The sequence below is a fragment of the Streptomyces sp. NPDC005281 genome (assembly GCF_040607495.1).
GTDB lineage: Bacteria > Actinomycetota > Actinomycetes > Streptomycetales > Streptomycetaceae > Streptomyces.
Genome location: NZ_JBEXGX010000028.1, coordinates 56,050 through 111,934, shown reverse-complemented (window position 1 = coordinate 111,934; position 55,885 = coordinate 56,050). Strand labels below are relative to the sequence as shown.

At 68.7% G+C, this 55,885-nt stretch carries 54 protein-coding genes and 4 tRNA genes; 44 read left to right on the top strand and 14 right to left on the bottom strand.

Annotation, left to right across the window (positions count from 1 at the left end; genetic code table 11):
• Positions 1 to 63: 63 nt before the first annotated feature.
• Positions 64 to 1,308, bottom strand: coding sequence for an APC family permease (locus ABZV42_RS32030; protein WP_356054809.1), 1,245 nt, complete (start codon positions 1,306 to 1,308; stop codon positions 64 to 66).
• Positions 1,309 to 1,495: 187 nt separating this feature from the next.
• Between ABZV42_RS32030 and ABZV42_RS32025 the strand changes: the two genes are divergently transcribed.
• The gene (locus ABZV42_RS32025; protein WP_356054807.1) at positions 1,496 to 1,762 is read left to right on the top strand and encodes a GlsB/YeaQ/YmgE family stress response membrane protein; all 267 of its coding nucleotides are present in this window, start codon (positions 1,496 to 1,498) and stop codon (positions 1,760 to 1,762) included.
• A gap of 114 nt (positions 1,763 to 1,876) precedes the next feature.
• On the opposite strand, the gene ABZV42_RS32020 is transcribed toward ABZV42_RS32025, so the two are convergent.
• On the bottom strand, positions 1,877 to 2,365 hold the full coding sequence (locus tag ABZV42_RS32020; RefSeq protein ID WP_351863196.1) for a YajQ family cyclic di-GMP-binding protein: 489 nt from the start codon (positions 2,363 to 2,365) through the stop codon (positions 1,877 to 1,879).
• 201 nt (positions 2,366 to 2,566) lie between these two features.
• On the opposite strand from ABZV42_RS32020, the gene ABZV42_RS32015 reads away from it, so the two are divergent.
• Positions 2,567 to 2,648, top strand: a tRNA-Tyr gene (locus ABZV42_RS32015).
• 967 nt (positions 2,649 to 3,615) lie between these two features.
• Entirely contained in the window at positions 3,616 to 3,828 is a 213-nt protein-coding gene (locus ABZV42_RS32010) for a hypothetical protein (protein ID WP_356054805.1), read from the top strand.
• Positions 3,829 to 4,011: 183 nt separating this feature from the next.
• Here ABZV42_RS32010 and ABZV42_RS32005 read toward each other — a convergent pair whose 3' ends face one another.
• On the bottom strand, positions 4,012 to 4,668 hold the full coding sequence (locus ABZV42_RS32005; protein WP_339130912.1) for an SDR family oxidoreductase: 657 nt from the start codon (positions 4,666 to 4,668) through the stop codon (positions 4,012 to 4,014).
• A 144-nt stretch (positions 4,669 to 4,812) separates the two neighbouring features.
• Between ABZV42_RS32005 and ABZV42_RS32000 the strand changes: the two genes are divergently transcribed.
• On the top strand, positions 4,813 to 5,886 hold the full coding sequence (locus ABZV42_RS32000) for a hypothetical protein (protein WP_355987527.1): 1,074 nt from the start codon (positions 4,813 to 4,815) through the stop codon (positions 5,884 to 5,886).
• Between the two features lie 193 nt (positions 5,887 to 6,079).
• Here ABZV42_RS32000 and ABZV42_RS31995 read toward each other — a convergent pair whose 3' ends face one another.
• Entirely contained in the window at positions 6,080 to 7,330 is a 1,251-nt protein-coding gene (locus tag ABZV42_RS31995) for an amidohydrolase family protein (protein WP_355987529.1), read from the bottom strand.
• A 561-nt stretch (positions 7,331 to 7,891) separates the two neighbouring features.
• Between ABZV42_RS31995 and ABZV42_RS31990 the strand changes: the two genes are divergently transcribed.
• The 8 genes from ABZV42_RS31990 (at position 7,892) to ABZV42_RS31955 (ending at position 13,334) form a co-directional block, all read left to right on the top strand.
• A tRNA-Thr gene (locus tag ABZV42_RS31990) sits at positions 7,892 to 7,964 on the top strand.
• A gap of 44 nt (positions 7,965 to 8,008) precedes the next feature.
• Positions 8,009 to 8,081: transfer RNA gene (locus ABZV42_RS31985), tRNA-Met, on the top strand.
• A gap of 87 nt (positions 8,082 to 8,168) precedes the next feature.
• Positions 8,169 to 8,333 (top strand): 50S ribosomal protein L33, encoded by a 165-nt coding sequence (gene rpmG, locus ABZV42_RS31980; protein ID WP_004571794.1) that lies wholly within the window; start codon positions 8,169 to 8,171, stop codon positions 8,331 to 8,333.
• A gap of 434 nt (positions 8,334 to 8,767) precedes the next feature.
• The gene (locus ABZV42_RS31975; RefSeq protein ID WP_355987531.1) at positions 8,768 to 9,220 is read left to right on the top strand and encodes a MaoC family dehydratase N-terminal domain-containing protein; all 453 of its coding nucleotides are present in this window, start codon (positions 8,768 to 8,770) and stop codon (positions 9,218 to 9,220) included.
• Between the two features lies 1 nt (position 9,221).
• Positions 9,222 to 9,650: a MaoC family dehydratase gene (locus ABZV42_RS31970; RefSeq protein ID WP_355987533.1), complete on the top strand. Its 429-nt coding sequence runs from the start codon at positions 9,222 to 9,224 to the stop codon at positions 9,648 to 9,650.
• A 336-nt stretch (positions 9,651 to 9,986) separates the two neighbouring features.
• Positions 9,987 to 10,556, top strand: coding sequence for a helix-turn-helix domain-containing protein (locus ABZV42_RS31965; protein WP_355987536.1), 570 nt, complete (start codon positions 9,987 to 9,989; stop codon positions 10,554 to 10,556).
• 97 nt (positions 10,557 to 10,653) lie between these two features.
• On the top strand, positions 10,654 to 12,141 hold the full coding sequence (locus ABZV42_RS31960; protein ID WP_355987538.1) for a DHA2 family efflux MFS transporter permease subunit: 1,488 nt from the start codon (positions 10,654 to 10,656) through the stop codon (positions 12,139 to 12,141).
• 137 nt (positions 12,142 to 12,278) lie between these two features.
• On the top strand, positions 12,279 to 13,334 hold the full coding sequence (locus tag ABZV42_RS31955; protein ID WP_355987540.1) for a UDP-N-acetylmuramate dehydrogenase: 1,056 nt from the start codon (positions 12,279 to 12,281) through the stop codon (positions 13,332 to 13,334).
• A gap of 162 nt (positions 13,335 to 13,496) precedes the next feature.
• On the opposite strand, the gene ABZV42_RS31950 is transcribed toward ABZV42_RS31955, so the two are convergent.
• The gene (locus tag ABZV42_RS31950) at positions 13,497 to 14,129 is read right to left on the bottom strand and encodes an NAD(P)H-binding protein (RefSeq protein ID WP_355987542.1); all 633 of its coding nucleotides are present in this window, start codon (positions 14,127 to 14,129) and stop codon (positions 13,497 to 13,499) included.
• A 157-nt stretch (positions 14,130 to 14,286) separates the two neighbouring features.
• Between ABZV42_RS31950 and ABZV42_RS31945 the strand changes: the two genes are divergently transcribed.
• A complete protein-coding gene (locus ABZV42_RS31945) occupies positions 14,287 to 14,937 on the top strand; it encodes a helix-turn-helix domain-containing protein (protein WP_355987545.1) in 651 nt (216 codons plus the stop codon).
• Positions 14,938 to 14,993: 56 nt separating this feature from the next.
• On the opposite strand, the gene ABZV42_RS31940 is transcribed toward ABZV42_RS31945, so the two are convergent.
• Positions 14,994 to 16,013, bottom strand: coding sequence for an adenosine deaminase (locus ABZV42_RS31940; RefSeq protein WP_355987548.1), 1,020 nt, complete (start codon positions 16,011 to 16,013; stop codon positions 14,994 to 14,996).
• 173 nt (positions 16,014 to 16,186) lie between these two features.
• The gene (locus tag ABZV42_RS31935; RefSeq protein ID WP_356054803.1) at positions 16,187 to 17,413 is read right to left on the bottom strand and encodes a pyridoxal phosphate-dependent aminotransferase; all 1,227 of its coding nucleotides are present in this window, start codon (positions 17,411 to 17,413) and stop codon (positions 16,187 to 16,189) included.
• Between the two features lie 247 nt (positions 17,414 to 17,660).
• Here ABZV42_RS31935 and ABZV42_RS31930 point away from each other — a divergent pair.
• The 11 genes from ABZV42_RS31930 to ABZV42_RS31880 all read left to right on the top strand — a co-directional run bounded on the left by ABZV42_RS31930 (position 17,661) and on the right by ABZV42_RS31880 (position 32,180).
• Positions 17,661 to 17,733 (top strand) — tRNA-Trp (locus tag ABZV42_RS31930).
• Positions 17,734 to 17,842: 109 nt separating this feature from the next.
• Positions 17,843 to 18,124: a preprotein translocase subunit SecE gene (gene secE, locus ABZV42_RS31925; RefSeq protein WP_153289137.1), complete on the top strand. Its 282-nt coding sequence runs from the start codon at positions 17,843 to 17,845 to the stop codon at positions 18,122 to 18,124.
• A 77-nt stretch (positions 18,125 to 18,201) separates the two neighbouring features.
• Positions 18,202 to 19,077, top strand: a complete 876-nt coding sequence (gene nusG / locus ABZV42_RS31920) for a transcription termination/antitermination protein NusG (RefSeq protein WP_355987552.1) — start codon at positions 18,202 to 18,204, stop codon at positions 19,075 to 19,077.
• A 193-nt stretch (positions 19,078 to 19,270) separates the two neighbouring features.
• Positions 19,271 to 19,705 carry a 50S ribosomal protein L11 gene (gene rplK, locus ABZV42_RS31915; protein ID WP_164373168.1) on the top strand — a complete coding sequence of 145 codons (435 nt, stop codon included), beginning with the start codon at positions 19,271 to 19,273 and terminating at the stop codon, positions 19,703 to 19,705.
• Between the two features lie 94 nt (positions 19,706 to 19,799).
• On the top strand, positions 19,800 to 20,525 hold the full coding sequence (gene rplA / locus ABZV42_RS31910; protein ID WP_355987555.1) for a 50S ribosomal protein L1: 726 nt from the start codon (positions 19,800 to 19,802) through the stop codon (positions 20,523 to 20,525).
• A 215-nt stretch (positions 20,526 to 20,740) separates the two neighbouring features.
• A complete protein-coding gene (locus ABZV42_RS31905; RefSeq protein ID WP_355987558.1) occupies positions 20,741 to 21,688 on the top strand; it encodes a hypothetical protein in 948 nt (315 codons plus the stop codon).
• Between the two features lie 149 nt (positions 21,689 to 21,837).
• Complete coding sequence (locus tag ABZV42_RS31900) at positions 21,838 to 22,698, top strand: DUF1396 domain-containing protein (RefSeq protein WP_356054801.1); 861 nt, start codon at positions 21,838 to 21,840, stop codon at positions 22,696 to 22,698.
• Positions 22,699 to 23,023: 325 nt separating this feature from the next.
• The gene (gene rplJ, locus ABZV42_RS31895) at positions 23,024 to 23,554 is read left to right on the top strand and encodes a 50S ribosomal protein L10 (protein ID WP_326786081.1); all 531 of its coding nucleotides are present in this window, start codon (positions 23,024 to 23,026) and stop codon (positions 23,552 to 23,554) included.
• Between the two features lie 109 nt (positions 23,555 to 23,663).
• Positions 23,664 to 24,041: a 50S ribosomal protein L7/L12 gene (rplL, locus tag ABZV42_RS31890; RefSeq protein WP_355987562.1), complete on the top strand. Its 378-nt coding sequence runs from the start codon at positions 23,664 to 23,666 to the stop codon at positions 24,039 to 24,041.
• A 639-nt stretch (positions 24,042 to 24,680) separates the two neighbouring features.
• Complete coding sequence (gene rpoB / locus ABZV42_RS31885; protein WP_355987564.1) at positions 24,681 to 28,166, top strand: DNA-directed RNA polymerase subunit beta; 3,486 nt, start codon at positions 24,681 to 24,683, stop codon at positions 28,164 to 28,166.
• Between the two features lie 114 nt (positions 28,167 to 28,280).
• Entirely contained in the window at positions 28,281 to 32,180 is a 3,900-nt protein-coding gene (locus ABZV42_RS31880) for a DNA-directed RNA polymerase subunit beta' (RefSeq protein WP_355987566.1), read from the top strand.
• Positions 32,181 to 32,281: 101 nt separating this feature from the next.
• On the opposite strand, the gene ABZV42_RS31875 is transcribed toward ABZV42_RS31880, so the two are convergent.
• From ABZV42_RS31875 to ABZV42_RS31855, 5 genes are all read right to left on the bottom strand, one after another.
• Positions 32,282 to 33,772, bottom strand: a complete 1,491-nt coding sequence (locus ABZV42_RS31875) for a M48 family metalloprotease (protein ID WP_356054799.1) — start codon at positions 33,770 to 33,772, stop codon at positions 32,282 to 32,284.
• Between the two features lie 86 nt (positions 33,773 to 33,858).
• Entirely contained in the window at positions 33,859 to 35,385 is a 1,527-nt protein-coding gene (locus ABZV42_RS31870) for a PE-PGRS family protein (RefSeq protein WP_356054797.1), read from the bottom strand.
• Between the two features lie 3 nt (positions 35,386 to 35,388).
• Positions 35,389 to 37,548: a hypothetical protein gene (locus tag ABZV42_RS31865; protein ID WP_356054795.1), complete on the bottom strand. Its 2,160-nt coding sequence runs from the start codon at positions 37,546 to 37,548 to the stop codon at positions 35,389 to 35,391.
• The gene (locus tag ABZV42_RS31860) at positions 37,545 to 38,585 is read right to left on the bottom strand and encodes a hypothetical protein (RefSeq protein WP_356054788.1); all 1,041 of its coding nucleotides are present in this window, start codon (positions 38,583 to 38,585) and stop codon (positions 37,545 to 37,547) included. The genes ABZV42_RS31865 and ABZV42_RS31860 overlap by 4 nt, the downstream gene beginning before the upstream one ends.
• Before the next feature lie 205 nt (positions 38,586 to 38,790).
• Positions 38,791 to 39,492 (bottom strand): Crp/Fnr family transcriptional regulator, encoded by a 702-nt coding sequence (locus ABZV42_RS31855; RefSeq protein WP_355987577.1) that lies wholly within the window; start codon positions 39,490 to 39,492, stop codon positions 38,791 to 38,793.
• A gap of 430 nt (positions 39,493 to 39,922) precedes the next feature.
• Here ABZV42_RS31855 and rpsL point away from each other — a divergent pair, with 430 nt between their 5' ends.
• From rpsL to gdhA, 5 genes are all read left to right on the top strand, one after another.
• Positions 39,923 to 40,294, top strand: coding sequence for a 30S ribosomal protein S12 (rpsL, locus tag ABZV42_RS31850; protein WP_003948652.1), 372 nt, complete (start codon positions 39,923 to 39,925; stop codon positions 40,292 to 40,294).
• A gap of 3 nt (positions 40,295 to 40,297) precedes the next feature.
• A complete protein-coding gene (gene rpsG / locus ABZV42_RS31845; protein WP_055517367.1) occupies positions 40,298 to 40,768 on the top strand; it encodes a 30S ribosomal protein S7 in 471 nt (156 codons plus the stop codon).
• Positions 40,769 to 40,807: 39 nt separating this feature from the next.
• Complete coding sequence (fusA, locus tag ABZV42_RS31840) at positions 40,808 to 42,937, top strand: elongation factor G (protein ID WP_355987581.1); 2,130 nt, start codon at positions 40,808 to 40,810, stop codon at positions 42,935 to 42,937.
• Positions 42,938 to 43,080: 143 nt separating this feature from the next.
• Positions 43,081 to 44,274: an elongation factor Tu gene (gene tuf, locus ABZV42_RS31835; protein WP_355987583.1), complete on the top strand. Its 1,194-nt coding sequence runs from the start codon at positions 43,081 to 43,083 to the stop codon at positions 44,272 to 44,274.
• A 223-nt stretch (positions 44,275 to 44,497) separates the two neighbouring features.
• Positions 44,498 to 45,853 (top strand): NADP-specific glutamate dehydrogenase, encoded by a 1,356-nt coding sequence (gene gdhA / locus ABZV42_RS31830; protein ID WP_355987585.1) that lies wholly within the window; start codon positions 44,498 to 44,500, stop codon positions 45,851 to 45,853.
• Between the two features lie 67 nt (positions 45,854 to 45,920).
• Here the strand turns inward: gdhA and ABZV42_RS31825 are convergent, their stop codons facing one another.
• Both ABZV42_RS31825 and ABZV42_RS31820 read right to left on the bottom strand, forming a co-directional pair.
• Positions 45,921 to 46,964: a helix-turn-helix domain-containing protein gene (locus tag ABZV42_RS31825; RefSeq protein ID WP_356054772.1), complete on the bottom strand. Its 1,044-nt coding sequence runs from the start codon at positions 46,962 to 46,964 to the stop codon at positions 45,921 to 45,923.
• A gap of 212 nt (positions 46,965 to 47,176) precedes the next feature.
• The gene (locus ABZV42_RS31820; RefSeq protein ID WP_356054763.1) at positions 47,177 to 48,166 is read right to left on the bottom strand and encodes a hypothetical protein; all 990 of its coding nucleotides are present in this window, start codon (positions 48,164 to 48,166) and stop codon (positions 47,177 to 47,179) included.
• A gap of 611 nt (positions 48,167 to 48,777) precedes the next feature.
• On the opposite strand from ABZV42_RS31820, the gene rpsJ reads away from it, so the two are divergent.
• The 15 genes from rpsJ (at position 48,778) to ABZV42_RS31745 (ending at position 55,688) form a co-directional block, all read left to right on the top strand.
• Positions 48,778 to 49,086, top strand: a complete 309-nt coding sequence (gene rpsJ / locus ABZV42_RS31815; protein WP_003948644.1) for a 30S ribosomal protein S10 — start codon at positions 48,778 to 48,780, stop codon at positions 49,084 to 49,086.
• A gap of 17 nt (positions 49,087 to 49,103) precedes the next feature.
• Complete coding sequence (gene rplC, locus ABZV42_RS31810; protein ID WP_355987591.1) at positions 49,104 to 49,748, top strand: 50S ribosomal protein L3; 645 nt, start codon at positions 49,104 to 49,106, stop codon at positions 49,746 to 49,748.
• A 4-nt stretch (positions 49,749 to 49,752) separates the two neighbouring features.
• The gene (rplD, locus tag ABZV42_RS31805; protein ID WP_037627000.1) at positions 49,753 to 50,409 is read left to right on the top strand and encodes a 50S ribosomal protein L4; all 657 of its coding nucleotides are present in this window, start codon (positions 49,753 to 49,755) and stop codon (positions 50,407 to 50,409) included.
• Positions 50,409 to 50,825, top strand: coding sequence for a 50S ribosomal protein L23 (rplW, locus tag ABZV42_RS31800; RefSeq protein WP_189190335.1), 417 nt, complete (start codon positions 50,409 to 50,411; stop codon positions 50,823 to 50,825). The genes rplD and rplW overlap by 1 nt, the downstream gene beginning before the upstream one ends.
• Positions 50,826 to 50,864: 39 nt before the next feature.
• A complete protein-coding gene (rplB, locus tag ABZV42_RS31795; protein ID WP_081218889.1) occupies positions 50,865 to 51,701 on the top strand; it encodes a 50S ribosomal protein L2 in 837 nt (278 codons plus the stop codon).
• Positions 51,702 to 51,713: 12 nt separating this feature from the next.
• On the top strand, positions 51,714 to 51,995 hold the full coding sequence (gene rpsS, locus ABZV42_RS31790) for a 30S ribosomal protein S19 (RefSeq protein WP_024755409.1): 282 nt from the start codon (positions 51,714 to 51,716) through the stop codon (positions 51,993 to 51,995).
• 42 nt (positions 51,996 to 52,037) lie between these two features.
• Positions 52,038 to 52,385, top strand: a complete 348-nt coding sequence (gene rplV / locus ABZV42_RS31785; RefSeq protein WP_006604878.1) for a 50S ribosomal protein L22 — start codon at positions 52,038 to 52,040, stop codon at positions 52,383 to 52,385.
• Positions 52,385 to 53,215, top strand: coding sequence for a 30S ribosomal protein S3 (gene rpsC / locus ABZV42_RS31780; protein WP_355987593.1), 831 nt, complete (start codon positions 52,385 to 52,387; stop codon positions 53,213 to 53,215). The genes rplV and rpsC overlap by 1 nt, the downstream gene beginning before the upstream one ends.
• 5 nt (positions 53,216 to 53,220) lie before the next feature.
• A complete protein-coding gene (gene rplP / locus ABZV42_RS31775; RefSeq protein ID WP_010986348.1) occupies positions 53,221 to 53,640 on the top strand; it encodes a 50S ribosomal protein L16 in 420 nt (139 codons plus the stop codon).
• Positions 53,640 to 53,864 carry a 50S ribosomal protein L29 gene (rpmC, locus tag ABZV42_RS31770; protein WP_003998824.1) on the top strand — a complete coding sequence of 75 codons (225 nt, stop codon included), beginning with the start codon at positions 53,640 to 53,642 and terminating at the stop codon, positions 53,862 to 53,864. The genes rplP and rpmC overlap by 1 nt, the downstream gene beginning before the upstream one ends.
• Positions 53,864 to 54,148, top strand: coding sequence for a 30S ribosomal protein S17 (gene rpsQ / locus ABZV42_RS31765; RefSeq protein ID WP_355987595.1), 285 nt, complete (start codon positions 53,864 to 53,866; stop codon positions 54,146 to 54,148). Before rpmC ends, rpsQ begins: the two co-directional genes overlap by 1 nt.
• A 100-nt stretch (positions 54,149 to 54,248) precedes the next feature.
• Positions 54,249 to 54,617 carry a 50S ribosomal protein L14 gene (rplN, locus tag ABZV42_RS31760; RefSeq protein ID WP_003998823.1) on the top strand — a complete coding sequence of 123 codons (369 nt, stop codon included), beginning with the start codon at positions 54,249 to 54,251 and terminating at the stop codon, positions 54,615 to 54,617.
• Between the two features lie 2 nt (positions 54,618 to 54,619).
• Positions 54,620 to 54,943: a 50S ribosomal protein L24 gene (gene rplX / locus ABZV42_RS31755; RefSeq protein WP_328449240.1), complete on the top strand. Its 324-nt coding sequence runs from the start codon at positions 54,620 to 54,622 to the stop codon at positions 54,941 to 54,943.
• A complete protein-coding gene (gene rplE, locus ABZV42_RS31750) occupies positions 54,940 to 55,497 on the top strand; it encodes a 50S ribosomal protein L5 (protein ID WP_351126653.1) in 558 nt (185 codons plus the stop codon). The genes rplX and rplE overlap by 4 nt, the downstream gene beginning before the upstream one ends.
• A 5-nt stretch (positions 55,498 to 55,502) precedes the next feature.
• The gene (locus ABZV42_RS31745; protein WP_261705331.1) at positions 55,503 to 55,688 is read left to right on the top strand and encodes a type Z 30S ribosomal protein S14; all 186 of its coding nucleotides are present in this window, start codon (positions 55,503 to 55,505) and stop codon (positions 55,686 to 55,688) included.
• Positions 55,689 to 55,885: the final 197 nt, after the last annotated feature.

Genomic DNA, 55,885 nt, shown 5'->3' with positions numbered 1-55,885 from the left:
CGTGCGACGCCGCGCGCCGATCCACGGGGAAACACGGGAAACACGGGAAACACGGGAGAGCTCTCAGCGAGAAGCCGCCCACAGCCGTACGCCGTACGCGGCCGCCCCCACCGCCAGGACGGCCGCGCCGACGACCACCGATGCGCCCGGCAGGGCGCAGGCCAGCGTCACGCAGCCGAGGAGCCCCAGCGCCGGCACGACGCGCGATGCCGGGGCCGGACTCAGTGTCCAGGCGGAGGCGTTGGCGATCGCGTAGTACGCCAGCACACCGAAGGAGGAGAAGCCGATCGCGCCCCGGACGTCCACGGTCGCGGCCAGTACGGCGACCACCACGCCCACGGCCGACTCCGCCCGGTGCGGCACCTGGAAGCGCGGATGGACGGCGGCCAGGGCGGCCGGCAGATGACGGTCACGGGCCATGGCCAGCGCGGTCCGTGAGACACCCAGGATCAGGGCGAGAAGAGAGCCGAGCGCGGCCACGGCAGCCCCCACCCGCACGACCGGCACGAGCTCCGGCAGCCCGGCTGCCCTGACAGCGTCCGCCAACGGGGCCGGGGCAAGTCCCAGCCCCTCCGGTCCGAGCACCGAAAGGACGGCAACAGCGACCGCCGCGTACACGGCGAGCGCAATACCCAGAGCCGACGGGATCGCGCGCGGAATGGTGCGGGCAGGATCGCGTACCTCCTCGCCGAGCGTCGCGATCCGCGCGTACCCGGCGAACGCGAAGAAGAGCAGCCCGGCCGCCTGAAGCACCCCTGCGGCGCCGGACGACAGTCCGACGCCCAGCCGCCCGGCGTCGGAGGCGTCGGACCCGAGACACCCCACCACCACGGAAGCGAGGACCGCCAGGACCACGGCCACGATCACCCGCGTCAGCCAGGCCGACTTCTGCATCCCGCCGTAGTTCACGGCGGTCAGGGCGACCACCGCGGCGACCGCCACCGCGTGCGCGTGCGAGGGCCAGACGTACGCGCCCACGGTGAGTGCCATCGCCGCGCACGAGGCTGTCTTGCCGACGATGAACGACCAGCCCGCCAGATATCCCCAGAAGGCCCCCAGCCGCTCGCGCCCGTAGACGTACGTGCCGCCGGAAGCGGGGTACAGGGCGGCGAGCCGGGCCGAGGACATCGCGTTGCAGTAGGCGACGACCGCCGCGACGGCGAGTCCGAGCAGTAGCCCGGATCCGGCCGCCCGCGCGGCGGGACCGAGCGCGGCGAAGATCCCGGCACCGATCATCGAGCCGAGCCCGATGACCACGGCGTCGCCGACTCCCAGCGTGCGGCGCAACTCGGTGCTGTACGGCGTCATGCGCCGCACCCTACTGACAGACGCAACCGACGGGAGCCACAGCGACGTCCTGTTCATCAGCACGGTGCCGACACGGCATCGAGCACGGGCTCCGCACGGGACCCGGACAGCGCGGGCTCGGCCCGCCCGGACCGAAATCGCAGGGCCGGGACAGCGTGAGTACAGAACGGAAGGGCAGGCTCAGAACATGGGCATCATCAGCTGGATCATTCTGGGGCTGCTGGCAGGCGCCATCGCCAAGTTCCTGCTGCCGGGGCGCGACCCGGGTGGCTTCATCGGAACGACCGTCGTCGGGGTTGTGGGTGCCTTCGTCGGCGGCTGGATATCGGCCCGCTGGCTGGACCACCCCGTCAGCAAGCACTTCTACGACGGCGCCACTTGGGTCGCCGCCATCGGTGGCTCGCTCGTGCTGCTGATTCTCTACCGCATCCTGTTCGGCGACTCGCGCCGCTGACCCCGCATCACCGGGCTCGCGGCCTGCGGACGAGAGGGTGGACACCCCGGGTGCCCACCCTTCCTCGCGCCGCCGACCGCTCCCGCGGCTGCGTCATGCCACCCGTCGGGCGCTCTACCGGTAGTTCACGTACTGCAGGGCGAAGTCGAAGTCCTTGCCCTTGAGGAGGGCCTGAACGGCCTGAAGGTCGTCACGGCTCTTCGAGCTGACGCGCAGTTCCTCGCCCTGCACCTGGGCCTTCACACCCTTGGGGCCCTCGTCGCGAATGATCTTCGCCACCTTCTTGGCGTTCTCCTGGGAGATGCCTTCCTCGATCGTCGCGAAGATCTTGTACTCCTTGCCGGAGAGCTGCGGCTCACCGGCGTCCAGCGACTTCAGCGAGATGCCGCGCTTGATCAGCTTGGTCTCGAACACGTCGAGGACGGCCTTCACCCGCTCCTCGGAGTTCGCCTCCATGAGGATCTTCTCGCCGGACCAGGAGATGGAGGCGCCGACGTTCTTGAAGTCGTAGCGCTGCGAGATCTCCTTGGCGGTCTGGTTGAGGGCGTTGTCGACCTCCTGCCGCTCGACCTTCGAGACGATGTCGAAACTGGAGTCGGCCATGTCCTGTGGCTCCTTGTATCGGGGTGCGTAGGGGCGGCAGTCGAGCCCGGCGTAGGCCTCCGGCCGCATCCGCATAAGCCTAGCCACCCCCCTCCCCCCAAGCGTCGATCAATTGGGTGGCGAAGCATCCCCGAGCATCAGGTATCGTTTACGTCGTTGCCAGGGAGCACCGCGAAAGCGCGGCTCAAGGGCAGCAACCCTGGCGGTGTGCCCGAGCGGCCAAAGGGAGCAGACTGTAAATCTGCCGGCTTAGCCTTCCGTGGTTCGAATCCACGCGCCGCCACATGGGAACTAAGGGCCCGTGACCTGCTTACAGCAGGTCACGGGCCCTTAGTCATGTCCGGGGTCGCCTGTGCGTCCTGCTGTGCCGCTCCCGCGCTGTCGGCCCCGGGGCGGGCCGTGCTCGCCGAGTTCGTCGAGCAGGGTCCCGGTGGCATGGGCGCGGCTGGGGGTGGTCGGCCGGAGGGCGGGTCGGTTCTTCCTCGTTGTGAGGTCGGTCTGGTGGTCGCGAATTCCGGCTGAAATCGGTGAGCGCCGGGATGCGCGGCAGCGGTAGGGCTTCGCCCGCAATCAGGTTCTCGGAATGGCAGGGGTCACCGCAGCCGGAAGCGTGATTGCCGTCCGCGTCGACAGTGGCCGGGTTGCGAAGGCGTGGGAGAAGGCGTTCGGGGAGAGGCGCGGATCCTTCGAAAGGGTTCTGCGGCCAGGTCGACACGCGGCGCATCCAGGGGGTTCGCGGGGAGAGTGGCGACGTCGGGGCCGCCAGGGTGGTCGGCAAGGAGGACTGCCACGTCTTGCTCGTGGCGGGGGAACGCCGCCTGTGTGAACTGCCCTGCTGAAGTAGGGGAGTTGCGGTCGGGGGTGAGCCGGCCTCGGCGTCGGTGACGGCCCGGTGGACGGGCGGAACCTCTGGTGGTCGGCCGGTCGGTCTGGGGGGATTGTGTCGTGTGGGCCCGGTGGGTGAGTGGTTCAGTAGGGGATCCGCGTCTGATCCTGCTGGATGGGGTGGAGGCGGTGCTGCTTCCGGGCGGTGGTGTCCAGTGACCGTCCTGGGCGGGATTGCTCGCGTGGCCGTACCGGATTTCTGGGCGGCCGGGTTCCGTTCCGTTCTGTGCTGCTTTGTTTTCGTGGATCGAATTCGATGACTGGGGAAATTCCGGGTAATTCAGTTCATTGTCCGGAGCGCTGCTGCTTGCCGCCGGTGGCGGGCGGGAGGCAGCGTCCCGGACTCGCGGGGGCACACTGATCCCATGCCATCGCGTCGCAGGAGTTGCCCCGAGTGCCGTCGGGAGATCGCCGTCGTCGCGGGGCGGTTCGCCCGGCACGATCCGCCCGGTGCGCGCGGGAGCGGGGAACTGGTCTCGTGTCCCGGCTCGCGCCAGGAGGCGTCCCTCGGGGCGGCGCAGCCCACGCTGGACGGGTACACCGTTCCCGACTTCCCCGGGCAGCTCCCGCTCTTCTGAACCGGGCCAGGAATCGATCAACCCGGTGGGGATCGATCAACCTGGTCAGGGGCCGATGAACCGGGGCAGGCACCGTTCGGGCGGGGGCGGGCGAACCGGCCAGTCGCCGCCGACTTCACCGCGCCGGTCGCCTGCCGCCTCGCGGGTCGCCCGCGGCCGACTTCACCGCGACCGCAGCCCGCGCTAGTTGCCCGCCACCGACTTCACCGCGACCGAGATCGGTGTCGAGCCGCTGATGGCTTCCAGGGTCAGTCCCGTGGTGGCCGGGGTGTCGACCAGTTCGGCGAGGACGGCGGCGACGTCGTCGCGGGGGATCATGCCGCGGCCGGTCGAGGCTTCCAGACGTACGAGGCCGGTCCCGGCGTCGTCGATCAGGCCGCCGGGGCGCAGGATCGTCCAGTCCAGGCCCGCACGGCCGCGTACGTACTCGTCGGCCTCGCCCTTGGCGCGCAGGTACGCGTCGAAGATGTCGTCGCCCGGGTGAGCCGGGTCCGCGCCCATCGAGGAGACGACCACGTGCCGGCGTACGCCCGCGCGCTCGGCGGCGTCCGCGAACAGGATCGCGGCGCCCTTGTCCACCGTCTGCTTGCGGTCCGCACCGCTGCCCGGTCCCGCGCCCGCCGCGAAGACGGCCGCGTCCGCGCCCTGTAGATGCGCGGCGACCTCCTCGACCGATGCCGACTCCAGATCGCACAGGACCGGCTCGGCGCCGGCCGCCCGAAGATCGTCCCCCTGTTCGGCACGGCGGATGATCCCCGCGACCTCGTCCCCGCGCGCTGAGAGCAGCCGCTCCAGCCGTAGCGCGATCTGACCATGACCACCAGCGATGACAATGCGCATGTTTCCGACCGTACGCCCGGATGACCGCGTTCGCCGCACAACCCTGTGCACCACTCATGAGTCACATGGGTGATCACTGTGAACGCGTGGGTGATCGCCGCGAGAACGCGTCGGAACGAGTGAACACGCGAACGAAGGAACGCCGTGCGGATCCGTGCGGCGTTGTACGAGGAGACCATCATCACCGTCATACGCAAGTCCGTCACCGCGGTCGGCTGTACCGCTGTCCTCCTCACCGCGGCGGCCGCCTGCGGCACGGTCCAGAACCTCACCGCCGGGCAGAAGGTGGACCACGCCGTCGGCCGCCTCGGCGAAAAGAAGTCGCTGGCCTTCCAGTTGGACCTGGACGCCGACGCGGCCGCGATCGACGCCCTTGCGGGCAAGGGCGGTCCCGACGAAGCCCTTCCGCCGCAGTTCGCGAAGTTCGTCAGCGGGTTGCGGGTCGACGTCTCCGTCAAGTCCAGGAAGAAGCTGGCGGATTCGGGTCAGAAGGACCTCGTCGGGATGAGCATGAAGGTCACGGGGACCGACGGTGTCCTGGTCGAGTACCGGGTCGTCGGCGACTTCATGTATTACCGCAGCAACATGAAGGCCATCGGCAAGGCGATGGGTGTTCCCATGCCGTCGGCCGACGATCTCCCGCCGAGCGAGAAGGAGTTCAGGAAGGTCCTCGAAGGCGACTGGGTGAAGGTCGACACCAAGGAGCTGGAGCGTGCGGGGAAGGCCGCCGGGGGCTCCTCGAAGGGGTCCGCCGGTGCCGGGGAGATCGACGCGAAGACCCAGAAGAAGGTGCTCGACGCCGTACGCGTCGTCGTCGGCCGTGACGTCAAGTTCCGTACCAAGGGCGGTGCCGACGGCGTCGAGCACGTCGTCGCCACGGGCAACGTCCGCGACCTGCTGACCGGCGTCTTCGACAAGCTCCGTCCGTTGCAGGGCGACCTTCCGCCGGGCGCGGAACTCCCCACCGCCAAGGACCTCAAGGACGCGCCGGACAAGAAGGCCGCCGTCGACTTCACCCTGAAGAACGGCGACCTCCGGCAGATCAGGATCGACCTGGCCGTCCTCGCCGACAGCCCGGAGAAGACCAAACTGCCTCTGGTGCTGAAGTTCTCCGAGGCGGGCGACGTCAGCGCGCCGTCCGGAGCCACCGAGATCCCCGTCGACAAGGTTCCCGGGAGCAGCCCGCTGGGCGGCGCGTTCATGGGCGGCGGCCTCTGACGGCGGTTCCAGGACACCGGCACCGACCGGTTCCCTGACCGGCCCCGACCGTGAGCGGCCCCAACTGTGGCCGGCCCCGACCGTGACCGACCCCTCGCGACTGGCTCATTTGCGACCGGCCCCTCCGTGGCCTGCTGCGGTCAGATGCGGTCTTCTGCGGCCTCTGAGAAGGACCAGAGGCCGCAGAACCCGGCTAGGACGGCTCTTCCCGTCCTTGCCGGGGCAGTTCCGGTCCGGACTCGGCCACCGAGTCGCAGTACTCCCGCACCGCGCTCGTCCGCGCCACCACGCGCCCGCGGTGGATCACGATCCGGCTGTACGCGAGGGACAGCGCCCCCGCCAGCCCATCCCCGCGTACGGCGAGCAACTCGGCCGGGAATCCCGCCTCCACGCGTACCTCGGGCAGCCCGAGGGCGGCCCGGGCGGAGCAACTCACCGTGTCGTAAGCCTCCTTGGGGCGCAGCCCGTACCGGGAGGCCAGCAAGTACGCGGCCTCCAGCGGGTCTCCGCGTCCCACGGGGTTGGACACGTCACGCAGGGCGCCGCTGCCCGCCGCGACCCGTACGCCGGCCGCCCGCAGCAGCCGTACGGGAGCGGCGTCGCGCCGGTCGGCCGAGCCGCAGCCGCCCTGCGGCAGGCACACCACCGTCACCCCGGCCGCGGCGAGCTGGTCCGCGGCGCGGGAGGCCACCTCGGTGGGCAGCCGGCCGAGCCCACCGCACGGGCCGAGGGTCACTCCGGGCCGCAGTCCGCCCGCCATGGCGGCGAGCCGGGCGAGCCGGGCGGGATCGGAGGCGTCGGTGTGCAGATCGACCGGACAGCCGTGTTCGGAGGCGAGTTCCAGTACGGCCTCGACGTATCCCGTCGGATCGGGGTCGGCGTCCGGGCAGCCGCCCACCGCGGAGGCGCCCATCTTCAGAGCGTCCCGCAGCATGGCCAGCCCGTCGGCGCCGGCCGCCCCGGTCAGCACCCGTGGCATCGCGACCGTCGCCAGTTCGGCGAGGCCCCGCAGCGACCGCCGTACCTCGAGCACCGCCGCCAGCGCGTCCAGCCCCTGTACGTCACCGACGCGCACATGGGACCGCAAAGCCGTGGCCCCGTGCCCGAGTTGCAGCAGTGCCGCCTCGGTGGCCCGGCGCCGGATCGCCCGTTCGCCGTACGCGACGGGTCCGTGGCCGTCGGCCGTCAGGGCCGTGTCGCTGTGCGCGTGGGCCTCGGCGGGGGCCGGCAGGAGGAGATACCCGTCGAGGTCCATCCTCGCGGCGAGAGCCCCCGAGGCGCCCGCCGCCAGGCTTCCCGCGGTGCCCACCGCCTCGATACGACCGCCGCCCAGCCGTACGTCCACGGTCCGGCCGTCTGTGAGCCGCGCCCCGCACAGCAGGAGAGCGGCCGTGTCGGTCTGCCCCGAGGGGGAGTGGGGCGGCTGCTGCTGACTGTCGGGCATCGCGCTCCTGTGGCTCGGGGGCGGCTGCGGGAGGGACGACTGCGGAGCGTGGCGACACAAGATCACGCAGCGTGAGTCGAGCCTAGGGCGGTGACCCGTCGACGTCAGGGAGGAGCGCAATAGTCGTACCGGCGTGGCCCGTCGAGCGGCGGGGGACCAGCCACCTTCGCCACGGGTTGCCCCTCCGCTGGGCTCTGGGCTCCTAGCTCGGGGCCCGGGGCTCGCAGGCTTCCCGGCCTCCCGGCTTCCCGCTTCCCGGCGCCGGCCACCTCCGCGCCCAGCCCCTCCGCACCGGCCACACCCGGTCCAGGCCCAGGACCAGATCCAGATCCAGGTCCTGGTCCCGGCCCAGATCCCGGTCCAGACCCAGGTTCCGATCCCGGTTCGCGCCGCGGGCCACCGGAGCTCCGTGACCGCGTAACGGTCTGTGATCCGGGGGTCCAGAGGGGCGGGTGATGGCTTCCGGGAACGGCCGGGGAAACGCCTGTGATCAGGGCCGGGCGGGTGCCGCGAAACGGATTTGGGCGATCGGCGGCGGACCGTGTAATGTCTTCATCGCTCGCCCCAATAGCTCAGTCGGTAGAGCGTCTCCATGGTAAGGAGAAGGTCTACGGTTCGATTCCGTATTGGGGCTCTGGTGTGAGAGTCCCCGTCGCAAGGCGGGGCCGATCACATCAAAGCGGTGTAGCTCAGTCGGTAGAGCAAGCGGCTCATAATCGCTGTGTCACCGGTTCAAGTCCGGTCACCGCTACTGACGGTAGCCGATTGTGGGGTCTGCCCTTCGATCGGCTACTCTTCTATGCGTTAATGTCCCATCCGTTCGTCAAGGAGCACTCCTGTGGCTGCCACCGACGTCCGCCCGAAGATCACGCTGGCCTGCGTGGAGTGCAAGGAGCGGAACTACATCACCAAGAAGAACCGGCGTAACGACCCGGACCGACTGGAGATGAAGAAGCACTGCCCGCGTTGCAATGCGCACACCGCGCACCGCGAAACGCGATAATTCAGGCTCGTACACGAGGCCGTCCCCTTCACGGGGGGCGGCCTCGCGTCGTTGTGGAACCGATGTCCGGCGCGGACCGGGCGTCATAGGCGTACCGGCGTTTTCGAGCGAAGATGGGCCGTCCGGCCAAACGGCCGGTCCCGCTGCGACAACCGACAACCCGGCGCCCCTGATGACCAGCCGACCCTGATGACAGGCCAACCGTACGACCGGCCAACCGTGACGATCGGTAACCGTGACCACGGGCAGCCGGACCACGGGCAGCCGGACGACGGGCAGCCGGACGACGGACGGCTGGATGACGGGCAACTGCGACGACCCGCATGCGCACGCAGTGCATGCACCCGGCGCGGTGAAGGCACCCGGCGCAGCGAAGACAACCACCGCGGCGAAGACGACAGACGCGGCGAAGACAACCAGGAGGTGCCGAGCCCATGGCGCTCGACCAGTCCTTCGTGGGACGGTCCTACCCGCCCACCGACCCCTACGAGGTCGGTCGGGAGAAGATCCGCGAGTTCGCCGAGGCCGTGGGGGACAGCAACCCTGCGTACACGGACCCCGAGACCGCACGTGCTCTCGGTCACCCTGACGTGATCGCTCCGCCCACTTTTGTGTTCGCCATCACGTTCAAGGCCGCGGGCCAGGTCGTCCAGGACCCGCTTTTGGGCCTCGACTACAGCAGGGTGGTGCACGGCGACCAGAAGTTCGCCTATACCCGCCCGGTGCGCGCGGGCGACCGGCTCACGGTCACCTCGACGATCGAGTCGATCAAGTCCCTCGCGGGCAACGACATCCTGGACATCCGTGGCGAGGTCCACGACGAGGCGGGCGAGCATGTGGTGACGGCTGTCACGAAGCTCGTTTCCCGCGCTGCGGAGGTGGGCTGACATGGCGGCGAAGATCTCTTACGCGGACGTGGAGGTCGGCACCGAGCTGCCGGCCCAGACGTTCTCCGTGACGCGGGCCACGCTCGTGCAGTACGCGGGGGCCTCCGGGGACTTCAACCCGATCCACTGGAACGAGAAGTTCGCGGTCGAGGTGGGCCTTCCCGACGTCATCGCGCACGGCATGTTCACCATGGCCGAGGCGATCCGCGTCGTGACCGACTGGGCGGGCGACCCGGGGGCCGTTGTCGAGTACGGGGTCCGCTTCACCAAGCCCGTCGTCGTCCCGAACGACGACAAGGGCGCCACCGTCGAGGTCAGCGGCAAGGTCGCCGCCAAGCTCGACGACAACACCGTCCGCGTCGACCTCACGGCGACCAGCTCCGGCCAGAAGGTGCTCGGTATGTCGCGAGCGGTCGTACGACTGGCTTGACCTCGCGGTTGAGCCGGTCGCACTGCTGGCCCGGCCTCTGGGCTCAGCCGGCATACGGCTGGCCTGCCCTCAGGGTCCAGCCGGGCGTACTGCTTCCTGGCCTCAGGGGTCAGCCGGTCACACGGCTGGCCAACCTCAGGGCCCAGGAACATCCAGGGTCTCCGGACGTCCACGTCCACACTCCGCAGGCCCGCGTAACCACGTACCGCGACCACGTAAGGGGCGCCCGTCCACGACAGGCGCCCCTTACGTGTCGGCGCCCGACCGCGGCAGACGCTCCCCACCAGCCCCCACCCACCCTTGACTAAGTTAGTGATTGAGTACTAACTTAGTCGAATGGTCAGGATGAGCGCAGAGGAGAGGCGCGAGAGCGTCATCCGTGCGGCGATGAGCGAGTTCGCCCGCGGTGGCTACCACGGCACGTCCACCGAGGCGATCGCCCGCCGCGTGGGTGTCTCGCAGCCGTATCTCTTCAGGCTCTTCCCGGGCAAGAGGGCGATCTTCTTGGCGGCCACGGAACACTGCATGGAGCTCGCCCGGCAGACCATGGTGGGGGCCGCCGAAGGGCTGGAGGGCGAAGAGGCCCTGCATGCCATGGCGAACGCCTACGTCCGAGTCATCGCGGAGCATCCGGAACGGCTGCTCATGCAGATGCAGACGTACGTCGCGGTGGCGGCAGCCGAGGAGGCCGGCGATCACGAGTTGGGTGAGGCGGTCCGGGCCGGCTGGATGCGGCTCTGGGACGCGGTTCACGTGCCGCTCGGGGCCGACGTGGACGGGACGACGACCTTCATGGCGTACGGAATGCTCATCAACTGCCTGGTGGCGATGGGGTTCCCGCCCGAGCACAGGGTCTGGGAAGGGCTCTACCCGTCGGCGCGGATCACGGGCCGGCTGGAGAAGTAGAGCGAGCGAGAAGGCGGAGTTCGGCGCCTTTTCATGTCTATAAAAGTTAGTCATCGATAACTAACCATCAATGGCCACATCACGCTCAGGGGGAGCGATGTCTCAGCGGACGACAAAGACAACAGACGCAGTACGGGAACCGGCCGCGCGTCGCGGTGGAGCCGGGTGGGCCCTTCTCATCACGAGCGTCGCCGGATTCATGGCGGCCCTCGACAATCTCGTCGTCACCACCGCGCTGCCCTCCATCCGCAAGGATCTCGGGGGAGCGCTGGGCGACCTGGAATGGACCGTGAGCGCCTACACGCTCACCTTCGCCGTCCTGCTGATGTTCGGCGCGGCGCTCGGTGACCGGTTCGGCCGCCGCAGGCTCTTCCTGATCGGCCTGAGCGTCTTCACCGGCGCCTCCGCCGCCGCGGCCATGGCCCCCGGCATCGACTCGCTGATCGCCGCCCGCGCGGTCCAGGGCGTCGGCGCGGCGATCATGATGCCGTTGACCCTGACCCTGCTGACGGCCGCGGTTCCCGCTGCCAAGCGCGGGATGGCGTACGGGATCTGGGGCGCCGTCAACGGACTCGCGGTCGCCTCCGGGCCCCTCATCGGCGGCAGCCTCACCGAACACGTCTCCTGGCACTGGATCTTCTGGCTGAACGTGCCGCTGGGCCTCGCCGTGCTTCCGCTCGCCCGGCTGCGGCTGTCCGAGTCGTTCGGCGCCGGCGCCCGGCTCGACTTCCCGGGCACCCTGCTCGCCAGCGGCGGCCTCTTCGGGATCGTCTACGGTCTGGTCCGCGGGCCCGCCGACGGCTGGACCAGTCCGTTCGTCCTGACCGGCCTGTTCGCGGGCGGCGCGCTGCTCATCGGCTTCGTCGTCCACGGCACCCGGGCCAAGAACCCGATGCTCCCGATGCGGCTCTTCCGGTCCCGCGCCTTCGCCGGGATCAACGCGGCCAGCCTGCTGATGTTCCTCGGGATGTTCGGCTCGATCTTCCTGCTCAGCCAGTACATGCAGGGCGTGCTCGGCTACTCGCCGACCGAGGCGGGGCTGCGGATGCTTCCCTGGACCGGTATGCCGATGCTGGTCGCGCCGATCGCGGGCATCCTGTCCGATCGCATCGGCGGCCGCCCGGTCGTCGCGGCGGGCCTCTTCTTCCAGGCCGTCGGCCTCGGCTACATGGCGGTCGTGGCCACCGCCCACGCCTCCTACGGCGCTCAGTTGCCGGCTCTGATCATCAGCGGTGTCGGCATGGCGCTGTACTTCGCCCCGGCCGCCAACCTGGTCATGTCCAGCGTCCGCCCGCAGGAGCAGGGCATCGCCTCCGGCGCCAACAACGCGCTGCGCGAGGTGGGCGGTGCCCTCGGCATCGCGATCATGTCGTCGATCTTCGCCGCCCAGGGCGGATACGAGTCCGGCCAGGCCTTCGTGGACGGACTGCGGCCCGCGTTGATCACCGGCTCCGCGGTCGTGGCCGTCGCCGGAATCGCCGCCCTGGTGATCCCGGCCGGGCATCGCACCGCTCGGAACGCGGCGGACGCGGCCCGGTCCGGCTCTGCCGGGTCGGCCCCGGTGCTGGAGACCGCAAGCCGCTGAATGTCGGTTCGCACGCGTACGGTCCCGTCGACCAAGGCGGGGCCGCACGCGCGTTCCCGTCGACCGACACCGCCCCACGACACCCGCATCACCCCGTGCGCCCGGAGCCGTCAGTGCCGTCTCGTAGTCTTGGGCCTGTGCAGGAACTCCACGACACGCCCCTCGCCCCGCTGACCACCTTCCGGCTGGGCGGGCCCGCGACCCGGCTCATCACCGCCACGACCGACGCCGAGGTGATCGCCGCCGTGCGCGAGGCCGACGACGCCGGTACGCCGCTGCTGCTCATCGGCGGCGGCTCGAACCTGGTCATCGGCGACAAGGGCTTCGACGGGACCGCCCTGAGCATCGCCACGAAGGGCTTCTCCCTCGACGGTACGAGGCTGGAGCTGGCCGCGGGCGAGGTGTGGACCGACGCGGTCGCCCGCTCCGTCGAGGCAGGGCTGGCCGGGATCGAGTGCCTCGCGGGCATCCCCGGCTGCGCCGGTGCGACGCCGATCCAGAACGTGGGCGCGTACGGCCAGGAAGTGTCGTCGACGATCACCGAAGTGATCGCCTACGACCGGAAGACACGCGAGACGGTCACGCTGACCAACGCCGAGTGCGAGTTCTCGTACCGCCACAGCCGCTTCAAGGCCGATCCCGAGCGCCATGTCGTGCTGCGGGTGCGGTTCGGCCTGGAGGACGCGCGGGGGCTGTCGGCGCCGGTCAAGTACGCCGAGACGGCCCGTGCGCTCGGCGTGGAGCCCGGCGACCGGGTGCCCCTCGACGCCGCCCGCGAGACCGTTCTGAAGCTGCGTGCCGGGAAGGGCATGGTGCTCGACCCCGAGGATCACGACACCTGGTCCGCCGGATCGTTCTTCACCAACCCGATCCTCACGGACGAGGCGTTCGCCGCCTTCCACGCGCGCGTGCGGGAGCGGCTCGGCGCCGATGCGATGGCGCCGGCGTACCCGGCCGGTGGGGGCCACACCAAGACCTCCGCGGCCTGGCTGATCGACAAGTCGGGCTTCACCAAGGGCTACGGAACCGGGCGCGCGCGCATCTCCACCAAGCACACCCTGGCCCTGACCAACCGGGGCGGGGCCACCACCGAGGACCTCCTCGCGCTGGCCCGCGAAGTCGTCTCCGGTGTGTACGACGCCTTCGGGATCACTCTCGTCAACGAGCCGGTGACGGTGAACGCGAGCCTCTGAGAGGCGCCGAAGCCCCGGGACACGTCCGCTGAAGCTCCGGGGTGTCCCCGAGGACTCCTCGGGGACCCGCCCGGGCCAGGTGGGCAGCACGTCCAGTGGGCGAGCCCCCGCCCAGGCCAGGTGGGCACGTCCAGTAGGCGAGCCCCGGCCACGTGGGCACGCCTAGTAGGCGATGCCCACCCCCTGCTTCACGGTCCCCGTGTCGTCGATCATGCCCAGCATCGCGTGGGCCACGTCGGCGCGCGCGATGAAACGGCCCTTGGGCGGGAAGCCTCCGACGACCGTGCGGTACGAGCCGGTCACCGGCTTGTTCTGGAGCCGGGGCGGACGGACGACGGTCCAGTCCGTGGCGCTGGCCGCCAGCTCGCTCTCCATCTCCCGAAGGTCGGTGTAGACGTCCTTCAGGAGGGCCGAGATCAGACCCAGCATCGCGCGGTCGAGGAGCGTGTCGTTCTCGGGGCCGGGCCCGACCGGGGCCGCGCTGACCACCAGCAGCCGCCGCACCTGCTCCGCCTCCATGGCGCCCAGCACCGTACGGGTGAGCCGGGCCGCGACCCCGGCGTCCTTGCGGCTGCGCGCGCCGAGGCCGGACAGGACCGCGTGCCGGCCCGCGACGGCGGGGCGCAGCGGGCCCGGATCGGTGAGGTCCGCGCGGAAGACCTCAAGACCTGCGCCCGTGACGGTGAGCCGCGCGGGGTCGCGTACGACCGCCGTGACCTGGTGGCCCGCGCCCAGGGCCTGGCGGACGATCTCCTGGCCGATGCCTCCGGTGGCACCCAGAACGGTGAGTTTCATGACCTGCTCCGCATGAGATGGAGATGGGTTGGATGAATGCTGGTCGGGTGGATGTCGAGGTGGGTGAGTGTTCACTCACCCCTGCTCCCTCTAGAGTGAGTAAGTACTCACCCACCCGTCAACCCCATAAGGGCGAGTCATGGAATCCTTGGGCCCCATGCAGCAGAAATCCGCCACGGAGACCACGCCGTCGAAACCGGCCAGGATCCGTATCCTCGACGCGGCGCACGAGCTCATGCTCACGCTCGGCCTCTCCCGCGTCACCACCAAGGAGATCGCCAGGGCGGCCGGCTGCTCCGAGGCGGCGCTCTACAAGTACTTCGCGAGCAAGGAAGAGCTGTTCATCCGGGTCCTCCATGAGCGGCTGCCGCGGCTGAACCCGCTCCTGGAGCGGCTGACGGCCGAACCGCGCGAGCACTCACTGGAGGAGAACCTCACGGAGATCGCCCGCCAGGCTGCCCTCTTCTATGAGCAGAGTTTCCCGATCGCCGCCTCCTTGTACGCGGAGACGCAGCTCAAGCGCCGCCATGACGAGGCCATGCGGGCCATGGACGCGGGTCCGCACCTGCCCATCCGGGGCCTCGCCGCCTATCTGCTGGCGGAGCAGCGCGCCGGGCGCGTCCACCCGGACACCGACACGTACGCGGCCGCCTCCCTTCTCCTGGGTGCCTGCGCGCAGCGGGCGTTCGCCTACGACGCCACCCAGGACGGCACTCCGCCGCCCCTGGACACGTTCGCCCCGGCGCTCGCCCGCACCCTGCTCGCCGGGATCGCGCCCAGGGACCCGGCGGGGCCCGCGGGGGCTTGATACGGCGGGCCAGCGGGGGGCCTGATGCGGCGGACAGGCCGTCAGCCGGTCGTCGACTAGGAGGTCAGCCAGTCGTCGACGCCGGACAGCAGTTTCGCCCGGACGTCCTGGGGCGCGGCCGAGGCGCGGATGGACTGCCGGGCCAGCTCGGCCAGTTCCTGGTCCGTGAAGGCGTGGTGGCGGCGGGCGATCTCGTACTGGGCGGCGAGCCGGGAACCGAAGAGCAGCGGATCGTCGGCGCCGAGGGCCATCGGGACGCCGGCTTCGAACAGAGTGCGCAGGGGGACATCGGAGTGCTTCTCGTAGACGCCCAGGGCGACGTTCGAGGCTGGGCAGACCTCACAGGTCACCCCGCGGTCCGCGAGGCGCTTCAGCAGCCGCGGGTCCTCGGCGGCCCGCACCCCGTGGCCGATCCGGGAGGCGTGCAGGTCGTCCAGGCAGTCGCGGACCGAGGAGGGCCCGGTCAGCTCGCCGCCGTGCGGCGCGGACAGCAGGCCGCCCTCACGCGCGATGGCGAAGGCCCGGTCGAAGTCCCGCGCCATGCCCCGCCGCTCGTCGTTGGAGAGTCCGAAACCGACGATCCCCCGGTCCGCGTACCGCACGGCGAGCCGGGCCAGCGTGCGGGCGTCCAGGGGGTGCTTCATCCGGTTGGCGGCCACCAGGACGCGCATCCCGAGCCCGGTCTCCCGCACGGCCGAGTCGACCGCGTCCAGGATGACCTCGAGAGCCGGGATCAGACCGCCCAGACGAGGGGCGTACGAGGTCGGGTCGACCTGGATCTCCAGCCAGCCCGAGCCGTCCTTCACGTCCTCCTCGGCGGCCTCGCGGACCAGGCGCTGGATGTCCTCGGGCTCTCTGAGGCAGGACCGCGCGGCGTCGTACAGGCGCTGGAAGCGGAACCAGCCGCGCTCGTCGGTCGCCCGCAGTTTCGGGGGTTCCCCGCTGGTCAGCGCGTCCGGCAGCCGTACGCCGTACTTGTCGGCGAGATCCAGCAGGGTGGTGTGCCGCATCGAACCGGTGAAGTGCAGGTGCAGATGGGCCTTCGGAAGTTCAGTGACATCACGTACGCGCTCCATTCCAGGATCTTGCCGCACCCGGATGCCGTGCCGGTAGGGCTTTCCCTGATCGGGCGCTTGCCCGAACGGACGAACGGGGGCCGGCCACTCACTGAGTGGCCGGCCCCCGCTCCGCGCGCGTGCGGCGCGACCGCGTCACCGGTGCGCCGTGGGGCGCGGGTGGTCGAAGGAGGTCAGTCCGTCGCCTCGGACAGCAGCTTCTGGATGCGGCTGACACCCTCGACGAGGTCCTCGTCGCCGAGCGCGTACGACAGCCGCAGATAGCCCGGCGTGCCGAAGGCCTCGCCCGGGACGACCGCGACCTCGGCCTCCTCCAGGATGAGCGCGGCCAGCTCGACGGTGTCCGCGGGGCGCTTGCCGCGGATCTCCTTGCCGATCAGTGCCTTCACCGAGGGGTAGGCGTAGAAGGCGCCCTCGGGCTCGGGGCAGAGCACACCGTCGATCTCGTTCAGCATGCGCACGATGGTCTTGCGGCGGCGGTCGAAGGCCTCGCGCATCTTCGCGACGGCCGTGAGGTCGCCGGAGACGGCGGCGAGCGCGGCGACCTGGGCCACGTTCGAGACGTTGGAGGTGGCGTGCGACTGGAGGTTGGTCGCGGCCTTGATGACGTCCTTCGGGCCGATCACCCAGCCCACGCGCCAGCCGGTCATCGCGTACGTCTTGGCGACGCCGTTGACGACGATGCACTTGTCGCGCAGCTCGGGCACCACCACGGGCAGCGAGTGGAACTCGGCGTCGCCGTAGACCAGGTGCTCGTAGATCTCGTCGGTCAGGACCCACAGGCCCTTCTCGGCGGCCCAGCGGCCGATCTCCTCGATCTGCTCGCGGGTGTAGACCGCGCCCGTCGGGTTGGACGGGGAGACGAAGAGGAGCACCTTGGTGTTCTCGGTGCGGGCGGCCTCCAGCTGCTCGACCGAGACGCGGTAGCCGGTGGTCTCGTCGGCGACGACGTCCACCGGGACTCCGCCGGCCAGACGGATGGACTCCGGGTAGGTGGTCCAGTACGGCGTCGGGACGATGACCTCGTCACCCGGGTCGAGGATCGCGGCGAAGGCCTCGTAGATGGCCTGCTTGCCGCCGTTGGTGACCAGGACCTGGGCGGCCTCCACCTCGAAGCCGGAGTCGCGCAGCGTCTTCGCGGCGATCGCGGCCTTCAGCTCGGGGAGCCCGCCGGCCGGCGTGTAGCGGTGGTACTTGGGGTTCGAGCAGGCCTCGATGGCGGCCTGGACGATGTAGTCCGGGGTCGGGAAGTCGGGCTCACCGGCGCCGAAGCCGATCACCGGACGTCCGGCGGCCTTGAGGGCCTTGGCCTTGGCGTCCACGGCGAGGGTGGCGGATTCGGAGATCGCGCCGACTCGGGCGGAGACCCGGCGCTCGGTGGGAGGGGTTGCAGGGCTCATGGCCCCATCGTTCCAGACCGGAAACGCCCCCGGCACGCGGGTTTCACGGACTGAACAACGGCAGAACATCCGTCCGGATCCGCGCACCCCACCAGTGGATCTTCAGCGAGGTGAGTCCGTACGGACACTTTCTGTTCGACGCCCGGCTCCGGACCACGTACACTCTCACCTCGTTGGCCTTCACCGGCCGCACTCAACCGGTGCACACCGAGCACCCGGTCGTATGCGGTACGTTGGGGGAAATCAAAGGGTCGTAGCTCAATTGGTAGAGCACTGGTCTCCAAAACCAGCGGTTGGGGGTTCAAGTCCCTCCGGCCCTGCTACACACTCCTTTCGCCAGGATGTGTGCGCGTGTACGTACTGCAATGCACCGCCGTGCGGCTCAACCGGGCGCGGCACGGTCACGACCCGGGAATCAGGTGAGGAAGAGTGACGGACGCCGTGGGCTCCATCGACATGCCTGATGCCGAGGCGCCGGAGTCCAAGAAGAAGGCCCGCAAGGGCGGTAAGCGTGCCAAGAAGGGCCCGCTGAAGCGCCTTGCCACTTTCTACCGCCAGATTGTCGCGGAACTCCGGAAGGTTGTCTGGCCGACTCGCAATCAGCTGACGACTTACACCACAGTGGTGATTGTGTTCGTCGTCATCATGATCGGCCTGGTGACCGTGATTGACTATGGGCTCAACCACGCCGCCAAGTACGTCTTCGGCTGAGCCGAGAGCGAAGGGCGCCGTCACCGGCGCCCCTTTCGCGCGTTCCACCCCCATGTAACCAGGAAGAAGCAGCCACCGTGTCTGACCCGAACCTGAACGACGCCTCCGAGTCGGTCGAGTCCGTTGACGACGAGCTCGAGATCGTCGAGGGAGCGGACGTCGTGGACGAGTTCGAGGCTGCCGATGCCGCCGCCGGCGAGAGCGCCGAGGATGCGGCCCTGCACGTCGAGGACGAGTCCGGTGAGGACGCCGAGCACGAGGGCGTTTCCGACGAGGCACTCGCCGACGAGGCCGAGGCCGAAGAAGAGGCCGAGCCCGAAGTCGAGGCCGAGCCCGTCGACCCCGTGACCGCCCTGCGCGACGAACTGCGTCTGCTCCCCGGCGAGTGGTACGTCATCCACACGTACGCCGGCTACGAGAACCGCGTGAAGACCAACCTCGAGCAGCGTGCCGTCTCGCTGAACGTCGAGGACTTCATCTTCCAGGCCGAGGTGCCGCAGGAAGAAGTCGCGCAGATCAAGAACGGCGAGCGCAAGACGATCAAGCAGAACAAGCTCCCGGGCTACGTCCTGGTCCGCATGGACCTGACGAACGAGTCCTGGGGCGTCGTCCGCAACACGCCCGGCGTCACCGGCTTCGTGGGCAACGCCTACGACCCGTACCCGCTGACTCTGGACGAGATCGTCAAGATGCTCGCCCCGGAGGCCGAGGAGAAGGCCGCCCGTGAGGCCGCCGAGGCCGAGGGCAAGCCCGCTCCGCAGCGCAAGCTCGAGGTCCAGGTGCTGGACTTCGAGGTGGGCGACTCGGTCACCGTCACCGACGGTCCGTTCGCCACGCTCCAGGCCACCATCAACGAGATCAACGCCGACTCGAAGAAGGTCAAGGGCCTCGTCGAGATCTTCGGCCGCGAGACTCCGGTCGAGCTCTCCTTCGACCAGATCCAGAAGAACTAGCACCTTCTGGACGTACGTCTTCCGAACAGGTCAGACGGGCTGTCACAGCCGGTCTGACCTGCTCGGTTTTTAGCCGCGCACAGATACCCGTTATCGTTGTGCGGTATGCCTCCGTCCGGATCATTGGTCCGACTGGGGGCAGCCGTCCGGGGCGACTCGGACGTAGGAAGGCGAAAACGAAAGAGGACCCGGAATGCCTCCCAAGAAGAAGAAGGTCACGGGGCTCATCAAGCTCCAGATCAACGCCGGTGCGGCGAACCCGGCCCCGCCGGTCGGCCCCGCGCTCGGTCAGCACGGCGTCAACATCATGGAGTTCTGCAAGGCCTACAACGCCGCGACCGAGTCGCAGCGTGGCTGGGTGATCCCGGTGGAGATCACGGTCTACGAAGACCGCTCCTTCACCTTCATCACCAAGACTCCGCCGGCCGCCAAGATGATCCTCAAGGCCGCGGGTGTCGAGAAGGGCTCCGGCGAGCCGCACAAGACCAAGGTCGCCAAGATCAGCCAGGCGCAGGTCCGCGAGATCGCCACGACCAAGATGCCCGACCTCAACGCCAACGACCTGGACGCCGCGTCGAAGATCATCGCCGGCACCGCCCGTTCCATGGGCATCACGGTCGAGGGCTGACACCCACCTTCGTAGGAAATCTGCGGCTCCGGCCGCACGTGGCAGGGCCTGCTCGGCCCACACCACGACTCCTCAGAACACATCAGGAGCAGTAGTGAGCAAGCGCAGCAAGTCTCTCCGCGCTGCGGACGCCAAGATCGACCGGGCGAAGCTGTACGCCCCGCTCGAGGCCGTCCGTCTCGCCAAGGAGACCTCCACGAGCAAGTACGACGGCACCGTCGAGGTCGCCTTCCGTCTGGGTGTCGACCCGCGCAAGGCCGACCAGATGGTCCGTGGCACCGTGAACCTGCCGCACGGCACCGGCAAGACCGCCCGGGTCCTGGTCTTCGCGACCGGTGACCGTGCTGCGGCCGCGGAGGCCGCGGGCGCCGACATCGTCGGCTCCGACGAACTGATCGACGAGGTCGCTAAGGGCCGTCTGGACTTCGACGCCGTCGTCGCCACCCCGGACCTCATGGGCAAGGTCGGCCGCCTCGGCCGCGTGCTCGGTCCCCGTGGTCTCATGCCGAACCCCAAGACCGGCACCGTGACCCCCGACGTCGCCAAGGCTGTCACCGAGATCAAGGGTGGCAAGATCGAGTTCCGCGTCGACAAGCACTCGAACCTGCACTTCATCATCGGCAAGGTGTCCTTCGACGACACCCAGCTGGTGGAGAACTACGGCGCGGCCCTCGACGAGATCCTTCGTCTGAAGCCGTCGGCCGCCAAGGGTCGCTACATCAAGAAGGCCGCGTTCAGCTCGACGATCGGCCCCGGCGTCCCCGTCGACCCCAACCGCACCCGCAACCTCCTCGTCGAGGAGGACCCGGCCGCCGTCTGAGCCCTCCGCTCACCCCGGTGACCGCGTCGCGCACGCGTATCTGAACGGGCCCCGCAACCTTTCGAGGTGCGGGGCCCGTCCTCATGTCCGGAGGTCTTTCCGCGGCGATGGCCGCAGGCCTTTCCGGGGCGGTCGCCCCGGCCGGAAATCCGGGTACGAGTGGCAGTGGGCCGCGCTGGCGTGCGGTTCACAGAGTTCGCATAGGGGTGGGACGAATGAAGAGCACCATGGTGCGCCGTGTGACTGTCTCGATCGCGCTGACGACGGCGCTGGCGGGGGTGACGGCCTGCAACTCCTCAGGCTCCTCCGGGAGTTCGGGCAAGGGTGACAAGGCCGGCCACAAGAGCGCCACGCGTGTCAGTCCCATCGCGGCCCTGCGCTCGGCGGAGAAGTCCACCAACGGCGCCGACTCCGCGAAGATCGAGTCCACGACGACCCTGGGCACGCTGATGTCCATGAAGTCGGGCGGCGTCATGGCCTGGGGCGACGGCATGACCGGCGACATGACGATCACGTACACCGGCGGCACGATGGCCGAGACGATGCGCAAGATGGGCACCGACTCCATGGAGGCCCGCTATCTGTCCGACGCCTACTACGCGAAGATGGGCGACGCCTTCGCCCGGCAGGCGGGCGGCAAGCACTGGATCAGGTACGGGTACGACGACCTGGCGAAGTTCGGAGGCGGCTCCGGCGCGCTCCTGAAGGACCAGATGCAGAACAGCTCGCCGAACCAGTCGGTGAAGCTCCTGCTGGCGTCCGGGGACGTCAAGAAGGTCGGCGAGGAGACGGTCCGCGGTCAGCGGACCACGCACTACGCGGGCACGGTGGACGTGAGCGACCTCGCGGCCAGGAGCTCCCACCTCACCGCGAGCCAGCTCTCCGACATGAAGAAGCAGTTCACCACGGCTGGCATCACCACCGAGGACGTGGACATCTGGGTCGACGGCAAGGACCTGCTCGTCAAGGCGGTCTCCAAGGCCGCGATGTCGACCGGCACGATGTCCTCCACGACGTACTACAGCGACTACGGGGTGAAGGTCTCCGCCGCGGCGCCCCCGGCCGGTGACACCGAGGACTTCAAGGACCTCCTGAAGGCACAGGGCATGACACCGGGCAGCGGCGACACGTCGACCGGTTCCGGCACCGCCTCCCCCTCCTGAGCCCGGCACCACCCCTCCCGGACCTCGCCCGGCCCCGAGGGCACGTCGTACGCAGGCCGGCCGCGCGAAAACCCAGGTGATCGCCGGAATCTCCTGGGCTACGCTCGCGCCGAATCTGTGAATCGTGCATCTGTTCCTTGGGGGGAACCTTGAAGTCTTCTGTGAACAACGCGGTACGGCGCCGGGCGACCGGAGCCGCCCTCGTGGCGCTGGTCCTCGGCGGGGGCGCGGTGGGCTGTTCGAAGGGCGCCGCGCAGGAGTCGCCCGCTCTCACGCCCGCAGCGGCCGTGGCGAAGGCGGCGAAGAAGACCGAGGACATCACCTCGCTCCGCTACCGCATGACCGGCAAGGTCCCGGGAGAGGGCCGCGTCAGCGGTGAGGCGGCGATGAGCATGAAGCCGCTGGCCATGAGCATGAAGATGACCGCCGAGGACCAGGCCACCGACGGCCCGGTCGAGATACGGCTCGTGGGCAATGCGATGTACATCGGCGCGGGCGCCGAGGCCGCCAAGGAGATGAACGGCAAGAGCTGGATCAAGTTCGACATGTCCGCCCTGGGCGCGGACAAGAACCTGAACGCGGACCAGCTGGGCGGGGGACAGGCCGACAAGAACCCGGCCACCGAGTCCACGTTCCTCACCGGCTCGAAGAACGTGAAGAAGGTCGGGACCGAGACCGTCGCCGGGGTGAGGACCACGCACTACAAGGGGACGGTCACCCTCGCCGAGTTCCGCAAGTCTCTCCAGGGCCGGGACAAGGCCACACGGGAGAAGCGGGAGAAGGCGCTCGACCAGTACTCGAAGATGGGCATCGACGCGATCACGATGGACATGTGGATCGACGGTGCCGACCACACCAAGCAGTTCCGTATGCGGGGGGCCGCGGACAAGGGTCCCCTCGACATGACCGTCACCTTCCTGGAGTTCAACAAGCCCGTGACCGTGACCGCTCCGCCGGCCAAGGACACCGTCGATCTCGCCGAGATGATGAAGGGCGCCCAGCAGGGCTGATCCGCGCCGGCGGAGCCCGCGGGGAGGGCGGGCGGCCGGGCCGTTCGGCCGGATTTGCTTGACGCCGTCCCCTTCACGTACTCTCCTCGAGAAGCCAAAGACCGCTGGTCGTTGCCTCGCACTCGCAAGAGGGCGTGGTGACCGAAGGATCCGCTGAAACTGCGGACGACCCGCGCAGGTGATTCGTGGATGTGTTCCCGGAGTTCGCACGCTCAGCGTGCGGAGGAATCCGGTGGAGCTACGCCCCGTGCGCCTGCGCCGGGGCGTTTTGTTTTGTCAGTGCCTTCTGAGCGGTCCTCATCACCCGGAAGGAGGCCGACGCTCTATGGCAAGGCCCGACAAGGCTGCCGCGGTAGCCGAGCTCGCGGACCAGTTCCGCAGCTCGAACGCCGCCGTGCTGACCGAGTACCGGGGTCTCACCGTGGCGCAGCTCAAGACGCTGCGTCGTTCGCTCGGTGAAGACGCCCAGTACGCCGTGGTGAAGAACACGCTGACCAAGATTGCGGCCAACGAGGCCGGGATCTCCACGCTCGACGACCTGTTCAACGGTCCGACGGCGGTCGCCTTCATCACCGGTGACCCGGTGACGTCGGCGAAGGGTCTTCGTGACTTCGCCAAGGACAACCCGAACCTCGTCATCAAGGGCGGTGTCCTTGACGGTAAGGCGCTGTCCGCCGACGAGATCAAGAAGCTTGCGGACCTCGAGTCCCGCGAGGTTCTGCTCGCCAAGCTGGCGGGTGCCTTCAAGGGCAAGCAGACGCAGACTGCTCGCCTCTTCCAGGCCCTGCCCTCGAAGTTCGTCCGCACCGCGGAGGCGCTTCGTGTCAAGCAGGCCGAGCAGGGCGGTGCCGAGTAATTCGGCTCGCGCATTGACCGCCGCCTGAGGCGACGGTCGTAGCGGGCCGAACGTACGCCCGCCTCACCAGTACATCCGGCACCTGCCGAATTAGTGGAAGGACGCCATCATGGCGAAGCTGTCCCAGGACGAGCTGCTCGCGCAGTTCGAGAACCTCACCCTCATCGAGCTCGCCGAGTTCGTGAAGGCCTTCGAGGAGAAGTTCGACGTCACCGCCGCCGCCGCGGTCGCCGCTGCCCCGGTCGGCCCCGTCGCCGTCGAGGCCGTCGAGGAGCAGGACGAGTTCGACGTCATCCTCACGGGTGCCGGCGAGAAGAAGATCCAGGTCATCAAGGTCGTGCGTGAGCTCACCTCGCTGGGTCTGAAGGAGGCCAAGGACCTCGTCGACGGCGCTCCGAAGCCCGTCCTCGAGAAGGTCACCAAGGAGGCCGCCGAGAAGGCTGCCGAGTCCCTCAAGGGCGCCGGCGCCTCCGTCGAGGTCAAGTAACTCGACGAGTCCCCCCAGGACTCCTGTGAAGCTGTCACAGCCGCTCTCGTAGCGCTGTAACGCTGACGCACCGAAGAGCGATCACCCAACTGGGTGGTCGCTCTTCGGCGTTCCAGGGGGTCCCTGAAGCGGCAGCCTTGCGCTGGAGGTCGCGACGAGTATGGTGATCTTCGTTGTGCCTCCGGCCGCCCTGTGACAGGCAGAGAGACGGGTTGCAAGACGGGCCGGACGTGACGATCGCGGCACTTGCTTTGGGCTTGGGGGGCCTTGACGAACCGCACGCAGCGCGCAATTCTCAGGACGCGTCGTCACAACGATCCGTATCCGAGGCATGGATCGCTGACGAAGAGGGCAGTATCGATGTGCATTGAGGGCGTGGCTTGCCGCAGGTGTTGAGAACAGTGGGAGTCTCAAGAAACCGGGACTGGACATCAGTGGGCCTAGTGGCTACACTGACCCTTTGCGCTGCCTGTTAGCTGCCTCCTGCCCGTCACCAGGGGCATACCCGTGTTTGAGCATCGACGGTTGGATCATCTCTGACCTGGCCTTTATCCGGCCGGATCGGAAACGGCCCGACGCTTTGTCCGACATGGGACCGGTACGCGCGTAGTGAGTCCGAGCCCTCGGAAGGACCCCCTCTTGGCCGCCTCGCGCACTGCCTCGTCCGCGAATACGAACAACGGCGCCAGCACCGCCCCGCTGCGCATCTCCTTTGCAAAGATCAAGGAGCCCCTCGAGGTTCCGAACCTTCTTGCGCTGCAAACCGAGAGCTTCGACTGGCTGCTCGGCAACGACGCGTGGAAGGCTCGTGTCGAGGCGGCCCTGGACAGTGGACAGGACGTCCCCACCAAGTCCGGTCTGGAGGAGATCTTCGAGGAGATCTCCCCGATCGAGGACTTCAGTGGGTCGATGTCGCTGACGTTCCGCGACCACCGCTTCGAGCCTCCGAAGAACTCCATCGACGAGTGCAAGGACCGCGACTTCACGTACGCGGCCCCGCTCTTCGTCACCGCCGAGTTCACCAACAACGAGACCGGCGAGATCAAGTCCCAGACGGTCTTCATGGGCGACTTCCCGCTCATGACCAACAAGGGCACCTTCGTCATCAACGGCACCGAGCGTGTCGTCGTGTCGCAGCTGGTCCGCTCGCCGGGTGTCTACTTCGACTCCTCCATCGACAAGACGTCCGACAAGGACATCTTCTCGACCAAGGTCATCCCGTCCCGGGGTGCCTGGCTGGAGATGGAGATTGACAAGCGCGACATGGTCGGTGTCCGCATCGACCGCAAGCGCAAGCAGTCCGTCACCGTTCTCCTGAAGGCTCTCGGCTGGACCACCGAGCAGATCCTCGAGGAGTTCGGCGAGTACGAGTCCATGCGCGCCACCCTGGAGAAGGACCACACCCAGGGCCAGGACGACGCGCTGCTCGACATCTACCGCAAGCTGCGTCCTGGCGAGCCGCCGACCCGTGAGGCCGCGCAGACGCTTCTGGAGAACCTCTACTTCAACCCGAAGCGCTACGACCTCGCCAAGGTCGGCCGGTACAAGGTCAACAAGAAGCTGGCCGGCACCGCCCCGCTCGACGCGGGCATCCTGACCGTCGAGGACATCATCTCGTCGATCAAGTACCTGGTGAAGCTGCACGCCGGTGAGACCGAGACCGTTGGTGTCAACGGCACCTCGATCGTCGTCGAGACCGACGACATCGACCACTTCGGCAACCGTCGTCTGCGCAACGTCGGCGAGCTCATCCAGAACCAGGTCCGCACGGGTCTGGCTCGTATGGAGCGCGTCGTCCGCGAGCGCATGACGACTCAGGACGTCGAGGCGATCACGCCGCAGACCCTGATCAACATCCGGCCGGTCGTCGCCTCCATCAAGGAGTTCTTCGGCACCAGCCAGCTGTCGCAGTTCATGGACCAGAACAACCCGCTGTCGGGTCTCACCCACAAGCGCCGTCTGTCGGCTCTTGGCCCGGGTGGTCTCTCCCGTGAGCGGGCCGGCTTCGAGGTCCGTGACGTGCACCCGTCGCACTACGGCCGCATGTGCCCGATCGAGACCCCTGAAGGCCCGAACATCGGTCTGATCGGCTCGCTCGCCTCCTACGGCCGCGTGAACGCGTTCGGTTTCGTCGAGACGCCGTACCGCCGGGTCACCGGCGGTGTCGTCACCGACGAGGTCGACTACCTCACGGCCGACGAAGAGGACCGGTTCGTCATCGCGCAGGCCAACGCGCCGCTGACGGAGGAGTTCCGCTTCGAGGAGTCCCGCGTCCTGGTCCGCCGTCGTGGCGGAGAGGTCGACTACGTCCCCGGTGAGGACGTCGACTACATGGACGTCTCCCCGCGCCAGATGGTGTCGGTCGCGACCGCGATGATCCCGTTCCTGGAGCACGACGACGCCAACCGTGCCCTCATGGGCGCGAACATGATGCGTCAGGCCGTTCCGCTCATCAAGTCCGAGGCGCCGCTGGTCGGCACCGGCATGGAGTACCGCTGCGCGGTCGACGCCGGTGACGTCCTGAAGTCGGAGAAGGACGGTGTGGTCCAGGAGGTCTCCGCGGACTACATCACCACCGCCAACGACGACGGCACGTACACCACGTACCGCCTGCACAAGTTCTCCCGGTCGAACCAGGGCACCTCCGTCAACCAGAAGGTTGTCGTGGACGAGGGCGCCCGCGTGATCGAGGGCCAGGTCCTGGCCGACGGTCCCGCGACCGAGGACGGCGAGATGGCGCTGGGCAAGAACCTGCTCGTCGCGTTCATGCCGTGGGAGGGTCACAACTACGAGGACGCGATCATCCTGTCGCAGCGCCTCGTGCAGGACGACGTCCTCTCCTCGATCCACATCGAGGAGCACGAGGTCGACGCCCGTGACACCAAGCTCGGCCCGGAGGAGATCACCCGGGACATCCCGAACGTCTCCGAGGAGGTCCTCGCCGACCTCGACGAGCGCGGCATCATCCGCATCGGTGCCGAGGTCGTCGCCGGCGACATCCTCGTCGGCAAGGTCACGCCCAAGGGCGAGACCGAGCTGACGCCGGAGGAGCGCCTGCTGCGCGCGATCTTCGGTGAGAAGGCCCGTGAGGTCCGTGACACCTCGCTGAAGGTCCCGCACGGCGAGATCGGCAAGGTCATCGGCGTCCGCGTCTTCGACCGTGAAGAGGGCGACGAGCTGCCGCCGGGCGTGAACCAGCTGGTTCGTGTCTACGTGGCGCAGAAGCGCAAGATCACGGACGGTGACAAGCTCGCCGGCCGTCACGGCAACAAGGGTGTCATCTCGAAGATCCTGCCGATCGAGGACATGCCGTTCCTGGAGGACGGCACCCCGGTCGACATCATCCTCAACCCGCTGGGTGTCCCGTCCCGAATGAACCCGGGACAGGTCCTGGAGATCCACCTCGGCTGGCTCGCCAGCCGCGGCTGGGACGTCTCCGGTCTCGGGGACGAGTGGGCCCAGCGCCTCCAGGCCATCGGAGCCGACAAGGTCGCCCCGGGCACCAACGTCGCCACCCCCGTCTTCGACGGTGCGCGTGAGGACGAGCTCGCGGGTCTCTTCGAGCACACCCTGCCCAACCGCGACGGCGACCGTCTGGTCCTCCCGTCCGGCAAGGCGAGGCTGTTCGACGGCCGCTCCGGTGAGCCGTTCCCGGACCCGGTCTCGATCGGGTACATGTACATCCTCAAGCTCCACCACCTGGTCGACGACAAGCTGCACGCCCGCTCGACCGGTCCGTACTCGATGATCACCCAGCAGCCGCTGGGTGGTAAGGCTCAGTTCGGTGGCCAGCGCTTCGGTGAGATGGAGGTGTGGGCGCTGGAGGCGTACGGCGCCGCTTACGCCCTCCAGGAGCTGCTGACGATCAAGTCCGACGACGTGACCGGCCGCGTGAAGGTCTACGAGGCCATCGTCAAGGGCGAGAACATCCCCGAGCCCGGCATCCCCGAGTCCTTCAAGGTGCTCATCAAGGAGATGCAGTCCCTGTGCCTCAACGTGGAGGTGCTGTCCTCGGACGGCATGTCCATCGAGATGCGCGACACCGACGAGGACGTCTTCCGCGCGGCGGAGGAGCTCGGCATCGACCTGTCCCGGCGCGAGCCGAGCAGCGTCGAAGAGGTCTGACGGGAGTCCGGCAGGGCCTTGACCACCTGTGGAAAAGGTGATCAAGGCCCGCCGGCCCCAGGACCCCCGTATCAGACCCCTAAGACTTACAACCCTGAGAGGGATTGACGCATAGTGCTCGACGTCAACTTCTTCGATGAGCTCCGGATCGGTCTGGCCACCGCTGACGACATCCGTCAGTGGAGCCACGGCGAGGTCAAGAAGCCTGAGACCATCAACTACCGCACCCTCAAGCCCGAAAAGGACGGACTCTTCTGCGAGAAGATCTTCGGTCCGACCCGGGACTGGGAGTGCTACTGCGGTAAGTACAAGCGTGTCCGCTTCAAGGGCATCATCTGCGAGCGCTGTGGCGTCGAGGTCACTCGCGCCAAGGTGCGTCGTGAGCGGATGGGCCACATCGAGCTGGCCGCTCCCGTCACCCACATCTGGTACTTCAAGGGCGTTCCGTCGCGTCTTGGCTACCTGCTCGACCTCGCCCCGAAGGACCTCGAGAAGGTCATCTACTTCGCCGCGTACATGATCACGTTCGTGGACGAGGAGCGCCGCACCCGCGACCTGCCCTCGCTGGAGGCGCACGTCTCCGTCGAGCGTCAGCAGGTCGAGAACCGTCGCGACGCCGACCTCGAGGCCCGCGCCAAGAAGCTCGAGACCGACCTGGCCGAGCTCGAGGCCGAGGGTGCCAAGGCCGACGTGCGCCGCAAGGTGCGCGAGGGTGCCGAGCGTGAGATGAAGCAGCTGCGCGACCGTGCGCAGCGCGAGATCGACCGTCTCGACGAGGTGTGGACCCGCTTCAAGAACCTCAAGGTCCAGGACCTGGAGGGCGACGAGCTCCTCTACCGCGAGCTGCGTGACCGCTTCGGCACGTACTTCGACGGTTCGATGGGTGCCGCGGCGCTTCAGAAGCGCCTCGAGTCCTTCGACCTGAACGAGGAGGCCGAGCGCCTCCGCGAGATCATCCGCACCGGCAAGGGCCAGAAGAAGACCCGTGCGCTCAAGCGCCTCAAGGTCGTCTCCGCGTTCCTTCAGACGAGCAACAGCCCCAAGGGCATGGTGCTCGACTGCGTGCCGGTCATCCCGCCGGACCTTCGCCCGATGGTGCAGCTGGACGGTGGCCGCTTCGCGACCTCCGACCTGAACGACCTGTACCGCCGTGTGATCAACCGCAACAACCGCCTGAAGCGCCTTCTCGACCTCGGTGCCCCCGAGATCATCGTGAACAACGAGAAGCGCATGCTCCAGGAGGCCGTCGACGCGCTCTTCGACAACGGCCGTCGTGGCCGCCCGGTGACGGGCCCCGGCAACCGTCCGCTGAAGTCGCTGTCCGACATGCTCAAGGGCAAGCAGGGTCGATTCCGTCAGAACCTGCTCGGCAAGCGTGTGGACTACTCCGCGCGTTCCGTGATCGTCGTCGGTCCGCAGCTGAAGCTGCACCAGTGTGGTCTGCCCAAGGCCATGGCGCTGGAGCTCTTCAAGCCGTTCGTGATGAAGCGCCTGGTCGACCTGAACCACGCGCAGAACATCAAGAGCGCCAAGCGGATGGTCGAGCGCGGCCGCACGGTCGTGTACGACGTCCTCGAAGAGGTCATCGCCGAGCACCCGGTTCTGCTGAACCGTGCGCCCACGCTGCACCGCCTCGGCATCCAGGCCTTCGAGCCTCAGCTGGTCGAGGGCAAGGCCATCCAGATCCACCCGCTCGTCTGCACCGCGTTCAACGCGGACTTCGACGGTGACCAGATGGCCGTGCACCTGCCGCTCTCCGCGGAGGCGCAGGCCGAGGCCCGCATCCTGATGCTGTCCTCGAACAACATCCTCAAGCCGGCCGACGGCCGCCCGGTCACGATGCCGACCCAGGACATGGTCCTCGGTCTGTTCTTCCTGACCACCGACGGCGACCTGCGGAACGTGAAGGGCGAGGACCGCTCCTTCGCTTCCGTGGCCGAGGCGATCATGGCGTTCGACGCCAAGGAGCTCTCGCTCCAGTCGCGCGTGGACATCCGCTTCCCGGTGGGCACCATCCCGCCGCGCGGCTGGACCCCGCCGGCGCAGGAGGAGGGCGACCCGGAGTGGCAGCAGGGTGACACCTTCCGCCTGCGGACGACCCTGGGCCGCGCGCTTTTCAACGAGCTGCTGCCCGAGGACTACCCCTTCGTCGACTACGAGGTCGGCAAGAAGCAGCTCTCCGAGATCGTCAACGACCTCGCCGAGCGCTACCCCAAGGTCATCGTGGCGGCGACGCTCGACAACCTGAAGGCGGCCGGCTTCTTTTGGGCGACCCGTTCCGGCGTCACCGTGGCCATCTCCGACATCGTCGTTCCGGATGCGAAGCGCGCGATCGTCAAGGGCTACGAGGACCTGGACGAGAAGGTCCAGAAGCAGTACGAGCGCGGTCTGATCACCAAGGAAGAGCGCACGCAGGAGCTCATCGCGATCTGGACCAAGGCGACCAACGAGGTCGCCGAGGCGATGAACGCGAACTTCCCGAAGACCAACCCGGTCTCGATGATGGTGAACTCGGGCGCACGAGGCAACATGATGCAGATGCGTCAGATCGCCGGTATGCGTGGTCTGGTGTCGAACGCCAAGAACGAGACGATCCCGCGTCCCATCAAGGCGTCCTTCCGTGAGGGCCTGTCCGTGCTGGAGTACTTCATCTCCACGCACGGTGCCCGTAAGGGTCTGGCGGACACCGCCCTGCGTACCGCCGACTCGGGTTACCTCACCCGTCGTCTGGTGGACGTCTCGCAGGACGTCATCATTCGCGAGGAGGACTGCGGCACCGACCGTGGTCTGCGTCTGGCCATCGCCGAGCGCGGCGAGGACGGCGTGCTGCGCAAGACGGAGAACGTCGAGACCAGCGTGTACGCCCGTGCGCTGGCCGAGGACATCACCGTCGACGGCAAGGTGCTGGCCCCGGCCAACACCGACCTCGGCGACGTCCTCATCGACGAGCTGGTCAAGCACGGCATCGAGGAGGTCAAGACCCGTTCGGTCCTGACCTGTGAGTCCGCCGTCGGCACCTGCGCCATGTGCTACGGCCGCTCGCTGGCCACCGGCAAGCTGGTCGACATCGGTGAGGCGGTCGGCATCATCGCCGCCCAGTCCATCGGTGAGCCCGGTACCCAGCTGACGATGCGTACCTTCCACACCGGTGGTGTGGCCGGTGACGACATCACCCAGGGTCTGCCCCGTGTCGTCGAGCTCTTCGAAGCCCGTACGCCGAAGGGTGTCGCCCCGATCTCCGAGGCCTCCGGCCGCGTGCGGATCGAGGAGACCGAGAAGACCAAGAAGCTCGTCGTCACCCCGGACGACGGCAGCGAAGAGACGGCGTTCCCGATCTCGAAGCGCGCCCGTCTCCTGGTGTCGGAGGGCGAGCACGTCGAGGTGGGCCAGAAGCTCACCGTGGGTGCCACCAACCCGCACGACGTGCTGCGCATCCTGGGTCAGCGTGCCGTCCAGGTCCACCTGGTCGGCGAGGTCCAGAAGGTCTACAACTCGCAGGGTGTGTCGATCCACGACAAGCACATCGAGATCATCATCCGGCAGATGCTGCGCCGTGTGACGATCATCGAGTCGGGCGACGCGGAGCTGCTGCCCGGCGAGCTGGTCGAGCGTTCGAAGTTCGAGACCGAGAACCGTCGTGTGGTCACGGAAGGCGGCCACCCGGCCTCCGGCCGTCCGCAGCTGATGGGTATCACCAAGGCCTCGCTTGCGACCGAGTCGTGGCTGTCGGCGGCGTCCTTCCAGGAGACGACCAGGGTTCTGACGGACGCGGCGATCAACGCCAAGTCCGACTCCCTGATCGGCCTCAAGGAGAACGTCATCATCGGTAAGCTCATCCCGGCCGGTACGGGTCTGTCCCGCTACCGCAACATCCGGGTCGAGCCGACCGAGGAGGCCAAGGCCGCGATGTACTCGGCCGTCGGCTACGACGACATCGACTACTCGCCGTTCGGCACGGGCTCCGGCCAGGCCGTCCCGCTGGAGGACTACGACTACGGTCCGTACAACCAGTAAGCGGTAGGCAGTAGGCAGTAGTACGAAGGGCGGTCATCCCCGAGGGGGTGACCGCCCTTCGGCGTTCCCGGTCCGCGTCGGGTCCGTGCCCGGAGCCGGTCCTAGCGAGGGAGCTGGAGATACGGCTCCAGGGCGCGCAGCCGGGTGTAGTTGTCCGGGTGGGTGGAGAGCAGCTTCGCGAGGCCGGTGGGCTCCTGGAGCTTCTTGCCCTGGCCGGCTGCGGCCGCCTTCGCCGCGTCCTCCTCGGCCTGGAAGTGGCGCAGGACCTCGGCCATCTCGGGGGCGAAGCCGAGGGCGGCGGACTGCTGGTCGGCGCGCAGTTCGCCGAGGCGGCCCGCCCAGGCGAGGAGGTAGGGCGCGACGACCAGGGGGATGGTGATGTACCAGGCGACGAGGAACCCGGCGACCACGAACATCCCCATGAAGAGGATCAGCAGTCCGGTCGCGGCGGCCGAGAAGACTCCGGCGACGGCGAGCGCGATCCTGGCCATCCCGCGGGTGAACGCCCAGGCCAGGCGGCCGGGCAGGGAGTACCAGTAGCCGAGGAGGCCGGCCCAGGCGTGACCGCCCGTGTGGTGGCCGAGTTCATGGGCGAGTACGGCGGCGAGGTTGCTGCTGGGGATCTTGTTCAGGGAGTACGTGGTGACGCCGACGACATGGCCGGCGACGGCGACCGCGTTCAGGTCGTCACTGTTCTCCACCATCAGCTCGTACGTGTTCGCCTCGATCCCGGCCCGGGCGGTGACCTCGCGCCAGATCGGCTCCAGCCGGGCGCGCTCGTCGGCCAGCGGCGGGCGCAGTTTGAGCACGTGCCGGGCGAAGCGCAGTTCGGTGGGCCGGTGGAAGACGAGTGCTCCGGAGGCCACCCAGGCCACGATGACCAGCCAGCCCACGACCGTGCCGAAGATCCCCAGCGCGAGGGCCGACACCACGGCGAGGCTCACCAGGGCCCCCGGGATCTGTGTGGCGAGCTGTCCGACGGCGGTGGCGTCGGTGCCGCGCTGATGACTCGCCAGGTGGACGCGTGAGCCCTGGTGGCGGTAGTCGAGATCGTCCGGAGCGGCGGCGGGCCGGGGGACGAACGGCGCCGGCTGCGGCTGCTGCCCCGCGAACCGCGGATCGGCTCCCTGGTACTGCGGGCCGGGCCCCGCCGTCCCCGGGTACTGCGGCCCGGGTCCGCCGGGTCCCGGGTCCCCGGGGTACCGAGGATCCTGGCCACCGGCCGCGGTCCCGGCCGTGGGGTACTGGGGTCCGGGGCTGCCCGTTCCCGGGTACTGGGGTGCGGGGCTTCCGGCTCCCGCCCCCAGGTACGGAGGTGCGGTGCTTCCGGCCGCCGCTCCGGGGTACTGCGGCGCAGGTCCGCCGGGTCCGGGACCTCCGGGGTACTGATGCGGAGGGCCCGCGGATCCCGGGTACAGGGGCGCCGGGCTGCCCGCTCCCGGGTACGGCGGCGCCGCGCTCGCGGCTCCCGCCCCGGGGTACTGCGGCGGGGGAGCGGAGGCCGCGGGGTGCTCGGGCGGCGGGGTCGTGGCCCCGGGATACAGGGGCCCCGGGTACGGGGGTTCGTGGGCCGGGCCTGGAGGCTGGGACATGACGGCTCCTTCGGTGTGGCTGGTGGCTGCGCGGGGACGTCAGCCGGTGAGCGGGGCGGCGGCCGGCGGCGCCCCGGCCGGTGTGGTCACGCGGGCTCGCCCTCCGGAGCGCCGTCCGGCGGCGCGTCGGCCCGGGGACCGGGCAAGGGCGGCACGGCCGGTGCCGGTCCCGCGGTGGGGTACGGCGCCGGGGAGGGCGGTCCGTACGGGCCCGCGGGGCTGTGGGGCCGCTCCGGGACCGCGGGGAAGCCGGCGTCCGGACCGCCCGCGTACGGGGACCGGTCACCCGCGTACGGCGGTTGCCCCGCGTACGCAGGCGATCCGGTGTACGAGGGCTGACCGCCGGCGGCGCCCGGGTCACCCGTGTACGGCGGCTGACCGCCCGTGGCACCCGGGTCACCCGTGTACGGCGGCCGGCCCACGTAGGGCGGCTGACCGCCCGCGTACGGGGACTGTCCGGTGTCCGTGGCCCGGCCACCCTCGTACGCGGGGCGGTCGCCGTCGTACGGAGAGTGGTCGCCGTACGGTGTCCGGTCCGTGTACGGCGGCTGGGGTGACGGGCCGGGGTAGGGAGACTGGCCCGGATACGGCGGCTGGGGCGGTGTCTGCGGCTGTCCGGGCGTCACACCGGCGGGCAGTGCCCCCTGGCCGTCCCGCGGCGCCGGAGGCGCCTGCTGTTGGATCAGCTCGTCGACGGCCCGCAGGGTCGAGCGCGCCGACTCCGCCTTCTGGAAGTCCTCCAGGGTGTCCCCCGCGAGGACCTGGAGCTGTCCTCTGATGATCGACAGCTGGTCCTTCTGGATGGTCCCGATGACCATCTTGGTGTCCTCGGGGTGCTGGGACAGATGCAGGGCCCAGGCGGCGACACCTCCGTTCTGGAGGTGGTACTGGTAGAAGTTGATCTTCTCCGCGATCAGCTGGTGGTCCTGCTGCTGGCGCAGTGTCTCCAGTTCGTACTGCTGACGGGCCAGCCGGAGCCGGAACTCGTGCTCGGGGTCGAGCATGTCGGACTCGTAGCGCAGGCTCCGCTGCCGCCGCCGGTGCGCGACCGCCTCGTCGTCCAGCCGCAGCCGTACGGCACAGGTCACGGCGAGCCCGATGCCCGTGGCGAAACCGCCCGACTCCACGGCCCGCTGGACCGCGCGCTCGGCGGCCGGGCTGTCCTCGATGGAGAAGGCACGGCTCACCGGCCGTGCGAGCTGGTGCAGTTCACGGGTGAGCCGCGTCGGCACGTCACGCTCGCCGCTCGCCACGTAGGCGATCGGGTCCGCGACCCGCCAGGTCAGATCGGCCGTGGCGCCGAAGGCGAACGCGTCGTCGTCGCTCGGCATCTCCAGCGCGAGCTGGACGGGGTGGCTGCCCATGTCCACCTCGTAGACGGAGGTGTAGCGGCGGGTGGCCGCGTCCGAGCGGCTGGGCCGGTGCGGCGGTGTGTAGACGTCGTACGTGCCCTTCGCGGTGACGAAGACCAGCGCGTGGTCGATCGCGGTGACCGTCCGGCGGACGGTGTAGTCGAAGCGCGCGATGGGCCGCACGGTGAGCACCGGGTCGATGAGCGCGGTGTGCCGGTTGGCGTCCTGCTGCCACTCCGGCTGACGGCGGAACTCCGCCATGGTTCAACTCCTCGATGGATCTGGGGTGGAGGGGATCAGAAGGCCGAGCAGCCGGTCGGCCACGGCTGGGCGCGAGCCGTCCGGGGCGCGCAGGTTGACCAGCCCGTGGCTCAGCCGATCGCGGTCGTTCGCGGTGAGGATCAGCGCGGGCAGCAGCAGCTCCAGGGCCTGCGCGACGTCCGCGCGGTGCTCGGCCAGCCGCACCCAGGTGTGCAGGGCGGTCAGGGCGCCACGGGTCTGCCCGCGGTCGCCGAGCGAGGTCCGCCAGAGGGTGGCCAGGTCACGGGCGGAGTCCGGCTCGTACATGCCCGTGTCGGCGTACCACTCGACGAGCGCGCCCTCCTCGGCGTTGTCGCAGGCGCGCACGAACGCGGCCAGCGCGAGGGTGCGCACCGAGGCCGTGTCGTGGTGGAGCAGGCGCACCAGTTCGGAGAGCATCTCGCCGCGCCGCGCGCCCACCGAGAGCAGCAGGGCCGTCGAGTCGACCAGGTTGCTCGACTCGGTCTTGCTGCCGCCGCCGGCCCGGGCGCGGGCGGCGAGCGCGCTCAGCGCCGGGCCCGCGAGGTCGGGGCGCAGCGGGGTGAGCAGGCCGAAGGCGCGGATGGCGGTCCAGCGGCGGGCCCAGTGGGTGTCCGTGCACCACTGGGTGAGCAGACGCAGGACGACGGGCGTGTCGAGGAACTGGGCGAGCGTGAGCGTGTTGGCGGCGGTGAGCCGGGAACCGAACACCTTGGACACCGCCCAGCCGTCGATCAGCAGTTCCATCGCCGAGGGCAGGTCGGCGTGGGCCAGCAGCGCGGCGGCCGCGGCGGCCCGGGTCCGGACGACCGGACGTCTGTCCTGGGCCAGGTCCTTCAGCCAGGAGACCAGCGCGGGCCGTGCCGACGGATGGCCGGTCCAGACCTCGCCGAGCAGTACCCGGGGGGTGTTCTCCTTCTTGAAGCGGGCCGTGAACTGCGGCACCGCGCCCCATTTGGTGGTTTCGACCCGTACCTCGCCCTCGGCCCAGGCCCGCTCCAGCCGGGTCTCGGCGGCGAGCCCGAACACCGGGATCTCCGGCGGCTGTTCGGGGTGCTGGAGCCGCTGGAAGTGCACGTACAGCTTGTCGGCGAGTTCGGCGGCGAGCACGTAGGGTGCCTGGTCGAAGACGGCGAGCGAGATGAGGAACGCCTTGTCGCGCAGGGTGGACTCGGGGTCGCCGAGCCACTCGCGGCACTGCTGTTCGACCGCCGCCTGCCCGAAGTCGGTGAGACGGGCCGCCGCTTGCTCGCTGCCGTCGTAGCGGGCGACCTCGACGGCGAAGCGGGCCGCCTCGGCGGGGCGGTGGGCGCCGCGCGAGAGGAAGTCGCGGACGGGGCCGAGGTCCAGCAGGCCGGCGAGGTCTCCCGGTTCTTCCCGCAGGCAGGAAAGGTGGGCGCGCAGCACTTCGGCCGCTTCCGGGGGTTCCCAGACTGAGGGGCTGACCCCCAGCAGGAACGGGGAGTTCTCCAGGGTCACGACCAGATACCCGCCGGTCTTCGCGAGCCGGTCGCGGGCCGCGTACAGGTGGGTGTCGCGCAGCGGGCGGTTGCGGCTCAGCGGCAGATCGCGCAGGACGTGGCCGCCGGGCGCGGTGAGCTGGGCGCCCAGGTTCGCCGGGCCTGTCTCGGCGGACAGCGCGTGCACGGCGGGCACGCCCAGGTGGTGCAGGAGCATCAGCGCGGCGGCGTGGCGGCCGGTGGAGTGGGCGCCGGCGAGGACGAGGACGCGCTCGTCGCGCAGCCGGGCCAGGGCGGCGGCGAAGGAGGGGCCCTCGACGAAGACCGCGGCGAGCGCGTCGAGCCGCTGCCGGGGGATCTCCCCGGAGACGTACGCCGCCGACGCGGCCGACCCGTGGTGGTGGATCTCCGTCTTGCCGCCCATGAACACGTCACGGGCCGAGCCGCCCGCCGACACCCCGTGCTGGGCCCCGGCGACCACGCTGCCGCCGAAGGACGCCGCCTCGCCGAAGATGAAGCCCGGGGTGTGCGCGACGAGTTCGCGCTGTGCGGCCCTGGCCTCCTGGGTCTCCTCCTCGGGCTCGTCGGCGCCCGCCTCCGGGTCCGGGTGCGCCCCTCCGTGCCAGGGCGCGTCCGGCGGTGGTACGTCGTCGAAGCCGCCCCGCGCGGGCGCGGGCGCCGTCACGCGGGCTCACCCCCGCTCCGGCCCAGGTGGACGTCTCCGGTGACCTGTCCGCCGGACACCCCGTGCTGGTCCCCCGCGACAAGGCTCCCGCCGAAGCTGGGGGAGCCGCCGCCGAAGTCGAAGACGACGTTCGCGGGCGGCGCGGCGGAACGTGCGGGTTGCCGCTCGGGCTCGGGCTGCTTGCGCTGCTCGGGCTGTTCGGGCCGGGCGGACTCGTGCGGTTCGGGGACCTCCGCCGTCGGCCGCACCTGCGCCGTCTCCGAATCCGTGACCGCCGCCGGCTGCGCCTCCGCCGTCTCCGAATCCGTCGCCGTCGGCTGCGCCTCCGTCACTGCCGTCGCTCTCGGCGCCGTCGCCGCCGGTGGTTCCGATCGGGGGCCGGAGGGGGCCGCCCCCGGCGCCGGGCTCTCCCCCGAGCAGTCCGGCGCCGGGGCTCCCCCTCTTTCACTGTGGCCCCTGGCCCCGTACGGAGCCGGGCCGTGCAGCCAGGCCCGCAGGGGTCCGTTCTTGCTGTCCACCGTCACCGGGTGGAAGTCGTTCGCCGGGACGCCCCGGTGGTCGTGCCGCACGATCCCCGCGTGCACGTTCTCGGAGACGCACAGCGCGAAGTCGTCCGGCCGCTCCCGCAAGGCCGCGCGCAGCAGCCCGGCGTCGAGGAGCCGGCAGGCTTGGTTGAGGTCGGAGCCGACCCAGCCGTTGAGCTCGTCGACGGCGACGTAGCCGGTGGCGACGACACCGCGCAGCCGGATCTGGGCCGAGCTGGACGCCGTCCGGTTGACCGCGCGGAGCAGCTCGGGCACCTCGGTGAGCAGGGTGCGCAGCAGTGCCGTGACGGAGGCGTTGGCGTCGATCAGCTCCATCACCGAGTCGCCGCGGTCGGCCCGCAGGCGCAGCCGCTCGTCGATGCCGGCGCTCTCCAGCGCGCGGTCCGTGATGTCGTACAGCATCCGGCGCAGATAGGCCTGCTCCACGTCGTCCCGGTCGCTGTACTTCTCGATGTCCAGCAGGAGGATCGTCCGGCTCACGGGGTCGGTCATGGTCGCCTTTCGGTGGGGGCCTCGCCTGGCATGCAGGTTGGCGTCACCGGTGGGCCGGGTGTGAGGGCGGATGTCCCACTCGAAGTGTGACCGTGTGCACAGAAGCGGTCCGCAGTCACGGGAGTCCCAGTGGCCGGGGGGGGGGCACCGCGCGGCGGTCCGCCGCTTGCGGGGCCGTGGGCGCGCCCCGGTACGGGCTGTCGTCTCATCCCCGGGCGATCCTCCGCAGGACGTCCATGCGCAGGATCACCATCGTCCGGCGGCCCGTCAGCACCGCTTCCCGCTCCCGGAGTTCCTTCAGCAGGCGCTGGACCATCTCCCGGGACGCGCCCACCGAGCCCGCGAGCTCCTGCTTGCTCAGCGGGACGGAGAGTTCGACGCCCTCCTCGGTGCGGCGGCCGTTCGTGCGGGCCAGGTCGAGCAGGAGCGCGGCGAAGCGCTCGCGGACGCTCATGGAGGCGAACTCCAGCCGGCGGCGGTCGGCGGCGCGGGTACGGTCCGAGGTGAGGCCGAGGAGGGCGAAGGAGACCGCGGGGGAGTGGGCCAGGAAGTCCCTGAACTGTTCGCGTACGAGCGCGACCGTGCGGACCGGTTCCAGGGCCGTCACCGTCGCGGAGCGCGGCCGGCCGGTGAGCGCGGCGGACTCCCCGACGATGTCTCCGGGGCCGCGCAGCGCGAGCAGTGCCTCGTAGCCGTTGGCGGCGGCCGCCGTCACCTTCGTCCAGCCGTGCGTCACGATCAGCACGTGCGACGAGGGCTCGCTCTGGTGCAGGAGCACCATCCGGGGCGTGAAGGACAGCTCGCGGCCGAGGGCCAGCAGCGCCGAGCGGTCCTCGCTCTCCAGGCGTGCCAGGAACGGCACCCGGTCGTCCAGGCTCTCGTCCCCGTCTAAAGGTCCAGCCGCCATGAGTCCATCCCCGTTCCCCCGATCGGCCCCGTGGCCGACGCACAGTGACCGCTGCGCGGCAACGGGTCAACGTACTCACCCAGTGTGGCGGTGCGGACCGAATCGGGGACTTTCATCGCGGAACCGATGACAAGCTGCGCCAAGTGTGAAGTGCCGCGAGAATGGACCGGGAGAAGTCCGGCGTGTCGGGCGCCACGGCATTTGTTTTGACCGGAGTCCGTGAGGTAGGTAGGCTCATACCTTGTGCCTGGGGTGTGCCCTGGCTCCCGTGCGTGCCTTCTGACCGCAAGGGGAGCCGTAAGCGGCCACCGCAATCTGCGCCCTTTCCGTCTTGCGGAGAGGGGTCCGCAGTATTCGACACACCCGACCGCGTGGGTCGGTGGCGTTCCAGGTTAGCTTCACCATTCGGCACACAGAAACCGGAGAAGTAGTGCCTACGATCCAGCAGCTGGTCCGGAAGGGCCGGCAGGACAAGGTCGAGAAGAACAAGACGCCCGCACTCGAGGGTTCGCCCCAGCGTCGTGGCGTCTGCACGCGTGTGTTCACGACCACCCCGAAGAAGCCGAACTCGGCCCTGCGTAAGGTCGCGCGTGTGCGTCTGACCAGCGGGATCGAAGTCACCGCTTACATCCCGGGTGAGGGACACAACCTGCAGGAGCACTCCATCGTGCTCGTGCGCGGCGGCCGTGTGAAGGACCTGCCGGGTGTTCGCTACAAGATCATCCGAGGTTCCCTGGACACCCAGGGTGTCAAGAACCGCAAGCAGGCCCGCAGCCGCTACGGCGCCAAGAAGGAGAAGTAGAAAATGCCTCGTAAGGGCCCCGCCCCGAAGCGCCCGGTCATCATCGACCCGGTCTACGGTTCCCCTCTGGTGACCTCCCTCATCAACAAGGTGCTGATGAACGGCAAGCGCTCCACCGCCGAGCGCATCGTTTACGGCGCCATGGAGGGTCTGCGTGAGAAGACGGGCAACGACCCGGTCATCACGCTGAAGCGCGCGCTTGAGAACATCAAGCCGACCCTCGAAGTCAAGTCCCGCCGCGTCGGCGGTGCGACGTACCAGGTGCCGATCGAGGTCAAGCCCGGTCGCGCCAGCACGCTCGCGCTGCGCTGGCTCGTCGGTTACTCCCGCGCCCGTCGCGAGAAGACCATGACCGAGCGTCTGCTCAACGAACTTCTCGACGCCTCCAACGGCCTTGGTGCCGCTGTGAAGAAGCGCGAGGACACCCACAAGATGGCCGAGTCCAACAAGGCCTTCGCGCACTACCGCTGGTAGTCGCTACCCACATCGAGACCGAGAGAAGACCGAAGCCTTATGGCTACCACTTCACTTGACCTGGCCAGGGTCCGCAACATCGGGATCATGGCCCACATCGACGCGGGCAAGACGACCACCACTGAGCGGATCCTCTTCTACACCGGCGTCAGCTACAAGATCGGTGAAGTCCACGACGGCGCCGCCACCATGGACTGGATGGAGCAGGAGCAGGAGCGTGGCATCACGATCACCTCTGCTGCCACCACCTGTCACTGGCCGCTTGAGGACAACGACTACACGATCAACATCATCGACACCCCCGGGCACGTCGACTTCACGGTCGAGGTGGAGCGCTCGCTGCGCGTCCTCGACGGTGCCGTCACGGTGTTCGACGGTGTCGCCGGTGTCGAGCCGCAGTCCGAGACGGTGTGGCGTCAGGCCGACCGTTACGGCGTGCCGCGCATCTGCTTCGTGAACAAGCTGGACCGTACCGGCGCCGAGTTCCACCGCTGCGTCGACATGATCAAGGACCGGCTCGGTGCCGTTCCGATCATCATGCAGCTGCCGATCGGTGCCGAGCTGGACTTCAAGGGCGTTGTGGACCTGGTCCGCATGAAGGCGCTCGTGTGGTCCGCCGAGGCGGCCAAGGGCGAGATGTACGACGTCGTCGACATCCCGGCCACGCACGCCGAGGCCGCCGAGCTGTACCGCGGCCAGCTGATCGAGACCGTCGCGGAGCACGACGACGAGATCATGGAGCTGTTCCTGGAGGGCCAGGAGCCCACCGAGGAGCAGCTGTACGCCGCGGTCCGTCGCGTCACCATCGCGTCCGGCAAGTCCGAGGGCATCACGGTCACCCCGGTGTTCTGTGGCACCGCGTTCAAGAACAAGGGCGTTCAGCCCCTGCTCGACGCGGTCGTGCGCTACCTCCCGACTCCGCTTGACGTCGAGGCCATCGAGGGCCACGACGTGAAGGACGCGGAGCTCGTGGTCAAGCGCAAGCCGTCGGTCGACGAGCCGCTGTCCGCGCTCGCGTTCAAGATCATGAGCGACCCGCACCTGGGCAAGCTCACCTTCGTCCGGGTTTACTCGGGCCGCCTGGAGACCGGCACTGCCGTGCTGAACTCCGTCAAGGGCAAGAAGGAGCGCATCGGCAAGATCTACCGCATGCACGCGAACAAGCGTGAGGAGATCGAGGCGGTGGGCGCCGGCGACATCGTCGCCGTGATGGGTCTGAAGCAGACCACGACCGGTGAGACGCTCTGCGATGACAAGAACCCGGTGATCCTGGAGTCCATGGACTTCCCGGCGCCGGTCATCCAGGTCGCCATCGAGCCCAAGTCCAAGGGTGACCAGGAGAAGCTGGGTGTAGCCATCCAGCGTCTCGCGGAGGAGGACCCCTCCTTCCACGTTCACTCGGACGAGGAGACGGGCCAGACCATCCTCGGCGGTATGGGCGAGCTGCACCTCGAGGTGCTGGTCGACCGTATGAAGCGCGAGTTCCGGGTCGAGGCCAACGTCGGCAAGCCGCAGGTCGCGTACCGCGAGACGATCCGCAAGACCGTCGAGCGTCACGACTACACGCACAAGAAGCAGACCGGTGGTACCGGTCAGTTCGCCAAGGTGCAGATCGCGATCGAGCCCATCACCGAGACCGACGGTCCGGCGTACGAGTTCGTGAACAAGGTCACCGGTGGCCGTATCCCGCGGGAGTACATCCCGTCGGTGGACGCCGGTGCGCAGGAGGCCATGCAGTTCGGCATCCTGGCGGGCTACGAGATGACGGGCGTCCGCGTCATTCTTCTCGACGGTGGCTACCACGAGGTCGACTCCTCCGAGCTCGCGTTCAAGATCGCCGGTTCGCAGGCCTTCAAGGAGGCCGCGCGCAAGGCCAGCCCCGTGCTGCTCGAGCCGATGATGGCCGTCGAGGTCACCACGCCCGAGGAGTCGATGGGTGATGTCATCGGCGACCTCAACTCCCGCCGTGGCCAGATCCAGGCCATGGAGGAGCGCAGCGGCGCTCGCGTCGTGAAGGGCCTCGTGCCCCTCTCGGAGATGTTCGGCTACGTCGGAGACCTCCGCAGCAAGACGTCGGGTCGCGCAAGCTACTCGATGCAGTTCGACTCCTACGCCGAGGTTCCCAGGAACGTCGCCGAGGAGATCATCGCGAAGGCCAAGGGCGAGTAACACACCCCGTTTGCACGCTTTAGGCTTGACACCGACCGCCGGGGCTCACCCGGGAGGGAAAACCCCGGCGGGCGGCATCCCAGCAAAGATCACCTGGCGCCGATGAGTAAGGCGTACCAGAACCACTCCGCAGGAGGACCCCAGTGGCGAAGGCAAAGTTCGAGCGGACTAAGCCGCACGTCAACATCGGCACCATCGGTCACATCGACCACGGTAAGACGACCCTCACGGCCGCCATTACCAAGGTGCTGCACGACGCGTTTCCGGACCTGAACGAGGCCTCGGCCTTCGATCAGATCGACAAGGCTCCTGAGGAGCGCCAGCGCGGTATCACGATCTCGATCGCGCACGTCGAGTACCAGACGGAGGGCCGTCACTACGCCCACGTCGACTGCCCCGGTCACGCGGACTACATCAAGAACATGATCACGGGTGCGGCGCAGATGGACGGCGCCATCCTCGTCGTCGCCGCGACCGACGGCCCGATGCCGCAGACCAAGGAGCACGTGCTCCTGGCCCGCCAGGTCGGCGTTCCGTACATCGTCGTCGCCCTGAACAAGGCCGACATGGTGGACGACGAGGAGATCCTGGAGCTCGTCGAGCTCGAGGTCCGTGAGCTCCTCTCCGAGTACGAGTTCCCGGGCGACGACCTGCCGGTCGTCAAGGTCTCGGCGCTCAAGGCGCTCGAGGGCGACAAGGAGTGGGGCCAGACGGTCCTGGACCTCATGGCCGCCGTCGACGAGTCGATCCCGACCCCCGAGCGTGACGTCGACAAGCCGTTCCTCATGCCCGTCGAGGACGTCTTCACGATCACCGGTCGCGGTACGGTCGTCACCGGCCGTATCGAGCGTGGTGTCCTGAAGGTCAACGAGACCGTTGACCTCATCGGCATCAAGCAGGACAAGACCACCACCACGGTCACCGGCATCGAGATGTTCCGCAAGCTGCTCGACGAGGGTCGTGCCGGTGAGAACGTCGGTCTGCTCCTCCGTGGCATCAAGCGCGAGGACGTCGAGCGCGGCCAGGTCATCATCAAGCCCGGTTCGGTCACGCCGCACACCGAGTTCGAGGCCCAGGCCTACATCCTGTCGAAGGACGAGGGTGGCCGTCACACCCCCTTCTTCAACAACTACCGCCCGCAGTTCTACTTCCGTACCACGGACGTGACCGGCGTCGTGACCCTCCCCGAGGGCACCGAGATGGTCATGCCGGGCGACAACACCGAGATGACCGTTACGCTCATCCAGCCCGTCGCCATGGAAGAGGGCCTGAAGTTCGCCATCCGTGAGGGTGGCCGGACCGTGGGCGCCGGCCAGGTCATCAAGATCAACAAGTAATTGTTGATCGTATGACCTGGTAGCTCCTTCCAGAGCTCCAGAAAGGGCCCGTGCGACTTCGGTCGTACGGGCCCTTTCGCATGTCCTGGAGGAGTAACACTGTGGGGACGATCTCCCGCCTCCGGGCGGGGGCCCGACCGGTACGCGTACCGGCGACGGCGCCGAGCGCACCTTACGGTCGTACGGCCGGCCGTTCTGGCAACCCCGTCTGAAAGGACCCCAGGTGACCCGCCCTGACACGAAGAGCCGCATCGCCTCCCTGCTCGCCGACATCGAGCGGCGCAATCCGGCGCAGCCCGAGTTCCTCCAGGCCGCGCACGAGGTGCTCGAATCCCTGGCTCCGGTCCTCACGCAGCGCCCGGACTACGCGGACGCTGCCCTCGTCGAGCGCCTGGTGGAGCCCGAGCGGCAGATCATCTTCCGTGTCCCCTGGCAGGACGACCACGGCAAGGTCCAGGTCAACCGGGGCTACCGCGTCGAGTTCAACAGCGCGCTCGGCCCGTACAAGGGCGGTCTGCGCTTCCATCCGTCGGTGAACCTCGGCATCGTGAAGTTCCTCGGGTTCGAGCAGATCTTCAAGAACGCCCTGACCGGTCTCGGTATCGGCGGCGGCAAGGGCGGCAGCGACTTCGACCCGCGCGGGAAGTCGGACGCCGAGGTCATGCGGTTCTGCCAGTCCTTCATGACGGAGCTGTACCGGCACATCGGCGAGCACACGGACGTGCCGGCGGGCGACATCGGCGTCGGCGGCCGGGAGATCGGCTACCTGTTCGGCCAGTACCGGCGCATCACCAACCGCTGGGAGGCCGGTGTCCTCACCGGCAAGGGCACGCACTGGGGCGGTTCGCTGATCAGGCCCGAGGCGACCGGCTACGGCAACGTCCTGTTCGCCGCCGCCATGCTGCGGGAGCGCGGCGAGGACCTGGAGGGCCAGACCGCGATCGTCTCCGGCTCGGGAAACGTCGCGACCTACACCATCGAGAAGCTCGCCGCCCTCGGCGCCAACGCCGTGACCTGCTCCGACTCGACCGGCTACGTCGTCGACGACAAGGGCATCGACGTCGAACTGCTCAAGCAGGTCAAGGAGGTCGAGCGCGGCCGGGTCTCCGACTACGCGGCACGGCGGGGCGCGTCGGCGCGGTTCGTCGCGAACGGCAGCGTCTGGGACGTGCCGGGCGATGTCGCGCTGCCCTCGGCGACCCAGAACGAGCTGGACGCGGCCGCGGCGGCCACCCTGATCGGCAACGGCGTCAAGGCGGTCTCCGAGGGCGCCAACATGCCCACCACTCCCGAGGCCGTCCACCTCTTCCAGGAGGCGGGCGTCGCCTTCGGCCCGGGCAAGGCGGCCAACGCCGGCGGTGTCGCGGTCAGCGCGCTGGAGATGAGCCAGAACCACGCCCGCACCTCGTGGCCGCGGGAGCGGGTCGAGGACGAGCTGACCCGGATCATGAACGACATCCACGCCATCTGCCACGAGACCGCCGAGCGCTACGGCGTCCCGGGCGACTACGTCAGCGGCGCGAACATCGCGGGCTTCGAACGGGTCGCGGGCGCGATGCTGGAGCAGGGTGTGATCTGACGGATCGTGCCTTTGGGCGGGCCCGTGGGACTTCGGTCGTACGGGCCTTTCCCGTGTCCGGGGCCGGTCAGGTGCCCGGGTAGAGGGGCAGGCCCGCGGTGGAGATCGTCCAGTCGGCGATGGTCACGTCCTCGCCGTAGACGAAGTCCTGGAGATCGGACCGGTGTCGGCAGCGGGTGCAGCGGCCCGGTTCGGGGGCGCGGAAGGCGTGGTCGCAGCCGTCGCAGTTCTGGAGCGGGTGCGGGCGGGTGGCCACCGGGGTGGCGGGCGTCCGGGGCGGCAGCGACTCGGCGAGCCGGTGCGCCATGACGCCGGCCGGGTGACGCAACGGCTCCCGGGGCAGGCCCGCGGTCAGGGCGGTCCGCACGGCCGCGGCTGCGACACCGCGTTCCAGCCAGGCACTGACGGCCGGCGCGAGGCGGTCCACATCGCGCTCCGAGAGCAGGAGGCGCAGGTCCTGGCGGTGGAGGCTCGCGAGGAGCGACGTGGCCGTGCGGTGGCGGTCCGGATCGTGGGCGTCGGGGGCGGGGAGGGGGCGCTTTGGTGCCGGTGCCACCGTGGGCGCCGGGGCGGGTCCGGTGGGCGACGGGGCAACCGGGGCGGCGGCGAGTTCGGGTGCGGGACCGGGCACCGGTGTGAGTCCGGCTGTGGGCGCTGTCGGTGCTGTGGGCGCGTGCTCGGGTGTCGACGGCGGGTCCGGTGCCGGGTCCGGTGCCGGGTCTGGTTCGGGCACGGCCGGGCCGGGGACCGGAACGGTCATCCCCTGCGGCTGGTTGTACGACACCGTGTGCGTGACGACCCGGCCGTCCCGCAGTCGCTCCCGCCTCCGGGACAGATAGCCGTGGGTCTCCAGCTCCCGCAAGGCCGCGGCGATACGGGTCTCGCCTTCCGGCAGACGCGAGGCGAGCGACTTGATGTCCACGCGGGCCCCGGCGGGCAGCGACTGGATGTGGACGGCGAGCCCGATCGCGGTGAGTGTCAGCCCGCGGTGCTGGGCGAGATGGTTGCCGACCACCGTGTAGCGGGCGGTGTGGCGGACGTTGATGTGGGTGACGCCCCGCGGAATCCGGGGCTGGGCGCACAAGGGCGCGCTAAAATTCTGGGTACCCATCGGGAAGTTTGGTTCTTCCTTGTTGGCGAGGCCCTCGATCGGGATGCCAGTCCCGGCCGGGGGCCGCTGTACGTCTGCGGTTGTGTTGTCGCGGCGAGCATATGCCCGGCAACGGCCGCTGAATCCAGCCCAGTTGCCGATTGTCACCCTTGCGGGTGACGAGCCGGCCGCGGGGAGGCTGGTGGGTTGGCAGGGGGCTTTCACCTCGGGCTTTAGAAGCCTTTGATGCCGTGTCCGACCGCGTCGCGGCTCACCGGGTCGTGACGTTCCGCGATCCGGTGTGGGCCAGGGCCGAGGAAGTGCAGGCCGGTGTAGTCGGCGTCCTCGACGGGGCGCCAGCTTTCGCTCCCCCATTCGGTGCCGTCGAGGGTCAGCAGCGGGCGGACGTCCGAGCCGCACTCGGAGCAGGACATGGGGAACGGGTCGCTGAAGCTCCAGGGTCCGTGACCGCCGAGCTTGCAGCCGGGGGCGACGCTGAGGTCGTACTGGTAGCCGACGACGTCGACGTCGTCCTCCTCGTCCGGGTTCTGCTCGTCCTCCCAGGCGTGGATCCGGTCGGCCAGTTCCTCGGGCAGCTCGTGCGGCGCCGGGTACTCGGTGACTGTCTCGGGGTGGAGGAGACACGGTTCGGGCAGGTAGTCGTCGTTGCCGATCACCGAGGGCTCGGGAGGTGCGGCGAGCGGGTCGGTGACGTCGGCGGAGGCCCGCCAGTACAGCTCGGCGGCGGGGAGGTAGTCCTCCTCGTGGTCGAACGGGCACCACAGCACCTGGAGCAGGTCGGTGCCGGCCGGGCGGGGCAGCGTCGGAATGTCGGCGGCGTAGAGCTGGACCACGGGGATGAGGGGGACCGGGCCGTCCTGCGGTATCCGCCTCTCGGCGTCGGCACGGTCGACGATCTCGCGCTCCTCCGCGGTGAGCAGGTCGGCGCCCTCCGCGCGCGGCCGGGTCCAGGCTTCGGCGATGATGCGCCGCCGCTGCCTTACGTCGTCGGGGACCGCGCCGAGATGCGTGGGCTCGTCGTGATCCGCGCAGGTGGGCCACGGCTCGTCGGCGGGCCACAGCAGGGGGCCGCCGATCGAACTGTCCTTGACGGTGGGGGTACTTGGGCGCGGATGCAGCCGGACGGCGGTGCGGGCCAGAGGCGCGAGCTCGGGGAAGAGCGCGGCGACGTCGAGGGGCCGCGGGGGAGTGGTGCGAGACATGGGGTGAGGCTAAGGCCGCGCCGGATCCGGACGTTTCATCTGGGACGCTGGGGACCGGCTCACCGGGGCGGCGACACCCGGCAGACGTGTGTGGTTCTTCCGCCCCTCTGCCGGACCGGCATCAGCGCGGGTTCGCGTTCACCACGCCGGTCTGCGGTTGTATCGAGAGCCGGCTGCCCACAGCCGTGCGGGCCGGGTTTGACCTGCGTCACCTTAGGGGTACGATCCTCGGCTCGATTGGCCAGGGGCGTGTCCTGTATGGCAGACTAGCGGGGTTGCTCGGTCGAGTGCCGATGCTGTGCGCCTCCCGTCGGGAGGACTGGAAGCGAGTCCCACAGTACTCGTCGCCCTACCTGTCGTGAGGCAGCACTGGGGCGGACGTACGGGAATCTTCCGGGAAGTGTCAGCGGGGTGCAGACCAGGCGCCCGGTGGGTGTTTCAGCCCCCGGTCCTGCGGTTGCTTTCGGGCGGAGCCGCGTCCCTCGTAGGGAAATCCATTACGGATATCTCTGCGGCAGGAGCGCGACACACCCGACCGCGTGGGTCGGAGGTGGGGACGCGAACCCCCGGGTACCAGAGCGTTTTTTCGAGACAAAGGACTACTAGTAGCCATGGCGGGACAGAAGATCCGCATCCGGCTCAAGGCCTACGACCACGAGGTCATCGATTCCTCGGCGAAGAAGATCGTCGAGACGGTGACCCGCACTGGTGCGTCGGTCGCGGGCCCGGTGCCGCTGCCCACTGAGAAGAACGTGTACTGCGTCATCAAGTCGCCGCACAAGTACAAGGATTCTCGCGAGCACTTCGAGATGCGCACGCACAAGCGCCTCATCGACATCCTCGACCCCACGCCCAAGACCGTTGACTCCCTGATGCGACTCGACCTTCCGGCCGGTGTCGACATCGAGATCAAGCTCTAGGGATCGGTGATCTGAGAATGGCTAAGCAGATCAAGGGCATCCTGGGCGAGAAGCTCGGCATGACGCAGGTGTGGGACGAGAACAACCGTGTTGTTCCCGTCACCGTCGTCAAGGCCGGCCCGAACGTCGTGACCCAGGTTCGCACGAACGACGTCGACGGCTACGAGTCCGTCCAGATCGCGTTCGGTGAGATCGACCCGCGCAAGGTGAACAAGCCCCTCAAGGGCCACTTTGCCAAGGCCGACGTCACCCCCCGTCGCCACCTCGTCGAGATCCGTACCGCTGACGCCAGCGAGTACACCCTCGGCCAGGAGATCACCGCTGAGGTGTTCGAGGCCGGCGTCAAGGTGGATGTGACCGGCAACAGCAAGGGCAAGGGCTTCGCCGGTGTCATGAAGCGTCACAACTTCAAGGGCCTCGGCGCCGGACACGGCGTTCAGCGCAAGCACCGCTCCCCCGGCTCCATCGGTGGCTGTGCCACCCCGGGTCGTGTGTTCAAGGGCGTCCGCATGGCGGGCCGCATGGGCAACGAGCGTGTCACCACCCAGAACCTGACCGTTCACGCCGTTGACGCGGAGAAGGGCCTGCTCCTCATCAAGGGAGCCATCCCGGGTCCGAACGGCGGCCTCATCCTGGTCCGTACCGCGGCCAAGGGGGCTTGAGGACATGAGCACCATTGACATTCTGTCGCCCTCCGGCGACACCGCCGGGACCGTTGAGCTCCCGGCCGAGATCTTCGATGTAGAGAAGATCAGCATCCCGCTGCTTCACCAGGTTGTCGTCGCGCAGCTGGCCGCGGCCCGTCAGGGCACGCACAAGGTCAAGCGTCGTGGCGAGGTCCGTGGTGGTGGCCGCAAGCCCTACCGCCAGAAGGGCACCGGCCGCGCCCGTCAGGGTTCGACCCGCGCGCCGCAGTTCGCCGGCGGTGGCGTCGTCCACGGTCCCACCCCGCGTGACTACTCGCAGCGGACCCCGAAGAAGATGAAGGCCGCGGCCCTGCGCCACGCCCTCACCGACCGGGCCCGCAACGCTCGCATCCACGTCATCACCGGCGTGATCGAGGGCGAGACCCCCTCCACCAAGGCCGCGAAGAGCTTCCTCGGCAAGGTCAGCGAGCGCAAGAACGTGCTCCTGGTCATCGAGCGCTCCGACGAGGCCGCGCTGCTCTCCGCGCGCAACCTGCCCCAGGTCCACATCCTGGAGCCGGGCCAGCTCAACACGTACGACGTTCTCGTCTCGGACGACGTGGTCTTCACCCAGGCCGCTTTCGAGTCCTTCGTGTCTGGCCCCCAGGCCGCTGACACCGAAGGGAGCGAAGCCTGATGGCTACGCGTCACCCGAGCATTGCCTCGAAGGCCGCCAAGGCCAAGAAGGTCGCGCGCGTCGCCAAGGCGAAGCGCCACGAGGCCGAAGGCAAGAACACTGTCGAGACCCCGCTGAGCAAGAGCTTCACGGATCCCCGTGACGTCCTCCTCAAGCCGGTCGTCTCGGAGAAGAGCTACGCGCTTCTCGACGAGGGCAAGTACACCTTCGTCGTGGACCCGCGGGCCAACAAGACCCAGATCAAGCAGGCCGTCCAGGCGGTCTTCTCGGTCAAGGTCACCGGGGTCAACACGATCAACCGTCAGGGCAAGCGCAAGCGCACCAAGACGGGCTTCGGCAAGCGTGCTGACAGCAAGCGCGCGATCGTGACCCTCGCTGAGGGCGACCGTATCGACATCTTCGGCCAGGCCTCCTAACGGAGCGCCCTGGTCCGAATATCGGACGAGGACTGAGAAATGGGAATCCGCAAGTACAAGCCGACTACGCCGGGCCGTCGTGGCTCCAGCGTCGCCGACTTCGTCGAGGTCACGCGGTCCACGCCGGAGAAGTCGCTGGTCCGCCCGCTGCACAGCAAGGGCGGCCGTAACAACGCCGGTCGTGTGACCGTTCGCCACCAGGGTGGCGGACACAAGCGCGCCTACCGCGTGATCGACTTCCGTCGTCACGACAAGGACGGCGTGCCGGCGAAGGTCGCGCACATCGAGTACGACCCCAACCGCACCGCGCGCATCGCGCTGCTTCACTACGCGGACGGCGAGAAGCGCTACATCCTCGCCCCCCGCAACCTGTCGCAGGGTGACCGCGTCGAGAACGGTCCCGGGGCCGACATCAAGCCGGGCAACAACCTGGCGCTCCGCAACATCCCGGTCGGTACCACGATCCACGCGATCGAGATCCGTCCCGGTGGCGGCGCCAAGTTCGCCCGCTCCGCCGGCGCCTCGGTGCAGCTGCTCGCGAAGGAGGGCACCATGGCCCACCTCCGCATGCCCTCCGGTGAGATCCGCCTGGTCGACCAGCGCTGCCGCGCCACGGTCGGCGAGGTCGGCAACGCCGAGCAGAGCAACATCAACTGGGGTAAGGCAGGCCGTAAGCGCTGGCTGGGCGTTCGCCCGTCCGTCCGCGGTGTGGCGATGAACCCGGTTGACCACCCGCACGGTGGTGGTGAAGGCAAGACCTCCGGTGGTCGTCACCCGGTCTCGCCGTGGGGTCAGAAGGAGGGTCGTACTCGTTCGCCGAAGAAGGCTTCGAACAAGTACATCGTCCGCCGCCGCAAGACGAACAAGAAGCGCTAGGAGCGGGTTTAGATGCCGCGCAGTCTCAAGAAGGGACCCTTCGTCGACGGACACCTTGTAAAGAAGGTGGACGTACAGAACGAAGCCGGTACCAAGAACGTCATCAAGACCTGGTCCCGTCGCTCGATGATCATCCCGGCCATGCTCGGCCACACGATCGCGGTGCACAACGGCAAGACCCACATCCCGGTGTTTGTCACCGAGTCGATGGTCGGCCACAAGCTCGGCGAGTTCTCGCCGACGCGCACCTTCCGGGGTCACGTCAAGGACGACCGGAAGTCGAAGCGCCGCTAACGCGGGGTGGAATCGACCATGACAGACACTGGAAGGACAACCATGGAAGCCAGGGCCCAGGCGCGGTACATCCGCGTCACGCCCATGAAGGCCCGCCGAGTGGTGGACCTTATCCGTGGCATGGATGCCACGGAGGCTCAGGCGGTCCTGCGTTTCGCCCCGCAGGCCGCGAGCGTGCCGGTCGGCAAGGTGCTTGACAGCGCCATTGCCAACGCCGCACACAACTACGACCACACCGACGCCGGCAGCCTCGTCATCTCCGAGGCATACGTCGACGAGGGTCCGACCCTGAAGCGGTTCCGTCCGCGTGCCCAGGGCCGCGCCTACCGGATCCGCAAGCGGACCAGCCACATCACCGTGGTCGTCAGCAGCAAGGAAGGAACCCGGTAATGGGCCAGAAGGTTAACCCGCATGGGTTCCGGCTCGGCATCACCACGGACTTCAAGTCCCGCTGGTACGCCGACAAGCTGTACAAGGACTACGTCAAGGAAGACGTCGCCATCCGTCGGATGATGACGTCCGGCATGGAGCGCGCCGGCATCTCGAAGGTTGAGATCGAGCGCACCCGTGACCGCGTGCGGGTGGACATCCACACCGCGCGTCCGGGCATCGTCATCGGCCGCCGTGGCGCCGAGGCCGACCGCATCCGCGGTGACCTCGAGAAGCTCACGGGCAAGCAGGTCCAGCTGAACATCCTCGAGGTCAAGAGCCCCGAGACCGATGCTCAGCTGGTTGCCCAGGCCGTTGCCGAGCAGCTGTCCTCCCGCGTCTCCTTCCGTCGCGCCATGCGTAAGAGCATGCAGGGCACGATGAAGGCCGGCGCCAAGGGCATCAAGATCCAGTGCGGTGGCCGTCTCGGCGGCGCCGAGATGTCCCGCTCGGAGTTCTACCGCGAGGGCCGCGTGCCACTGCACACGCTCCGCGCGAACGTCGACTACGGCTTCTTCGAGGCCAAGACGACCTTCGGCCGCATCGGTGTGAAGGTCTGGATCTACAAGGGCGACGTCAAGAACATCGCCGAGGTCCGCGCCGAGAACGCCGCTGCCCGCGCCGGCAACCGCCCGGCCCGTGGCGGCGCTGACCGCCCGGCCGGCCGTGGTGGCCGTGGTGGCGAGCGTGGCGGTCGCGGTCGTAAGCCGCAGCAGGCTCCCGCTGCCGAGGCCCCCAAGGCCGAGGCTCCGGCTGCCGCTCCGGCTGAGAGCACCGGAACGGAGGCCTGACCGACATGCTGATCCCCCGTAGGGTCAAGCACCGCAAGCAGCACCACCCGAAGCGCCGTGGTCAGGCCAAGGGCGGTACGCAGGTTTCGTTCGGCGAGTACGGCATTCAGGCCCTCACGCCGGCGTACGTGACGAACCGCCAGATCGAGGCCGCTCGTATCGCGATGACCCGCCACATCAAGCGTGGCGGCAAGGTCTGGATCAACATCTACCCGGACCGCCCGCTCACGAAGAAGCCTGCCGAGACCCGCATGGGTTCCGGTAAGGGTTCGCCCGAGTGGTGGATCGCGAACGTGCACCCGGGCCGGGTCATGTTCGAACTGTCCTACCCCAACGAGAAGATCGCCCGTGAGGCCCTTACTCGCGCAGCCCACAAGCTGCCGATGAAGTGCCGGATCGTCAAGCGCGAGGCAGGTGAAGCGTGATGTCGGCCGGTACCAAGGCGTCCGAGCTACGCGAACTGGGTGACGAGGAGCTTCTCGCGAAGCTCCGCGAAGCCAAGGAAGAGCTGTTCAACCTCCGCTTCCAGGCGGCGACCGGTCAGCTCGAGAACCACGGTCGGCTCAAGGCCGTCCGTAAGGACATCGCGCGGATCTACACCCTGATGCGTGAGCGCGAGCTGGGCATCGAGACGGTGGAGAGCGCCTGATGAGCGAGAGCAACGTGACTGAGCAGAAGACCGAGCGCGGTTTCCGCAAGACCCGTGAGGGTCTGGTCGTCAGCGACAAGATGGACAAGACCGTCGTCGTCGCCGTCGAGGACCGCGTGAAGCACGCGCTGTACGGCAAGGTCATCCGCCGTACCAGCAAGCTCAAGGCCCACGACGAGCAGAACGCCGCCGGCGTCGGCGACCGCGTCCTCCTGATGGAGACCCGGCCGCTGTCCTCGACGAAGCGCTGGCGCATCGTAGAGGTCCTCGAGAAGGCCAAGTAAGTACCTCAGGAACCTTCCTGAGGTTGGTTCCGCCAGGCTCGGGGCGGGGTCGTGATGAGCGATCCCGCCCCGGGAACCGGCAGACAAACAGGAGATAGACGTGATCCAGCAGGAGTCGCGACTGCGTGTCGCCGACAACACTGGTGCGAAGGAAATCCTTTGCATCCGTGTGCTCGGTGGCTCCGGTCGCCGCTACGCGGGCATCGGTGACGTGATCGTCGCCACCGTCAAGGACGCGATCCCCGGCGGCAACGTGAAGAAGGGTGACGTCGTCAAGGCTGTCATCGTTCGCACCGTCAAGGAGCGCCGCCGTCCGGACGGCTCGTACATCCGCTTCGACGAGAACGCCGCCGTCATTCTGAAGAACGACGGCGACCCTCGCGGCACCCGTATCTTCGGCCCCGTCGGCCGTGAGCTGCGCGAGAAGAAGTTCATGAAGATCATCTCGCTCGCGCCGGAGGTGCTGTAAGCATGAAGATCAAGAAGGGCGACCTGGTTCAGGTCATCACCGGTAAGGACAAGGGCAAGCAGGGCAAGGTCATTGCCGCTTACCCGCGCGACGAGCGCGTCCTGGTCGAGGGTGTCAACCGGGTCAAGAAGCACACGAAGGCCGGTCCGACCGCCAAGGGTTCGCAGGCCGGTGGCATCGTCACGACCGAGGCGCCCGTCCACGTCTCCAACGTCCAGCTGGTCGTTGAGAAGGACGGCAACAAGGTCGTCACGCGCGTCGGTTACCGCTTCGACGAAGAGGGCAACAAGATCCGCGTTGCCAAGCGGACGGGTGAGGACATCTGATGGCTACCACCACTCCGCGTCTCAAGACGAAGTACCGCGAGGAGATCGCGGGCAAGCTGCAGGAAGAGTTCTCCTACGAGAACGTCATGCAGACCCCGGGCCTCGTGAAGATCGTGGTCAACATGGGTGTCGGCGACGCCGCCCGTGACTCGAAGCTCATGGACGGTGCCGTCCGTGACCTGACCACCATCACCGGGCAGAAGCCGGCCGTCACCAAGGCCCGCAAGTCCATCGCGCAGTTCAAGCTGCGTGAGGGTCAGCCGATCGGTGCCCACGTCACGCTTCGTGGCGACCGCATGTGGGAGTTCCTGGACCGCACCCTGTCGCTCGCGCTTCCGCGCATCCGCGACTTCCGTGGTCTGTCCCCCAAGCAGTTCGACGGCCGTGGCAACTACACCTTCGGTCTCACGGAGCAGGTCATGTTCCACGAGATCGACCAGGACAAGATCGACCGCACCCGGGGTATGGACATCACCGTGGTGACCACGGCGACCAACGACGCTGAGGGCCGCGCGCTCCTTCGTCACCTCGGCTTCCCCTTCAAGGAGGCGTAAGCGAGATGGCGAAGAAGGCTCTGATTGCCAAGGCTGCTCGTAAGCCCAAGTTCGGTGTGCGTGGCTACACGCGCTGCCAGCGCTGCGGTCGTCCGCACTCCGTGTACCGCAAGTTCGGCCTGTGCCGCATCTGCCTTCGTGAGATGGCTCACCGTGGCGAGCTGCCGGGCGTGACCAAGAGCTCCTGGTAGTCCCTGTAATTCAGGGATCCAGGACTCTCGGTAAGTAAAGGGCTCTGTCAGGTGCCCACCTCTCCATGGCTTAGGCTAGGAGGGTTGGGCGCCTGACGCCCAGACGACTTACTACGCCGTAGGTCCCCGCACCGCACCCGTCCCGCCACTGAGTGGGGAGAGGGATGGCGCATACAGGAAACCCCGGCGAGAGAGGC

Coding starts and splice junctions, on each gene's coding strand:
- ABZV42_RS32030 (WP_356054809.1), bottom strand. CDS start 1,308: ATGACGCCGTACAGCACCGAGTTGCGCCGCACGCTGGGAGTCGGCGAC.
- ABZV42_RS32025 (WP_356054807.1), top strand. CDS start 1,496: ATGGGCATCATCAGCTGGATCATTCTGGGGCTGCTGGCAGGCGCCATC.
- ABZV42_RS32020 (WP_351863196.1), bottom strand. CDS start 2,365: ATGGCCGACTCCAGTTTCGACATCGTCTCGAAGGTCGAGCGGCAGGAG.
- ABZV42_RS32010 (WP_356054805.1), top strand. CDS start 3,616: ATGCCATCGCGTCGCAGGAGTTGCCCCGAGTGCCGTCGGGAGATCGCC.
- ABZV42_RS32005 (WP_339130912.1), bottom strand. CDS start 4,668: ATGCGCATTGTCATCGCTGGTGGTCATGGTCAGATCGCGCTACGGCTG.
- ABZV42_RS31995 (WP_355987529.1), bottom strand. CDS start 7,330: ATGCCCGACAGTCAGCAGCAGCCGCCCCACTCCCCCTCGGGGCAGACC.
- ABZV42_RS31975 (WP_355987531.1), top strand. CDS start 8,768: ATGGCGCTCGACCAGTCCTTCGTGGGACGGTCCTACCCGCCCACCGAC.
- ABZV42_RS31970 (WP_355987533.1), top strand. CDS start 9,222: ATGGCGGCGAAGATCTCTTACGCGGACGTGGAGGTCGGCACCGAGCTG.
- ABZV42_RS31965 (WP_355987536.1), top strand. CDS start 9,987: ATGGTCAGGATGAGCGCAGAGGAGAGGCGCGAGAGCGTCATCCGTGCG.
- ABZV42_RS31960 (WP_355987538.1), top strand. CDS start 10,654: ATGTCTCAGCGGACGACAAAGACAACAGACGCAGTACGGGAACCGGCC.
- ABZV42_RS31950 (WP_355987542.1), bottom strand. CDS start 14,129: ATGAAACTCACCGTTCTGGGTGCCACCGGAGGCATCGGCCAGGAGATC.
- ABZV42_RS31945 (WP_355987545.1), top strand. CDS start 14,287: ATGCAGCAGAAATCCGCCACGGAGACCACGCCGTCGAAACCGGCCAGG.
- ABZV42_RS31940 (WP_355987548.1), bottom strand. CDS start 16,013: ATGGAGCGCGTACGTGATGTCACTGAACTTCCGAAGGCCCATCTGCAC.
- ABZV42_RS31935 (WP_356054803.1), bottom strand. CDS start 17,413: ATGAGCCCTGCAACCCCTCCCACCGAGCGCCGGGTCTCCGCCCGAGTC.
- rplK (WP_164373168.1), top strand. CDS start 19,271: ATGCCTCCCAAGAAGAAGAAGGTCACGGGGCTCATCAAGCTCCAGATC.
- ABZV42_RS31905 (WP_355987558.1), top strand. CDS start 20,741: ATGAAGAGCACCATGGTGCGCCGTGTGACTGTCTCGATCGCGCTGACG.
- rplJ (WP_326786081.1), top strand. CDS start 23,024: ATGGCAAGGCCCGACAAGGCTGCCGCGGTAGCCGAGCTCGCGGACCAG.
- rplL (WP_355987562.1), top strand. CDS start 23,664: ATGGCGAAGCTGTCCCAGGACGAGCTGCTCGCGCAGTTCGAGAACCTC.
- ABZV42_RS31875 (WP_356054799.1), bottom strand. CDS start 33,772: ATGTCCCAGCCTCCAGGCCCGGCCCACGAACCCCCGTACCCGGGGCCC.
- ABZV42_RS31870 (WP_356054797.1), bottom strand. CDS start 35,385: ATGGCGGAGTTCCGCCGTCAGCCGGAGTGGCAGCAGGACGCCAACCGG.
- ABZV42_RS31860 (WP_356054788.1), bottom strand. CDS start 38,585: ATGACCGACCCCGTGAGCCGGACGATCCTCCTGCTGGACATCGAGAAG.
- ABZV42_RS31855 (WP_355987577.1), bottom strand. CDS start 39,492: ATGGCGGCTGGACCTTTAGACGGGGACGAGAGCCTGGACGACCGGGTG.
- rpsG (WP_055517367.1), top strand. CDS start 40,298: ATGCCTCGTAAGGGCCCCGCCCCGAAGCGCCCGGTCATCATCGACCCG.
- fusA (WP_355987581.1), top strand. CDS start 40,808: ATGGCTACCACTTCACTTGACCTGGCCAGGGTCCGCAACATCGGGATC.
- ABZV42_RS31825 (WP_356054772.1), bottom strand. CDS start 46,964: ATGGGTACCCAGAATTTTAGCGCGCCCTTGTGCGCCCAGCCCCGGATT.
- ABZV42_RS31820 (WP_356054763.1), bottom strand. CDS start 48,166: ATGTCTCGCACCACTCCCCCGCGGCCCCTCGACGTCGCCGCGCTCTTC.
- rpsJ (WP_003948644.1), top strand. CDS start 48,778: ATGGCGGGACAGAAGATCCGCATCCGGCTCAAGGCCTACGACCACGAG.
- rplC (WP_355987591.1), top strand. CDS start 49,104: ATGGCTAAGCAGATCAAGGGCATCCTGGGCGAGAAGCTCGGCATGACG.
- rplD (WP_037627000.1), top strand. CDS start 49,753: ATGAGCACCATTGACATTCTGTCGCCCTCCGGCGACACCGCCGGGACC.
- rplW (WP_189190335.1), top strand. CDS start 50,409: ATGGCTACGCGTCACCCGAGCATTGCCTCGAAGGCCGCCAAGGCCAAG.
- rplB (WP_081218889.1), top strand. CDS start 50,865: ATGGGAATCCGCAAGTACAAGCCGACTACGCCGGGCCGTCGTGGCTCC.
- rpsS (WP_024755409.1), top strand. CDS start 51,714: ATGCCGCGCAGTCTCAAGAAGGGACCCTTCGTCGACGGACACCTTGTA.
- rplV (WP_006604878.1), top strand. CDS start 52,038: ATGGAAGCCAGGGCCCAGGCGCGGTACATCCGCGTCACGCCCATGAAG.
- rpsC (WP_355987593.1), top strand. CDS start 52,385: ATGGGCCAGAAGGTTAACCCGCATGGGTTCCGGCTCGGCATCACCACG.
- rplP (WP_010986348.1), top strand. CDS start 53,221: ATGCTGATCCCCCGTAGGGTCAAGCACCGCAAGCAGCACCACCCGAAG.
- rpmC (WP_003998824.1), top strand. CDS start 53,640: ATGTCGGCCGGTACCAAGGCGTCCGAGCTACGCGAACTGGGTGACGAG.
- rpsQ (WP_355987595.1), top strand. CDS start 53,864: ATGAGCGAGAGCAACGTGACTGAGCAGAAGACCGAGCGCGGTTTCCGC.
- rplX (WP_328449240.1), top strand. CDS start 54,620: ATGAAGATCAAGAAGGGCGACCTGGTTCAGGTCATCACCGGTAAGGAC.
- ABZV42_RS31745 (WP_261705331.1), top strand. CDS start 55,503: ATGGCGAAGAAGGCTCTGATTGCCAAGGCTGCTCGTAAGCCCAAGTTC.